This window comes from Curvibacter sp. GW821-FHT01G03 (assembly GCF_059422285.1).
The window spans coordinates 112230-167289 of record NZ_JBWKWP010000007.1 but is presented as its reverse complement, the minus strand read 5'-3'; the positions used below and the strand labels follow the sequence as shown (position 1 = coordinate 167289).

Sequence of the window (55060 nt, the reverse complement as noted above, 5' to 3'; positions counted from 1 at the left end):
ATGGAATGCTGGCGCCAACCTTCTGGGTGTCGATATCTTCCTTTTGCCACTTGCCTGCGGCGTCAATGTCCATGAGCGATTCGTTTTCCCGGTTCCAGGCCCAGCAACGCTTTGCCTCCCTGGATGGCCTGAGGGCCTTCAGCATCCTGGGTGTGATCTGGCACCACACTGCGGCCTCGGTTCACGGGCCTTTTCTGGGCCATGTGGGGGCGGAGGGGGTGTCGTTGTTCTTTGCCATCAGCGGGTTCCTGATCACCACGCTGCTGCTGCGTGAGCAGCGCCGTCAGGGGCGTGTGGATCTCAAGGCCTTTTACGTGCGCCGCAGCTTGCGCATCTTTCCGCTGTATTACGCCACTCTGGCGCTTTATGTTTTGACGGTCTGGGTGCTGGAGCGTCATTCGCCTGTCGGGCGGGCCTTTTTTGAGAATCTGCCGTACTTTGCCACCTACACCAGCAACCTGTTTGTCGAGATCCAGGGGCGGGTCATCTTCTACTTTGCCTGGTCCCTGGCTGCCGAGGAGCAGTTCTACCTGATCTGGCCCGGCCTCATGCTGCTGCTGGGCAGCCGGGGGCGCAGCGCCTGGGCCCTGGTGCTGCTGCTGAGTCTGAGCCAATGGGCCTGGGCCAGTGGTCGCGGCAACTGGGCCTTCTTGCCCAGTCCCTTGCTGGCCGGCGCCTTGCTGGCCTTGTTGCTTGACCAGCCGCGCAGCCACGCCGTGCTGAAACGCGCCTTGGCTTGGCGCGGCGCTCCCTTGGCCTGGGCGTTGGCCCTGGGTGGGGCGCTGGCCTGGGGCGAGGCGCCGGTCCTGCTGCTGGGGGGGCTGTTTGCAATGCTGGTCGGGGCCTGTGTGGTCCGTGAGGACCACGTGCTCCAGCCCTTGCTGAGCTGGCGCCCCCTGGCCTACCTCGGCACCATCAGCTATGGGCTGTACATGTTGCACATGCTGTGCAAGAACGCGGTGCTCAAGGCGCTGGGCCTGTGGGGGCCGGCCGGGGATGGGGGGCTGGTGTTTGTCCTCACCCTGGTGACGGCCGTGCTGGCGGCCAGCTTCAGTTTCCGCTATTTCGAGTCCTGGTTTCTGCGCCGCAAGACGGCCTTTGAACGATGAGGCTGAGCCGTCCAGTCGGTGCTGGCCAGGGCGCCGCTATCATGGCGGCGCCGTGCAGTGCGCGCACTGCTCCCGATGGTTCTTTTTCTGAAATGGGCGACCCGGTTTTATGAAATGGCATCTGCTGACGCCCTACCTCCAGACTCGCCAGCAGCCCTGGATCACCGATGGCCTGACGGGCCATCAGTTCAACATCATTCCAGCCACCTACCGCCATGACGCCTTGCGTGCCCATGCCTCGGGCAGGGACTGGCTGGATTTTCTGGGTCAGACCGCCCAGGCTTGGCGCGAGGCGCGGCCTGGCGATGGTTTCCTGACGGCCTTTCCGCCCCTGGCCACCACCACCGGCGCGCTGCGCCGGCTTGGGGGGGCTCCCGGCCCTTTGGTGGCCTGGACCTTCAACCTGGGGGCCCTGCAGGGCGGGCTCAAGCACTGGCTGGCCAGCCAGGCCTTGCGGGCGGTTGATGTGTTCGTGGTGCATTCGCGCCAGGAGATCGAGGCCTATAGCCAGTGGTTGCGTCTGCCTTCGAGCCGTTTCGAGTACGTGCCCCTGGGCCGGGAACTGCGGCAGCCCTGGCTGCCCGAGGACGAAGACCAACCTTTCGTGCTGGCCATGGGCTCGGCCAACCGCGACTGGCCCACCTTGGTCGCGGCGGTGGGGGCATTGGGTTACCGCACGATCATCGTGGCGCCGCCGCGCAGCCTGGCCGGGCTGGACCTGCCACCAGGCGTCGAGCTGCGCAGCGGCCTGAGCCGTGAGCAATGCCAGGCCTTGTGTCAGCAAGCCCGGGTGAATGTGGTGCCGATCGAGAACCAGACCACGGCGTCGGGCCAGGTCACGCTGATCGAGGCCATGATGTTTGGCCGCGCCGCGGTGGCCACGCGTTGCCCTGGCACCCTGGATCTGGCAGAAGACGGTCAGCATGCCCTGCTGGTGCCTCCAGGCGATGCGTCGGCCCTGGCAGACCGCATCGAAGCATTGTGGCTGGACAGTGCCTGGCGCGCACGCCTGGGCCGTGCGGCCGCGGCCCATGTGCAGGCTGAGTTCTCGGAGCAGGCCGAAGCTCGCCATCTACAACGCCTGCTGGATCGTTTCGGCTCGCCGTGAAGCCAGGTCGGGCTCAGCAGATAATCAGAGCCCCGGGTCCGTGGATTCTTGTGGTCCGCCCCTCTCATTTTTTCTGTCTTTCGAGTTGCGCCGTCTGACCATGTCTTCGTGTCCTTTTCCTGAGCAGAGCCCACGTCGTCAGGCCTGGGGCCCGCGCCTGCGTGGCCTGCTCCTGGCCACGCTGGGCGTTGGCGGGGCGGGCTCGGCCAGTGCCGTGGTCGAACTGTCCGTGCAACTGGACAGCAGTTGGGCCAGCGACAGCAACCCCTTGCGTCTGCCGGCGGGTGCCGACACCCAGGCTTTGTTGGGGCGTTCGGGTCCAGGTGACAGTGTGATGTCGGTCGATCTGCGCGCAGCCATGATCGTCCCGCTCGGATCGGACGACACCCGGCTGGAACTCAAGGCTGCCGAGGGCAAGCGCCAGTATCAGAAGCAAACGCAGCTGGACCATGAGATCCACCAGTTCGATGCCCGCCTGTTCTGGCAGCTCAGCCCTTTGTTACGGGGGCGTCTCAGTTACGGGACCGATGATCGGCTCTACCAGCCCCAGAACGCCATTCAGGTCGGACGAGACTTGATGCGTCAGCAGCAAGGGGGCTCGGAATTCGCGCTGCGCATCACCGAAGACCTGTCCTTGCCCATCACCCTGGAGCGCGCCTCGGTGCGGCACGAGAACCCTCAGAACCAGTTCCTGGATCGCAACGATCAGACGCTGCAACTGGCGCTGCGCTACACCTCGCCGCTGGGCTCCAGCCTCAGCGTGGGCAGCCGGCGCACCGCCGTGGACTACCCGAATCGGGCTGCCGCCGATGCCGCCATCCTCGACACCCACTACACCGACCGGCTCTACTTTGCCGACGTCGACTGGGTCTACAGCCCGCTGACCCGGGTCGGGGGGCGCCTGGGCTGGTTGCAGCGGCAATACGAGACCCTTGGGCAGAACGATTTTGACCACCGTCTGCTCACCCTGCGGGCCAGCTACCAGCCGTCGCCCCTGAGCCGATTCGATGTGGAGTGGGGCCGTCGCCTGTATGACTCGGGCACCCCTTCGGCGCTGTATTACCTGGCCAGTGGCCTGCGGCTGGGGCTGGATTGGCGCCTCACCGAACTCACCCGGCTGCGCCTGATGGCCGCGCATGACCGCCAGCAGAACCAGGGGGCCGCGGTGGCCGGCGCCCCCCTGGGGCAGCCCGACAACCAGGTCAATCGCCTGGGCGCCTCGATCGACTACGCCATCAGCCAGGGCTGGCGCCTGTATGCCGAGGGCCAGCGCGATCGTTTCACCACCGTGGGGGGCGGTACCTCGATCCAACAGAACGTGTTGCGTCTGGGGCTTGAGTACACCTACGAGAACGTGGCCGGCACAGCAGTTCGTGCCGGGCTGGGGCGGCGACCATGAGCCTGTCCCTGCTGAGTCGCGCCGACCGGTGGCTGGCCCGCCGTGTCGCCCGCCGCCTGTTGCCACTCGGGCAGGGGCCGGGGGTGCTGAGCATCAGTTTTGACGATGCGCCGGCCAGCGCCTGCCGTCTCGGTCGCCAACTGCTGGAGGACGAGGGGGCACGGGGCACGTGGTACATCGCCGGGGGGCTGACCGACCAACTTGAGCAGGGGCAGCTGTGCCATGCCGTGGCTGATTTGCAGGCTTTGGCCGAGGGCGGGCACGAGCTGGGTTGCCACACGTTCTCGCATCGCCCCTGCGCAGGACTCAGCCCGCAACAGCTGCACGACGAAATCCGTCGCAATGCGGATTTCTTCATCCGTGACGTGGGCGTGCCGGCCCCCCGCCATTTCTCGTTTCCGCTCGGGGATTACGGGGTGTTGTCCAAGCACCTGGCGGCGGCGCATTTTGACTCCTTGCGCCTGACCCGTCCTGGCATTCACCAGGGTCAGGTCGACCTGAACGGCTTGCAGGCCCAAGCGCTGTACGGCGACGGTTTGGCGGCGGCGGCCTTGCAGGCCCTGATCGAACAGACCGCCGCCAGTGGGGGCTGGCTGATCCTGTACACCCATGCGGTCACCGAGCCCGCGGTGCGCTGGGGCTGCACGCCGACCCAGTTGAAACAGGCCCTGCGCTGGGCCCGTCAGGCCGGCTGCGACATCCTGCCCGTGGGGCAGGCGGTCGACCGTTTCAGGGCCCGGGCGTTGCGGGCCTGAGTTTCAGGCTTATTTCAGGCTCAGCACCCAGCTGGCCAGCTTCTTGGCTTCGGCCTCGTTCACCTGGGTGTTGGCGGGCATGGGCACGGGGCCCCAGACGCCGCCACCGCCCTTGAGGATCTTGCTGCTCAGCTTGTCCACGGCGTCTTTCTGGCCAGCGTACTTGGCAGCGACATCCTTGTAGGCCGGGCCCACCACTTTTTTGTCCACCGAGTGGCAGGCCATGCAGTTCTTGGAGGTGGCCAGCGCCAGGTCGGCCATGGCCGGTGCTGCAAAGGCGAGGGCGGCGGCAAGGGTGAACAGGGTGCGCTTCATGATCATCTCGTGTCCGTGGGTTGCGTTACATTGTGATTCGGGAATTGTAGGGGTCTTGTCTTCCGCCGTGGAGGCAGGTGTTGGTCAATCCTCACATCGGAGTGCGTGATGTATTTTCTGGGCCTGGGCCTGATCCTGTTGCTGCTCAAATACCTGGAGATCGGTTTTGTCGCGACCTGGAGCTGGTACGTGATCGGTGTGCCATTTGCTTTGGCGGCGCTGTGGTGGGTCTGGGCCGATTCTTCGGGCTACACCAAGCGGCGGGCCATGGACAAAATGGAGAAACGCCGCCGCGACCGCATTGAACGGCAGAAGGAAGCCCTGGGCGTGGGCATCCGCAAACGGCGCTGAGGCTTCGCGCCAACCCGGGCGCGCCAAGCCGACTTGCTGAGCGACCTGCCCCGTGATGGCGCCTGTAGCGCCTTGGTCACAAAGTCCGTGTTGTTTGGTAAACCTTAATGCGAGTTGTTATCATTAACATGTAAACTTGCGCTTCACCAAATAACAACAATCCCGATTCATTGGAGTGTCGTGGCGCGGGGGCGAAGGTCCTTGTCCGGCGGCGGCCTTGGGTGAGCCGGGCAGACTGATCATGGCGTTTCACCTTCTCCGCCCGCGCAAGTGCGAGGCGATGGGCCCGCGGCCGTCTCGTTGGCTGGCTGGCCTGACCCTGTTGGGCGTGGGCCTTGTGCTGGCTGCCTGTGGCGGTGGGGGCGGTTCTTCCGCCTCGACCAGTTCAGACAGTCTTTCGGCTGCCGCTGCGCTGGGGCAGAAAATCTTCAACGACCCTTCGTTGTCGGCCTCGGGCAAGATGTCCTGTGCCACCTGCCACGATGCCACTTTGGGCCACGCCTCGCCTTTCGGCGGCGCCGTGGTGGCCGGCGGGCCCGCGCTGGACCAGCCCGGCACCCGCACCCCGCCCGCGCTCAACTACCTGCGCTACAACACCGCGTTCTTCTTTGCCAGCGACGGCACCCCCACGGGGGGCTTTACCTGGGACGGCCGAGCCAGTTCGCTGGCTGATCAGGCCGTTCGACCGTTCTTGAGTGCCAATGAAATGGCCAACAGCGACGCGGCGGCCGTCATCGCCAAGCTGGCCCAGGCCTCTTACGCGGCCGAGTTCAAGGCCGCATTTGGTCAGGGCATCTTCGATCAACCTCAGACCGCGTTCGATCGCGTGACCTATGCACTGGAGCGCTACCAGCGCGAGGACCCCGATTTCGCGCCCTTCAGCAGCAAGTTCGATCGGTTCACCGCCGGTTCAGTGGCCTTGAGCGATGCCGAACTGCGCGGCTTGGCCTGGTTCAACCGCAGCGACAAGGGCAACTGTGCTGCCTGCCACCCCAGCACCAAGCCGGCCAATGCGCCAGGCGCGCTGTTCACCGATTTCACCTTCGACAGCCTGGGGGTGCCGCGCAACACCGAGATCGCGGCCAATGCCGACCCGGCCTTCTACGACCTGGGCTTGTGTGGTCCCTCGCGCACCGACCTCAGCGCCCGCACGGACCTTTGTGGCCTGTTCAAGGTGCCCAGCCTGCGCAATGTGGCCCTGCGCAAACGCTTCTTCCACAACGGCAGGTTCAGCTCATTGGAGGACGTGGTGCGCTTTTATGTGCAGCGCGACACCAACCCCGAGAAGTGGTACCCGCTCGATGCCGGTGGCCAGCCCGTCAAGTTCAACGACCTGCCACCCGCGCTGCGCGGCAATGTGAACACCACCGAGGGGCCCTACAACCGCCCATTGGGCGGGGAACCGGCCCTCAACGAGTCTGAAATCCAGGACCTGGTGGCTTTCCTGCGCACCTTGAGTGACGGCTACAAGCCCTGAGAACTGAACGCTGCTCCCCCACCGCCCCCCATTTCAATTTGCGAAAGCCCCCATGAGCAACAAGTCCCTTCCACTTTTCCGTTGCAGCGCCCTGGCGCTGGCCACCCTGGTCCTGACCGGCACGGCCCAGGCGCAGACCCCGCCCCCGGCGGCCTTGCCTGAGGTGCTGGCCGAGCTGCGTCAACTGCGCGAAGAATTGAAGCAGGTGCGCGCAGAACTTGACACCGTCAAGCGGCAACAGGCCCAGCCTGGGCAGGGGGCTGCGCCCGCGGGCGCTGGCGCCTGGGCCGGATACGGCGGCGCGACCGCCAAGGCGGGTGAACCCACGACCACGACGGTGGCCACGGCGGCCTCGGCCGCCGAGCCCGCACGGGCCGTGGACAATCCGCTGAGCTTCTTCGGCTATGCCGAAATGAACTACAGCCGGCCGCGCAACAACGCCTCGGGCGCCACCGCCACCCTGCGCCGCGGCGTGCTGGGTTTTGCCTACCGCTTCAACGAGCGCACCCGCATGGCGGCCGAACTGGAAGTTGAGAACGCCGTGGTGTCGGCCTCGGACAAGGGTGAGGTGGAGTTCGAGCAGATGTACATCGAGCACGACCTCACCGACAGCCTGTCGGCCAAGGCGGGCCTGTTTCTGATGCCGGTGGGTTACCTCAATGAAAGCCACGAGCCCACGCGCTACTTCGGCGTGAACCGCAACCTGGTCGAGACCGCCATCATCCCCAGCACCTGGCGCGAAATGGGCCTGGGCCTGCGTGGCACCACGGCGGGCGGCCTGCGCTGGGACGCGGGCATGGTCACCAGCTTTGACCTGACCAAGTGGGACGCCGCCAGCAGCGAGGGACGCGACTCCCCACTGGGCGCGATCCATCAGGAGGGGCAACTGGCCAAGGCCCGCAACGCCGCCTTCTACGGCGCGCTCAACTACAACGGCATCCCGGGCTTCAATGTGGGCGGCAGCGTGTTCAATGGCGGCGTGGGTCAGAAGCAGACCAGCTTCGCCGCGCCCAATGCCTCGCTCACCCTGGCTGAACTGCACACCCGCTGGCAACCCGGTCGCTGGGATCTGTCGGCCCTGGCGGCCCAGGGCCGCTTCAGCGACATCTCGGCCCTCAACGCCACCTTTGCAGGTCAGGCCACTCCGGTGCCCAGCCGCTTTGGCGGCTGGTATGCCCAGGCTGCCTATCGGGTCTGGAGCCAGGGCGAATACGCGGCTGTGCCGTTTGCCCGTTACGAGCGCCTGAACACGGCCAGCGCCTACACCGGCTTGCCGGTGGGCCTGTCGCCCTCCATCCTGCCCGACGTGCGGGTGATGACCGTGGGCACCAGCTTCTACCTGAACCCGCAGGTGGTGCTCAAGGCCGATTTCCAGCGCTACCTCAGCGACAAGTCGCTGGACATGTTCAACCTGGGCGTGGGCTTCCACTTCTGATCGAGCACCGCGATTCGCTAACATCGGGGCCCCTGTCACTCGCCTTGGCTGAAAGCCGCACACCATGATCACCCGGCGTCAAACCCTGCAGAAAATTGCGCTCGGCGCACCGCCTCTGGTGTGGACCGCGCAGGCCTTTGCCGCCAGTTTTCTGAGCCTGGAGCAGGCCCAGCGGGCCTTGCTGCCGCAGGCCACCGACTTTGTCGAGCAGGCGCTGGCGCCTGATGTGGCCGCGCTCAAGGCGGCCGGTCTGGGGGTGCCGTCTGGCTATGCGCCCAAGGCCTGGATCGGGCGCGCGGGTGAGGCCGTGCAAGGCTGGGTCTTGCTGGATCGCGTGGTGGGCAAGTACGAGCTGATCGACTATGCCGCAGGTTTCAACACCCAGGGCCAGGTCAGCGGCGTCGAGGTGCTGGTCTATCGCGAGTCGCATGGGGCCGAGATCCGTACCCCCGCCTGGCGACGCCAGTTCGAGGGCCGCAAAGGCCCCTCGCAGATCCGTTTTGGCGACGACATCCGCAATATTTCGGGCGCCACCCTGTCTTGCCAGCACGTGACCGAAGGCGTGCAACGCCTCAGCGCCCTGGTGCAGGGCCTGGTCAAGGCGCGCGAGGGCCGCTGATTTGCTGCACCAACGCGCCCGCCCCCTGCTGGGCACCCTGGTGATGCTGCGTCTGCGCGACGACAGCGCGGCTCGGGCTGAGCAGGCCATGGCCCAGGCCTTCGACGAGGTGGCACAGGTGGACCGCCTCATGAGCGCGCACCAGACCGGCAGCGAGTTGCATCGTCTGGCCAGCGCGCGTGCCGGCGACCTGATCGACCTTCACCCCCACACCGCGCGGGTGTTGACGCTGGCCCACCATTGGCAGCGCCAGAGCGCGGGGGCCTTCGACCCCTTGCGGGCGGGCGTGGAACTGGCTCGGCGAGGCCTGCGCCCCGCGCTGGCACCGGCCTTGGGCCAGGCCCTGGCCAGCTGGCAGGGGCTGCGCTGGCTGACACCCCTCACTTTGCGCGTCGACGGTGCGATGCCGCTCGACCTGGGCGGCATTGCCAAAGGCTATGCGGTGGATTGCGCCCTGGCCGTGTTGCGCCAGCAGGGCGTGCCCGCCGCTTTGGTCAATGCCGGGGGCGATCTGCGAGCCTACGGGCCCGCGCCCTGGCCGATCGAATTGCGCCTGCCCGAGGCGCCCACGCGAACCCGACGCCAGCCCGGTCTGCGGGGCCTGCACAACGCGGCCCTGGCCTCGTCGGTGACGGGGCCGCAGCGCGCCGACTGGGTGTCCACCGGGCGGATGCGCCCGGGCTCGCCAGGCCGGCGTTGGCAAGCACCCACCGCCTGCACCGTGATGGCGCCCGATTGCGTGAGCGCCGATGCCCTGACCAAGTGGGTGCTGCAGGGCCCGGCAGGTGTGCCTCGGGGGCGCCTGGCACGGGTGTTGCGCGCCCAAGGCGCACGGGTGTGGCTGACATGAACCGGCGCCACCCACCCCATCATGGGTCGCACCGTCCGCAGCGCTGGCGGGCCGGCTGGAGCCGACGTGGCATCGGCGCCCTGGTTGGGCTGCTGCTGGGGCTGTGGCTCAGCGGCATGGCTTTGTGGGCCTGGGGCGGCGAGTGGTCGCCTGACACCCCCCCTTGGCAAACGCAGGCGCACCGCGCGGCCCAGGTGTTGCATGGGGTGCTGGTGTGGGCCGTGTGCGCTCTGGCCGGGCGCTGGCTGGGGCCCCATGCCTTGCAGATGTGGGGGCGCAGAGGCGCCCGCGTGGCCTGGTGGCTGGGCCTGGCCACCGCGGCCCTGGGCGGTTGGGTGGCCTTGGCCGGCCTGGGCCTGCTGTATGGGCCGGCCGACTGGCGCGAGGCCCTGGTGTCCCTGCACTGGTGGCCCGGCCTGCTGTGGCCTTTGCTGGCCTTGGGGCATGGTCTGTACCACCGCTGGCTGGGGCGCTGAAGTCCCGCGCTGAAGGCGGGCGGAGCAGGGGGGCGGGTCCGCTGCCATCGGGGCTTCACGTTCTGCGGGCACAATCTCGCGCATGCTGATCTACCCGCAATTCAACCCCGTGGCCCTGCAGCTGGGGCCCTTGTCCGTGCATTGGTACGGCCTGACCTACCTGGCTGCCTTCGGCCTGTTCATGCTGCTGGGCATTCAACGCCTCAAACACCTGCCTTATGCCGCTCTGCAAGGGCCGCAGGCCTGGAGCCGGCGCGATGTCGAGGACATCCTGTTCTACGGTGTGCTGGGCGTGGTGTTGGGCGGGCGCCTGGGCTACTGCCTGTTCTACAAGCCCCTGCACTACTTGAGCCACCCACTCGAGATCCTGCAGATCTGGACCGGTGGCATGAGCTTTCACGGTGGCCTGCTCGGCGTGATCGTGGCCTTGGTGTGGTTTGCCCGGGCCCACCGCCGCCCGTGGTTGCAGGTGACCGACTTTGTGGCCCCTTGCGTGCCCACCGGCCTGGCCGCCGGGCGGGTGGGGAATTTCATCAATGGCGAACTGTGGGGGCGTTTCAGCCCGCCAGACCTGCCTTGGGGCATGGTGTTCCCGCAGTCGGGCTCGATGTTGCCGCGCCACCCCTCGCAGGTCTACCAGATGCTGCTGGAAGGGCTGCTGCTGTTCGTGCTGCTGTGGCTGTATGCACGCAAGCCCCGTCGCCTGGGGGAGGTGTCTGCCGCTTTCCTGCTGGGCTATGGCGTGTTCCGTTTCACGGCTGAGTATTTTCGCGAGCCCGATGCCTTCCTGGGCTTGTTGTCCATGGGCATGAGCATGGGCCAGTGGCTGTGCGTGCCGATGGTGGTGGGCGGCGCTTTGATGTGGCGCTGGGCCCAGCGCCAGCCCTTGCCTGGCGCTCGCGCCGGCTGAGAGGGATCAGCCTGGGGGCAGGCTGCCCCCAGGGGCAGCGCGCCCTGGCGGGCAAGGCCTGTCAGGCCGTCAGGGCGTGGCCTGAACCGCCTCCAATCACGCGACATGGGCCCCGCCTGCGGGGGTAAACACCGAGCTTCGAGTGCTTGCCTTGTGCGCCCAAATCAAAATAATTAGCTGTAATTATGAAAAATTACAGAACCGCCCCCTTCTGCTGTCGCGCCTTCCGTCGGGCCTCCGGCAGGCTGGGGCAGGGTGCTCATGCGGCATCGGAGCAGCCATGCGCCTGAAGCCCAACTCCTTGCACAGCGAGGTGGCCGATCAGTTGCGTGAGCGCATCTTCAATGGCGAGCTGGCGCCGGGCATGTTTCTGGACGAGGTGGCCCTGTGCGAGCGCCTGTCCATCTCTCGCACCCCCCTGCGCGAGGCCTTGAAGGTGCTGAGCGCCGAGGGCCTGTTGCGCCACGAGCCGCGCCGTGGCTGTTTCGTCAACGAGGTGACCGAGCGTGATCTGGACGAGATCTTCCCCCTCATCGCCTTGCTGGAGGGGCGCTGCGCCTACGAGGCAGCCCGCCATGTCAACGACGCCGACCTGGCCGCACTGGCGGTCTTGCACCAACAACTGCAGGCCTGCGCGCAGGCCCAGCAACTGACCGAGTACTACCAGGTCAATTACCAGATCCACGAGGCCATCATCCGCCTGGCCGACAACCGCTGGCTGGCCCAGACGATTGGTGATTTGCGCAAGATCCTGCGCCTGGCCCGCCTGCAGTCCTTGCAGGCCCCGGGGCGCATCGGCCAAAGCCTGTCCGAGCACCTGGCGGTGCTGGCGGCTTTGACGGCCCGCGATCCCGAAGGGGCCGAGGCCGCCATGAGAACCCATTTGTTGCGTCAGCGTGAGGCGCTGCGTGATCTGGCCCGTCAACAACCCAGCCGAGTGCTCGCATGAACGCCACTACCACCTGGATCAGCCGCCGTGTCTCCAAACTATTGCCTGCCGCTCTGGCCAAGGATGATGCGGCTGCGGGCGCTCCGGTGAAGAGCGACGCACCCACGCCCCCCTTGCGGGGCCCCGGCAGTGCACCGGCGCCCAGCCCGCGTGGCAAGCCGGCCCAACGCAGCACCCGCGAGCGCCTGGACGCCACCCTGCGCCAGGGCGACGAGGCTTTGTCGCCACGCATGTTGCGGCGCGCCCTGGAGGAACTGCGCGGCATCGTCGACCCGCGGGTCAGCGAGGTCGAGGGCGGGCGCCGGGCCGCAGCCCTGGCGGTCTGGTACCAAGGGGCCACACCGGCCCGCCGGCGCGATCTGTGGCTGTTGATGAGCGAGATGTTTGTGGCCGACGCCGACAAGGCCCGCGAGGCCCAGGCCCGTTTTGCGGCCGCGGTGGGGACCGCTGACGAGGCCGTGGCCGAGGTGCACTACCGCCGCGCCACCGTGTCGCCACGCCGGCGCCTGCTGCAGCGCTTCAGTGTCTACCCGGGCGGGGTGCAGTTTCTGGTCGATCTGCGCGCCGAGCTGCAATCCCATCTCAAGGCGGACAAGCGCCTGCAGGCCCTCGATGTCGAGATGGAGTACATGTTTTCCACCTGGTTCGATGTGGGTTTTCTGGACCTGCGCCGCATCAGCTGGGATTCGCCTGCGTCATTGATCGAGAAGCTGATCCAGTACGAGGCCGTGCACGACATCAAGAGCTGGGCCGACGTGAAGAACCGCCTCGACAGCGATCGCCGCTGCTATGGTTTCTTTCACCCGCGCCTGCCTGAGGTCCCCCTGATCTTCATCGAGGTGGCCCTGCTGGACGACATGGCCAGCGACATCGTGCCCCTGCTCGATGAGTCGGCGGCGGCCGCTGACCTGCAGAAGGCCACCACGGCGATCTTCTATTCGATCAGCAACACCCAGGTCGGCTTGCGCGGCGTGAGCTTCGGCGACTCGCTGATCAAGCGCGTGGTCGAGACACTCAAGGACGAGTTCCCCAAGCTCAAGACCTTTGCCACCCTGTCGCCCATTCCGGGCCTGCGGTCCTGGCTGCAACGTCACCTGGCGGCCCAGTTGGAGCGCCTGGACGAGCGAGCGCTGCGCGAGCTGGGGCGGGCTGTCAGTTTCGAGCCGCCGAGCGCTGAACATGTGCTGGGGGCCCTGGACAAGCCGCTGGCCCTGGAGGCCAAGTCGCCCGTGCGCCAGTTGCTGCTGCGTTGTGCCGCCCAGTACCTGGGGGCCGAGTGGCAAGAGGGCAAGCCGCTGGACCCGGTGGCACGCTTCCACCTGGGCAATGGCGCCCGGGTCGAACGGCTGAACTGGGCCGGCGATCCCTCATCCAAGGGGCTCAAACAGTCGTATGGCCTGATGGTCAACTACCTGTATGACCTCAAGCGCCTGGACAAGCACCGGGGCCAGTTGGCCCAGGGGCGCATCCCCATGGCCCCCGAGATCGAGGCCCTGCTCAAGCCCTGAAGCCGGCCTGCCGCACAGGGTGCTCAAGGGGCACTCGGGCGGCTTCAGGCCGGGCATTCCCTGAGCCGGGACGGCACCACGAAGGCCGCCCGAAACCCATCACGACTGGAGACAGACCGACATGAACCCATCGATCCAACGCCGCGCCCTGTTGCGCACCGCATCCCTGTTGGGCAGCACCGCTGCCCTGGGGCCACTGGCCGGGCTGGGCCAGGCCTGGGCACAGAGCCCCTGGCCGGCCAAGCCCGTCAACATGGTGGTGCCGTTTCCGGCGGGCGGGGGCACCGACGCCTTTGCCCGGCCGCTGTCGGCGGCCTTCTCCAAGCAGACCGGCAAACAGCTCATCGTGGACAACCGCGGCGGCGCCGGGGGCACGCTGGGAGCGGGCATTGCGGCCCGCGCCGCGCCCGATGGCTACAACCTGTTCATGGGCGGCGTGCACCATGCGATTGCGCCCTCGGTCTACCCCAAACTCGATTACGACCTCGAAAAAGACTTCATTCCGCTGGCCTTGCTGGCCAATGTGCCCCAGGTGCTGGTGGTCAACCCCAAGAAAGTGCCCGGTGACTTCAAGGCCTTTCTGGCTGCGGTGCGTGCTGCGCCCGGCAAATTCAACTTTGGCTCGGCGGGGGGCGGCACCTCGCACCACCTGGCCGGCGAGTTGTTCAAGCTCCAGACCCGGACCTTCATCACCCACATTCCCTACCGGGGTGCCGGTCCGGCACTGCAAGACCTGATGGCCGGCAATGTCGACATGGTGTTTGACGGCCTGGGCTCGTCGGCTGGGCACATCAAGGGCGGGCGCATCAAGGCCTTGATGGTGTCGGGCGCCAAGCGCAACCCCGCCTTTCCGGACGTGCCCTGCGCGGCCGAGCTCGGCCTGCCCGACTACACCGTCACCACCTGGTATGGCCTGTGGGCGCCCAAGGGCACACCGGCCGACTTGCAGGCCCAGATCGTCGAGCAGGTGCGCGTGTTGGGGCAGTCTGAAGAAATCAAGGCCGCCTGGGCCCAAAATGGCGCCGAATTCACGGCCAGCACCCCGCAGCAATTCGGGGCGTTCGTGAACGGCGAAATCAAGCGCTGGGCAGCGGTGGTCAAGGCCTCCGGCGCCAAGCTCGATTGACAACTTCATCCCATCCAGAAAGGTCAACGCATGTCAGCACAGGTACGGGTCGAGCCGGGCTTTGAAGGAGAAGCCCTGCCAGGGGTGGTGCAGGTGATCCTGTCCAATCCAGGCAAGCTCAACGCCATGTCACGCCCCATGTGGCGGCAGCTGCGCCAGGCCTTTGTCGACCTGCAGGCCCGCGACGATGTGCGCTGCATTGTGCTGCGTGGCGAGGGCGGGCATTTCTGCGCCGGTGGCGACATTTCCGAGTACCCCGATTTCCGCTTCGACGAGGCGGCTCTGCGTCATTTCCACGAGGTGGAGGTGTGGGGCGGCCTGTCGGCCATGCTGGCCTGCGATGTGCCGCTGATCGCCTGCATCGAGGGTGCCTGCATGGGGGCCGGGGTGGAGCTGGCCAGCACCTGTGACCTGCGCCTGGCAGGGGCATCGGCCCGTTTTGGCGCACCCATCGCCCGCCTGGGCTTTCCGATGGCACCGCGCGAGGTGGCCCTGGTGCGGGCCGCGGCAGGCGAGCTCTCGGTGCGCCAGATGCTGCTGGAGGCCGCCACGCTCGATGCCCCCACGCTGCTGGCGCGGGGCTTTCTGACCCGCCTGCTGCCCGACGATCAGGTGGCCGCTGATGCCCGCCAGAGTGCGGCCCGCATCGCCACATTGGCACCCCAGGCCGCCCGGCTCAACAAACAGACCCTGCGTGCACTGGCCCCGGCGCTGCCCCAGGCCCTGCTCGACCAGGCCTACGCCTATGCCGACAGTGCCGAGCACCGCGAGGGCATTGCCGCCTTTCTGGCCAAGCGCCCACCGGCCTTCTGAGACCGGTCTTTGACTTTCCCATCTTTTTTCTTCCTGCTTTCATCATGACGACCAACCAGAACCTGTTTGCGGCCCTGCGGGCGCAGTTCCCTGCCGACCTGGACGCCACGGCGGTGGAAACCGACAACGGCCTTTTCTACACCTGGCGCGACCTCGATCACGCCACGGCCCGCATGGCCAACCTGCTGGCCTCGCTGAACCTGCCCACCGGGGCCCGCGTGGCGGTGCAGGTCGAGAAATCGGTCGAGGCCATGGTGCTGTACCTCGCCACCTTGCGTGCTGGCTATGTATTTCTGCCCCTCAACACGGCCTACCAGAGCGCCGAGATCGAGTATTTCATCGGCAACGCCGAGCCCTCGGTGGTGGTGTGCAGCCCGGCCAACTTCGGCTGGGTCAGCAAGATCGCCTTCAAGGCGGGCACGGCCCATGTCTTCACGCTGAACGACGACCGCACCGGTTCGCTGCTGGAGCGTGCTGCCCATTTCGGCGACGAACACGAGCCGGCGAGTTGTGCCGCCGATGACCTGGCCGCCATCCTGTACACCAGCGGTACCACCGGCCGCAGCAAGGGCGCCATGCTGAGCCACGGCAACATGCTCAGCAACGCCGTGATGCTCAAAGACTACTGGGGCTGGCAGCCGGGCGACGTGTTGATCCACGCGTTGCCCATCTTCCACGTGCACGGCCTGTTCGTTGCCATCCATGGTGCGCTCATCAATGGCAGCAAGATGATCTGGCTGGCCAAGTTCGATCCCAAGCTGGTGATCCGCAAGATGCCCGAGGCCACCGTGTTCATGGGCGTGCCCACGCTGTATGTGCGCCTGCTGGCCGACCCGGGCCTCACGCGCGAGGCGGCCTCGCACATGCGTCTCTTCATCGCGGGCTCGGCCCCCTTGCTGATCGAAACCTTCAAGGAGTGGCAGGACCGCACCGGCCACACCATCCTGGAGCGTTACGGCATGAGCGAGACCATCATGCTGACCTCCAACCCCTACGCGGCCGATGCCCGCCACGGTGGTCAGGCGGAACGCCGTGGCGGCACCGTGGGGTTTCCCCTGCCCGGGGTGTCGCTGCGCGTGCAGTCTGACGAGGGGGCGGCTCTGCCCGTGGGCGAGATCGGCGGCATCCAGGTCAAGGGCCCGAATGTGTTCAAGGGCTACTGGCGCATGCCCGAAAAGACCGCCGAAGAGTTCACATCCGACGGCTATTTCAAGACCGGCGACGTGGGCAAGGTGGACGAACGGGGCTACGTCACCATCGTGGGTCGCGCCAAGGACCTGATCATCAGCGGCGGCTACAACGTCTACCCCGCCGAGATCGAGAGCTACATCAACGAGATGCCCGGCGTGGCCGAGAGCGCCCTGGTGGGCGTGCCGCACCCCGACTTTGGTGAGGTCGGTGTGGCGGTGGTGATTGCCAAGCCCGGCGCCGCGGTCGAGGCGGCCCAGGTGATCGCCACGCTGAAGAGCCAGCTGGCCAACTTCAAGATTCCCAAGCAGTGCTTCGTGGTGGCCGAGCTGCCGCGCAACACCATGGGCAAGGTGCAGAAGAACCTGCTGCGCGATCAGTACAAGACCCTGTTCGCCTGAGCCCGGACCGAACCGGCCATCCCGCGACACACCTGAAGGAGACTTTTCATGAGGTTCATCTTGACCGGGCTGCGGCCCGCGCTGGCAGGACTGGGGCTTTTGATCGGGGCCTTGTCGTGGGCCACGGCGGCCCAGGCCCTGAGCCCCTTGCCCGATCCCAAAACCCTGGCGAGCCGGGTCGAGCTGCACGCGCTGCCCAGCCTGACCCTCAGCGATGCCGACTTTCTGACGGGCAATGCTGCGGCAGGCCAGCCCGTCACGGTGGGGGCCGAGTTGCGCCTGGCCAATGTGCCGGGTCGTCAGCCGGCGGTGGTGCTGGTGCATGGCTCCAGCGGCATGGGCGCGAACGGCGAGATGTGGGCCCGTGACCTGAATGCCATGGGCATCGCCACGCTGGCCATCGATGGCTTCACCGGCCGCGGCATCACCACCACCGGGGCCAATCAGGCCCAGTTGGGGCGCCTCAACCTGTCGCTGGATGCCTATCGGGCGCTGGAGCTGCTGGCCAAGCACCCGCGCATCGATCCGCAAAGGGTGGTGCTGATGGGTTTCTCGCGCGGCGGCCAGGCCACCTTGTTTGCCAGCCTGAAGCGCTTCAACGAGGCCTGGAACCGCAGTGGCATCCGCTATGCGGCCTACATCCCCTTCTACCCCGACTGCATGACCCAGTACCAGGGCGATCTGCAGCTTGACGCCCCGGTGCGCATCCACCATGGCCTGGCCGACGACTACAACCCCGCGGCACCGTGCCAGGCCTATGTCGAACGCCTGCAGAAGGCCGGGCAGGACGTGCAGATCACCCTGTACGAAGGGGCGCACCACGGTTTTGATTCGCCTCTGGCGCCACAGCCTGCGGTGCCGGCCAAGGGGTCGCAGACGGTGCGAGCCTGCAGCATCCGCGAAGAAGCGCCTGGGCGCCTGGTGAACCAGGCCACGGGTCAGGTGTTCAGCTACCAGGACGCCTGTGTGCAGCGCGATCCTCACGTGGGGCATGATCCGGCGGCCACCGAGCGGGCCAGGGCCTCCGTGGCGCAAACCCTGCAGGCCTTGTTCAAATTGCCGGCACCATGAGAAACGGGCTCCGAGGAGCCCGTTTTTTTGGCAGGGTCTGCTGTCGCGTCAGATGTGCAGCATTGCGGCGGCACCGATGGCGACACCGACACCGGCCACGCCGAACATGCCGTACTGCAGCCAGCGCTTCTTGGTCAGCAGGGCAATCGCCGCCAGCGCGATGGCCACTTGCAGCGCGGTGGTCGACTGGGCCCAGCGGTGGTGCAGGTGCATCTGCTCGTCGGATTGTTCATCCCACTGCTTGGCTTCGGCTTCCAGCTTGTCGGCCACCACCTTGATCTCGTTCTTTTCTTTGTCGTAGCGCTCGACCTTGGCCTGGTAGGTGGCCTTCTTGTCTTCGGGTGCCAGGTCACGGGCCAGTTCGGCCAGCGATTGCTTGGTGCTCTTGGACTGGAAGTAATTCCACTGGTTGGAGGCTTCGGTCTTCTTGATGGCCGCGTTGTTCTTGTACAGCCCGGCGTTGGCCTGGGTCGCACCACCCATGTAGGAAAACATGGCGCCGACCGTGGCGATGATGGCGGTGAACATCGCGATCTGGTTGGTCATGCGGTCGCCACCGTGCTGGGCTGCGTGCTCCAGCTCATGGTCGTGCGGGCCGTGGACGTGGAATCCGTGTCCGGACATATCAAGCTCCTCGTTGTTGTGTGTAGGTGACAAAACTGAATGTCAGGCCGCCCGATGACGGCGGTGTGTCGCGTGCCACCTCGGTCCAGGCTGGGCCGAATTGTGGCGCGTAGGCGTCGCCTTCGAAGTCCTGATCGATTTCGGTGACCACGGCCCGGTCGGCCAATGGCAGCGCCTGGGCATACACCTCGGCCCCACCGATCACCCACACCTCCTGATCGGGCGGCAATTGGGCCAGGGCCTCGGCCAGTGAGCTGGCGCGCCTGGCGCCTGCGGCGGTCCAGGCCGGGTCGCGGCTCAGTACGATGTTCTGGCGCCCGGGCAGGGGCCTAAAACGTGGTGGCAGCGAATCCCAGGTGCGCCGCCCCATGATGACGGGGCAGCCCAGGGTGGTTCGCTTGAAGTGGGCCAGATCCTCGGGCAGGTGCCAGGGCAGGGCGTTGTCACGGCCGATCACGCCATTCGCGGCCCGGGCAAAAATCAGGTTCAAAGGCATGGGCAGGCTCCTCAGACGGCGACCGGCGCCTTGATGGCGGGGTGGCACAGGTAATCCACCACTTCGAAGTCTTCGTACTGGTAGTCAAAGAGGCTGTCTGGACGGCGCAGGATGCGCAGCGTGGGGTAGGGGTAGGGGGTGCGGGCCAACTGGGTTTCCACCTGCTCGTGGTGGTTGCTGTAGATGTGGCAGTCGCCCCCCGTCCAGATGAAGTCGCCCACATCGAGGTCGCATTGCTGGGCCACCATGTGGGTCAGCAGCGCATAGCTGGCGATGTTGAAGGGCACGCCCAGAAAGATGTCGGCGCTGCGCTGGTACAGCTGGCAGGACAGGCGAGCGCGCTCACCCGGGCCCTGGGCCGGTGCCACATAGAACTGGAAGAACGCATGGCAGGGCATCAGCGCCATTTTGTCCAGCTCGGCCACGTTCCAGGCGCTCACGATGATGCGGCGCGAGTCGGGGTTGCTCTTGAGGGTCTTGATCACTTCGGCGATCTGGTCGATGTGGCCGCCGTCCGGCGTCGGCCAGCTGCGCCATTGCACACCGTAGACCGGGCCCAGATCGCCGTCTTCGCGTGCCCATTCGTCCCAGATCGTGACGCCGCGCTCCTTTAGCCATTGGTTGTTGCTCGACCCGGTGAGGAACCACAGCAGCTCCTGGATGATGGATCGCAGGTGCACTTTCTTGGTGGTGACCAGCGGAAAGCCCTCGTTCAGGTCAAAGCGCATCTGGTAGCCGAACACGCTGGTGGTGCCCGTGCCGGTGCGGTCGCCCTTGGCCACGCCGGTGGTGTGGACGTGGCGCATGAAATCTTCGTACTGGGAACGAACAGGGCGGTGGGTCGCTTGAGTCATGGGGCGGGCGGGGTGGGCTGTGGGTGACCGGCGATTTTAGGGTGTTCGCCGGCGGCCAGCTCACTGGGGCCGCACTAGACCTTCTGTCCAGATGCCCTGGCTGACCGGCAGGGGGGCTTGGCGTGGTCCTCGCAGAATGGCCAGGTCCTGTGCCGTTTGTCCAGGCCCGCCGGCGCAAGGCGATCTGCCAGGGCCTGCCTGAACCCGTTTTTGATGAAGGGAGAACCGACCATGTTGCTGTCTCTGTTGTCTTCGCGTCCGGCCCTGGCTGCGGCCTCGGTGCTGGCCAGTGCCCTGGGCTGTGCGGCCCCTGTGGCCGCAGGTGGTTTGACCGGGACCGCACCGGACGACCCAGCCACCCTGGTGGCCCAGGCCTTCGACTATGCCTACCCACTGGTGGCGATGGGGCGCCTGCGGGCGGCGTCACTGGGCGCAGGAACCGATGCCCTGCCGAGCCCCACGTGGCAACATCGCCGCGCCTTGGCCGGCCCGGAGAGCCGGCAGGTCACCACCCCCAACGTCGACACGCTGTACTCGCTGCTCTGGCTGGACCTGCGCCAGGGCCCCTGGGCGTTGTCGCTGCCCGACATGGCCGGGCGATACCACTCGCTGGCTTTCATCGACATGGTGGGCAACAACTTTGCGATGCTGGGGCGCCGGCTGAACGGCAGCCAGGCCAGCCGTCATGTGCTGGTTGGGCCCGACTGGCCGGGACCCATGCCTGCGGCAGCCCGTGTGATCCGCGCACCGTCCAACGATGTGCTGGTGCTGGCTCGCCTCCTGGTCGATGGACCAGACGACCTGCCGGCCGTGCACCGCCTGCAGGACCAATTGGGGGCCGAGGCCCTGGCCGCCGCCCCCCAGGCACCGGTCTGGGACGCTGCGCCCCCCCTGGGCCCGACCCCACAGGCCTTTGTAGACCTGGCCAATCGGATGTTGGTGCGCAACCCTCCGCCGGCCTACGAACAGGCCTTGCTGAGCCGCCTGGCGGCGGTGGGGGTGTGTGGCGCCACCTGCGGGTGGGACGGCCTGTCACCCGCGGTTCAGGCGCTCTGGACGCAGTCCTTGCCCGGCTTGCTGGCCGAACTCAAGACCGGAGCCCTGTCGTCGGGCCGCACAGTCAATGGCTGGCGCTACGGTCAGGCCAACCTGGGTCAGTTCGGCACCGATTACACCTACCGGGCGCGCATCGCGCTCAGTGGCCTGCTGGCCCTGGAGCCCGTGGAGTCGGTTTACCCCAGCACCGGTGTCGATGCCCAGGGCCAAGCCCTGAGCGGCGCACACCGTTACCGTCTGCGTCTGCCCGCAGGGGGCTTGCCGGTGAATGCTTTCTGGTCGCTGTCGATGTATGAGGTCGAGTCCGACGGGCGCCTGTTCTTCAGCGCCAACGACTTGCGGCGCTACGCCATCGGCGACCGCACGCCGGGTCTGCGGATGGAGGCCGACGGGGCGGTGGATCTGATCATCCAGCACGCAGCACCCGCCACGGCCGAGCAGGCCCGCAATTGGCTGCCGGCGCCCCAGGGGGCCTTCCGCCTGGTGCTGCGCGCCTACGAGCCCCGAGCCGCCTTGATTGACGGCCAGCTCACGCTGCCAGCGGTCGAACGGCTGGATTGAGCGGTGCGTGGTGGATCAGCCCTGTGCGCCCTGCGCCGCGGCGTCCACTTCCTTGAACACCTCTTTGGCCGTGCGGAAGCTGTCGATGGCGGCAGGGGCGCCGCAGTAGATGGCGGTCTGCAGGAACACCTCCTGGATCTCCTCGCGGGTGACGCCGTTGGTCAGAGCACCGCGCAGGTGCAGCTTGAGCTCGTGCGGGCGGTTCAGCGCGGTCAGCATGGCCAGGTTGAGCAGGCTGCGGGTCCGGCGGTCCAGGCCGGGCCGGTTCCAGATCTCGCCCCAGGCGTACTGGGTGACCAGCTCCTGCAGCGGGCGGTTGAAGGCGTCGGCATTGGCGATGGCGGCGTCGACGTACTCGCTGCCCAGCACTTCACGGCGGGTTTTCAGGCCGGCATCGAAGAGTTCCTGATTCAGAGGCATGGGGATTCCTTGGGGGTGTGAAAACCTGGGGTCAAACCTCGATCACCCGGCCCGGGTTCATGAGGTTGTGCGGGTCCAGGGCGCGCTTGATGGCCCGCATCAGCTCCAGCGCCACCGGCGATTTGTAATGGGGCAGCTTGTCGCGCTTGAGTGAGCCCACGCCGTGCTCGGCCGAGATCGAGCCCTGGTAGCGCTGCACCTGGTCGTACACCAGGGTGTTGACGCGCTCTTCCTGTTCGCGCAGAAACACCTTGGGGTCGCCCTCGGCGGGGGCCTGCACGTTGTAGTGCAGGTTGCCGTCGCCCAGGTGGCCGAAGTTGACCAGGCGCACGCCCGGGATCTCGCGTTGCAGCAGCGCATCGGTCTCGGCGCAGAAGGCCGGGATGCGCGACACCGGGATGCTGATGTCGTGTTTGATGTTCAGGCCTTCCTCGGCCTGGGCCAGCGGGATGCTCTCGCGCACATGCCACAGCTGGTGGGCCTGTGTCAGGTTTTCGGCCACCACGGCATCGAGCACCAGGCCTTGTTCCAGCGCCTGTTCGAGCAGCGTCTCGAAGCGTTCGCGGGCGTGGGTCTCTGATTCGCTGTCGGAGTTCTCCAGCAACACCCCCCAGGGGGCATCGGCCTGGCCCAGAAAGGGCACGCGCAGCTGGGGCATGTGCTTGCCCACCAGGCTGAGCGCGAACTGGCCCATGACCTCGAAGCCGGTCAGCCCGGCGCCCAGTTGTTGGTGGGCCAGGCCCAGCAGGCTGACCGCAGCCTCGAGCGAGGGCACGGCGGCCCAGGCGGTCAGGCAGGCCGCGGGCTGGGGAAAGAGCTTCAGGGTGGCCGCGGTGATCACGCCCAGCGTGCCTTCGCTGCCGATGAACAGGTCGCGCAGGTCGTAGCCGGTGTTGTCTTTGCGCAGGCCGCTCAAGCCGTCCCAGACCTCCCCTTGGGCCGTGACCACTTCGAGGCCCAGGCACAGCTCGCGGGTGTTGCCGTAACGCAGCACCTGGGTGCCCCCGGCATTGGTGCCCAGGTTGCCGCCGATGGTGCAACTGCCTTCGGCCGCCAGGCTGAGCGGAAACAGGTAGCCGGCCTGCTCGGCCGCCGCCTGCAGGTTCTGCAGAATGCAGCCGGCCTCGACGGTGAAGGTGAGGTTGTTCGGATCGAGTTGACGCACGGCATTCATGCGCGTGAGGCTGAGTACCACCTGTCGACCGCTGTCATCGGGGATGGACCCCACGGCCAGGCCGGTGTTGCCCCCCTGGGGTACCAAGGGCGCGCCCGCTGCCCCACAGGCCTTGACCACGGCCGCCACCTCGGCGGTGTTGGCCGGACGCACCACAGCGAGGGCCGTGCCGCGCGAGCGACGGCGCCAATCCTGCTCCCAGGCGCTGAGGTCGGTGGCAGGGTCGTCATGGGTCAGCACATGGGCAGCGCCGACGATGCGGGTGAGTTCGGTGATCAGTTGGGCAGACATGGTCGTAGGGGGGCCGATCGGCCCGGTTCAGTTCGGAGGGGTTGTAGGAGACTGCGGGGCCTGAGCCAGGCGCGCGTTGCGCAGGCGAAGGCGCACATGCAGGGCGCAGGCGGCAAACAGGCTGAGGCACAGCAGCACCTCCAGCGCGGCCAGCCAGGCGCCGGGTGCGCGGTCGCCGTAGGCACGTACCACGCCTTCGGTGAAATACAGCCACACCAGCAGGCTGACCCAGCGGTAGGTGTACATGCGGTTTTTCAGCAGGCCCGCCAGCGGGATGCACAGCGGCAGCACCTTGAGCGCGAGCAGCGAGCCACCGGGGCGCACCGGGGCCAGCACCAGCTCCCAGGCCAGGCCCAGGGCGATCAATCCGATCAGGCTGCCGACGGCCAGCCAGCGGGTCAGCCGTACCGATGGGTCAGAAGAAAGCGCGGTTTCAGTTGGGAGGGGGGCGTGAACCGGCGAATGGAGGGGGGCGGTGCGATCAGGCTGTGTCATGGCGATGGCATCATAGCGGCCATGTTCGAGTCTGCCCGTTCCACTTCCTCCCGACGCCCCTGGTCGTTACGCCTGATGTTGGAGCTGAGGCATGTCTGGCGCAGCCTGATGCGCTTTCCGTGGCGTGTGACGGCCTTGACGTTGCGCGAACGTTTTCGCGAGGACCGTCTGGGCCTGACCGCCAGCAGCCTCACCTTCACCACCACCCTGGCACTGGTGCCGCTGGTGACCGTGGCCCTGGCGGTGTTCACGGCCTTCCCGATCTTTGGCCAGGTGCAGGGCGTGTTGCAGCGCTGGCTGATCGAGAGCCTGGTGCCCGAGACCATCTCCCGCCAGGTGCTGGGCTACCTGACCCAGTTTTCCAGCAAGGCCAGTCAGTTGGGGGTGGTGGGCCTGTCGGCCCTGCTGGTGACGGCGCTGACCCTGATCCTGACCATCGACCGCACGTTAAACAACATCTGGCGTGTGCGGCGTCCGCGCAAGCTGGGCCAACGGGTGCTGATCTACTGGGCCGCGCTCACGCTCGGGCCCCTGGTGCTGGGCATGAGCCTGGCACTGACCTCGTACGTGATGAGTGCCTCGCGTGGCCTGGTGTCGGGCCTGCCGGCCCCGATCCGGGTGCTGCTGGATTCGGTCGAATTCCTGGTGTTGGCGGCCGGCCTGGCCGGGCTGTACCACTTCGTGCCCAACACCCAGGTCAAGTGGGCGCACGCCTGGACGGGGGGCCTGTTTGTGTCTCTGTGCATGGAGCTGGCCAAGAAGGCGCTGGCCGTCTACATGGCGCAGGTGCCCACCTATTCGGCGGTGTATGGGGCGTTTGCCACCTTCCCGATTCTGCTGATCTGGATCTACGTGGCCTGGGTCATCGTGTTGCTGGGGGCGGTGACCACGGCCTACCTGCCCAGCCTGTTGTCGGGGGTGGCCCGCTATGGCACGGGCGCGGGCTGGACATTTCAGCTGTCGCTGGAGGTGCTGGAGCATTTGCGCCGGGCGCGCGGTCAGCCCCACCATGGGCTCAGCCTGCCTGAGCTTGCCGCTGTTCTGCAGGTGGACAGCCTGCAACTGGAGCCGGTGCTGGAAACCCTGTGCGATCTCGACTGGGTGGGCCTGCTGCAGGTGGATGAGGGCTCGCCCGTGGCGCGCCATGTGCTGTTGGCTGCGCCCGAAAGCACCTCACTCGCGCCACTGCTGGAGCGCTTGCTGCTGCAGCACAAGAGCAGCATCGATCCGTTTTGGCAGAAGGCCGGCCTGTCGGATCTCACAATGGCCGATGCGCTGCCTTGAGCGGCGTGGCGCTTTTCAGAACGGCACCCGCCCCAGCCAGAGGTCGCGGTACATGGCCCAGTCGCCCATGAAACTGTAAAGCGGTCGCTTGAAGCTGGCGGGTTTGTTCTTCTCGAACACGAAATGCCCCACCCAGGCCAGGCCGTAGCCGCACAGCAATCCGTACAGCAGGTATTGGGGGCGGCCCGTGACGGCCAGCATCGCCAGACACACCAGGCTCAGCGTGGAGCCCAGAAAGTGCAGGCGCCGGCAGGTGCGGTTGCTGTGCTCGCCGAGGTAGAAGGGGTAAAAATCAGCAAAGCGGGTGAACTGGCGTGGGTCGACGCTGCGGGTGAGCGGGCTGCTTTCGGTGCTGGCTTGGGCTGAGGACATGGGGCGGCTCCTGGGTTGGGGCAGTCTAGGCAGCCCCAGTCGTCGGTCGCTGTCGCCCGTGTGTCTTCAGGCCCTCAGGAAATCCCGGATCGCGAACAGCGTGTCGTCGGGGGCTTCGCTCATCTGGTGATGGCCAACCGGCACGTTCACGCTGCGCACCGCCTTGCCCGCGGCCTGGCCGGCCTGGATCAGGCCCTGGGCCGCCTTGGGTGGTGTCATCTGGTCTTGCGTGCCCAGCACGAACAGCACCGGGCAGCTGAGATCGGCCATGGCTTGCATGCCGCCGGCGTACTGGTCGCAGGCCTTGAACCCGCGGTGGAACACGTTCACCTGGGGGTTGCTGCGCAGCACGCGGCGGCCCAGCGCCATGCCGCCGCCAAACACCCAGGTGCCCGGCCCCAGGGTGGACGGGGGGGCGCACAGAGTGCTGCGCGAAAACACGTTGATCATCCGCAGCGCCTTCTCGGGCTCGCTGAGCGAGCTTTCGAGCAGGGCCGGTGACACCTTCATGGGAAAGGCGCAGCCCACCAGCACCAGGTGGCTGATGCGTTGCTGGAGCTGGGCGGCCGCCTGCAGCGCGATCAGCGAACCCCAGCTGTGCCCCACCAGCGCCGCCTGGTCGACGCCTGCGGCCTGCAGCAGCTCGCCGATGAAGGTGGCGGCCTGTTCTACGCTGGCCGGTGCCTCGCCGGCGCTGCGGCAGTGGCCGGGCAGGTCGATGGCCAGCACGTTCCAGCCGTGGTTGGCCAGGTAGCGGCTTTGCAGAATCCACACGCTGTGGTCGTTCAGCACCCCGTGGATGAAGACCACGGTGGGTTGGGCCGGGTTGAAGGCCTTGCCCCCGGTGTAGCAGTAGGTGTCGTGTCCGTTGACGTTGAGGATCATGGCTCAGCTCCCCGCCTTTTCTGCGGCCTTGAGGGCCCGCTTGAGGTCATCGATGAGATCGTCGGGGTCTTCCAGGCCGATGGACAGGCGGATGGTGCCCTGGCTGATGCCGGCGCCCGCCAGGGCCTCGTCGCTCATGCGGAAATGGGTGGTGCTGGCTGGGTGGATCACCAGCGAGCGGCAGTCGCCCACATTGGCCAGGTGGCTGAACAGCTTGAGCGCTTCGATGAACTTCTTGCCCTGCTCGCGGTTGCCCTTGAGGTCGAAGCTGAACACCGAGCCGGCGCCGCGGGCACCGAAGCGCAGCAGGCGTTCGGCCAGGGCATGGCTGGGGTGCGATTCGAGCAGCGGATGGCCGACGCGCGACACAAAAGGCTGGCTGGCCAGGAACTCGACCACCCGGGCGGTGTTGCTCATGTGCCGCTCCATGCGCAGGGGCAGGGTCTCGATGCCTTGCAGGATCAGCCACGCGGAATGCGGGCTCAGGCAGGCGCCGAAGTCGCGCAGGCCTTCGCGCCGGGCGCGCAGCAAAAAGGCCCCGACGGTGGATTCTTCGCTGAACACCATGTTGTGGAAGCCGTCGTAGGGCTGGGTCAGCTCGCTGAAGCGGCCTGCCGCGGCCGGGCCGTCCCAGTCGAAGCTGCCGCCGTCGACCACAATGCCGCCGATCACCGTGCCATGACCGGACAGAAACTTGGTGGCCGAGTGATAGACCAGATCGGCCCCCAGCGTCAGGGGCTTGATCAGGTAAGGCGAGGTGAGGGTGGAGTCGACCAGCAGGGGCACGCCCGCCTCGTGGGCGATCGAGGCCACGGTGGGAATGTCCAGCACGTCCAGACCCGGGTTGCCCACGGTCTCGCCAAAGAACAACTTGGTGTTGGGGCGCACGGCGGCGCGCCAGCCATCGATGTCACCTGGCTTGACAAAGGTGGTTTCGATGCCGAAGCGGCGCAGCGTGTAGTGCAACAGGTTCTGCGAGCCGCCATACAGGGCCGTGGACGCGACGATGTGCGAGCCGGCCCCCATCAGCGTGGCCACGCTGAGGTGCAGGGCCGCCTGGCCGCTGGCCGTGGTGATGGCCCCAATGCCTTCTTCGAGCGCTGACACGCGCTGCTCCAGCACCGCATTGGTCGGGTTGGAGATGCGTGAGTAGACATGGCCAGCGCGCTCCAGGTTGAAAAGGGCGGCTGCGTGGTCGCTGGACTCGAACACAAAGGAGGTGCTCAGGTGGATGGGCACGGCGCGGGCGCCGGTGCTGGGGTCGGGCGCCGCGCCCGCGTGAAGTGCCAGGGTGTCGAACCCGGGGTCTGAATAGCCGGCCATGCAGGGTCTCCTCTGATTTCTCGTCTTGTGTGCGAGCGCATCATCATAAAAGGCCTGCTCGGTGTGGCCCGCGTGCGCACACGCAGAGCTTGCCGTGCTTTGGACACCCAACGGGTCGAACCTGTGTCATGCAGGTTGCAAAATCGGTCGGCGAACGGGGATTTCTTCGTTATATTCTTTCCAATCAATCGCCAGGAGACGAAACATGAAAGTCAGCGACATCCTCCGGGTCAAGGGCAACACGCTCTACACCGCCACCCCCGACGAACCTCTGGCCAAGGCCGTCCAGATCATGGCCGAGAAAGACATCGGCTCGCTGGTGGTCATGGAGCATGGCGACCTGGTCGGCATGCTGACCTTTCGCGAAGTCATCATGACCGTGGTGAGGAACGGCGGCGGCGTTGGCACAACCCTGGTGCGCAGCGCCATGGATGACCACCCCCTGACCTGCACCTCGGAGACCGACCTCGACGAGGTGCGCCGCATGATGCTGGACCGTCATGCGCGCTACATGCCGGTGATGAACCAGCGCATGCTGATGGGGGTGATCAGTTTCTATGACGTGGCCAAGGCCGTCGTGGACAGCCAGAACTTCGAGAACAAGATGCTCAAGGCCTACATCCGTGATTGGCCCGAGGAAGACAACAGCGCCAGCTGATTCTTCCGACTTGGGCAGGCCGTTCACCGGCTTGCGCGGGGCGTCGACGACCGGGCTTGTGGGCCCGGTTTTTCGTGGAGGGCTCAGCCCAGCTCCGGGCTCGGGTGCTGTTTCAGCCAGCGTTCGACATCGGCCGCAGGCAGGGGGCGGCTGAACAGGTAGCCCTGCAGCACCGGCCCACCCTGGCTTTGCAGCCAATTTTTCTGGTCCAGCGTCTCGACGCCCTCGGCCACCACCTCGATGTCAAGGCTGCGGGCAATGCTCATGACCGAGAGGGTGAGCGTGCGCGCCGCCTGGCTGGTGGACAGGTCTTGCACAAAGCTCTTGTCCAGCTTGAGCTCCCGGATGGGCAGCCGGTGCAGGTAGCTCAGGCTGGAATAGCCGGTGCCAAAATCGTCCAGCGACAGGTGAAACCCCCGCACATGCAGGTCCTGGATGTTGGCCGCTGTGGTGGAGCGGGTGTCCATCATCACGCTCTCGGTGATTTCCAGCATCAGGTCGGCGGGCTGCAGGCCGTGTTGGCGCAGGCGAGCCTCCATCCGGGCCGAAAAATCAGCTTCGTGAAAGCTCTTGGCGGACAGGTTCAGCGCGATCCGGGGCACGGGCAAGTTGCTTTGACGCCACCGGACCAGCTGCAGACACACTTCGTCGATCAGCCAGTCGGTCATGGCGCGGATCAAGCCCGCCTCTTCGGCCACCGGGATGAAACGGTCGGGTGGCACCATGCCCCATTCAGGGTGCTGCCAGCGCATCAGGGCCTCGACGCCATACAGGGTCTGTGCGGCATCGCTGCGGACCTGAGGCTGGTAATGCAGGCTCAACTGACCGAGATGCAGGGCCTGGCGCAGGGCCAGCTCCAGCGCAGCCCGGGCCTGGGTGCGCTGGTTCATCTCGGCATTGAAGAGCTGCAGGCTGTGGCGTGAATCGCTCTTGGCCTGGTACATGGCCTGGTCGCCATGGCGCAGCAAGGTGTCGACATCCTGACCATCGGTGGGGAACAAGGCGATGCCGATGCTGGCCTGGGGCTGGTGGGTCTGGCCATCGATCTGAACCGGGACGGCCAAGGCTTGCAGCACCCGCTGGGCGGTTTGTACCGCTTGCTCGGCAGCACAACCCGTGAGCAGCAGCACAAACTCGTCGCCTGCCAGGCGCCCCGCCAGGTCTCGTGGACGGATGCTGCGCATGAGTCGGGCCGCCACCTCGCACAGCAGGGCGTCGCCGGCCGCATGGCCCTGGTTGTCGTTGACCCGCTTGAAGCGGTCCAGGTCGATGTAGAGCAGGGCGGCCGAGCCTCCTTGCCCGTCCAGTTGAGCGAGGGCACGCTCTGCACTTTGGCGGAACATGGTGCGGTTGGGCAGGCCGGTGAGCACGTCGAAATAAGCCAGTTGGTGAATGCGTGCCCGCGCGGCCTCGCGCTCCAGGGCCAGCGCGCACAGGTGCAGGCAGACTTCGACCAGGCGATGGTGCAGCGCGTCCGGCACACGGCGGTCCTGGAAGTAGAAGGCAAAGGTGCCCACCACCTGGCCTTGGTGGTTCTTGATGGGGCTGGACCAGCAGGCCTTGAGACCGGTCGGTGCAAAGACGGCCCGGTAGTCCGCCCACAGCGGGTCGGTCTCGATGTCGGTGACCAGGACCGGTTCACCCCGCCAGGCGGCGGTACCACAGGAGCCTGCGCTGGGGCCGATCGGCATGCCCTCGATGGCCTGACCGATGTAGAGGGGCATGCTGGGGGCCGCCAGTGGGTGAACGCAGCCGGTCTCATCAACTGCCAGGATGGTGGCCGTGACCTCGGGGGCAATGCGTTCGACCTCGCGGCAGACCAGGTTCATCAACTCGGTCAGCGGCATCTCGTTGACCATGCCTTCGAGCACTTTTTTCTGCAGCACTTCGTGCATCTTGGTCAATGTGATGTCGTTCATCACGGTGATCGACTGAGTGCCGTTCAGCACCTGGGCGGTCTGATTGACCACCATCGACACCCAGCGGGGCTGGCCGTTGCGCCCATAGACCAGGGTTTCAACGCGGGTGTGTCCATGCAGCGCCAGGGCGTCGCGGATGGCCTGGGGCAGGTGGGGGTCGGAGTGTCGGCCCAGCAACACTTCGTCTGGTGGGTGGCCCAGCACCTCTTCAGGGCGGTAGCCGAACATGCGGCTGAAGCCCTCGTTCACGTAGCAGATGCGCCGCCGGGCATCAGTGACCACGATGGCACTGTCGCTGGCATCCAGCGCGCGAACCACCATGGCCTGCCCCGCCACCAGCAACGGCGTGGCCGCAGCGGGCGGGCCAGCCTGCTGACCTGGCTCTGATGGATTCCGTGATGGCATTGGCGCCTCGCGCTGGGATGTCCCCTGTTCAATACATCGTAGCAGGCTGTAACAGGGTTGTCGGAGCGGATTCGGCAAGGGAGTGCCGACCAGGGCCTGTGAGTCGGCGGCTTGCCAGCGCCTTGGCACCACTCTGGGATAATCGCCGGATGAGCGGCAATACCCTTGGAACCCTTTTCTCCGTCACCAACTTTGGTGAATCCCACGGCCCGGCCATCGGCTGCGTGATTGATGGCTGCCCACCGGGCATGCTACTCAGCGAGGCCGACATCCAGGTCGAGCTGGACCGGCGCCGCCCAGGCACCAGCCGCCATGTCACTCAGCGCCAGGAGGCCGATGCGGTGGAGATCCTCTCCGGCGTGTACGAGGGGCAGACCACGGGCACCCCGATTGCCTTGCTGATCCGCAACACCGATCAGCGCAGCAAGGACTACAGCAACATCGCCCAGAGCTTTCGGCCCGGCCATGCCGATTACAGCTATTGGCACAAATACGGCGTGCGCGACCCGCGCGGCGGTGGGCGTTCGTCGGCCCGGTTGACGGCCCCCACGGTGGCGGCCGGGGCGGTGGCCCGCAAGTGGCTGTTCGAGAAGCACGGCATCGTGCTGCGCGGCTGCATGACGGCGGTGGGTGAGGTCGAGATCCCGTTCGAAAGCTGGGACCATGTGCCCCACAACCCCTTTTATGCGCCGGTGGCGAATGTGCAGCCGCTGGAAGACTACATGGACGCGCTGCGCAAGGCCGGCGACTCCTGTGGTGCCCGCATCCGGGTGGTGGCCTCCAACGTGCCTGTGGGCCTGGGTGAGCCCCTGTATGACCGCCTGGACGCCGACATCGCTCACGCCATGATGGGTCTGAACGCCGTCAAGGCCGTGGAGATCGGGGCCGGCTTTGCCAGCGTGAGCCAGCGGGGCACCACCCACGGTGATTCGCTGTCCCCGGAAGGCTTTCGCAGCAACAATGCGGGCGGCATCCTGGGCGGGATCAGCACCGGGCAGGACATTGAGGTCAGCCTGGGGATCAAGCCGACCAGCTCGATCATCTCGCCGCGCGAGTCGATCGACGTCAACGGTCAGCCGGTGGAGGTGGTGACCAAAGGGCGCCACGACCCCTGCGTCGGTATCCGGGCGACGCCGATTGCCGAAGCCTTGCTGGCGCTGGTGCTGATGGACCATGTGCTGCGCCACCGTGCCCAATGCGGCGACGTGCGCCTGCCGGTACCCCCGATCCCGGGCTCGGTGGCCTGAGTCGACGGGTTTTTGCGGTGTCTGCCCCTTCAGTGGCGCCGGCCCAGGCGGCGCCCATGCGTGCCTTGCTGCCGTTTGGCGCGCTGTCGGCCAGTTATTTCGCGCACATCGGGTTTTTCAATCCTTACCTGCCGCTGTGGCTCAAGGACCTGGGCCTGCCCTTGCTGGCCATCAGCCTGCTGACCTCGGCCCAGTCACTCACCCGCCTTTTTGCGCCTTATGTGTGGGGCGCGCTGTCGGATCGCACGGGCGAACGCGTGCGGCTGATGCGTTACAGCGCCACGGCCGCCCTGTTGCTGTCGCTGGGCCTGTGGTGGCCTCAGGCGGGGGTGGTGTGGCTGGGCGCGGTGCTGTTGCTGATGTTTTCGCACACCAGTGCCATGATGCCCATGAGCGAGGCGGCCATGGCCCACCTGGTGAGCCAGGGCGGGCAATTTGATGCCAGGCGTTACGGACGTGTGCGGCTCTGGGGCTCCTTGGGTTTTCTGTTGACGGTGTTTGCGGCGGGCAGCTGGTTCGAGCTGTTCGGCATGGGCCATTTTCCGGGCTGGACGCTCTTCACCTTGCTGGCGGTGGTGGGCAGCACCTGGTGGCTGCCAGACCACCGCGAGGCCGTGCAGCACGCGCGGCACGAGCACTTGTCGGTCTGGCCCGTGCTGCGCCTGGCCGAGGTGCGCTGGTTCTTTGCCTCCCTCTTTTTCCATGTGCTGTCCCACGTCAGCCTGTATGTGTTTTTTTCGCTGTACCTCGACTCCTTGGGCTACAGCAAGGCGGTCATCGGGGTGCTGTGGGCCGTGTCGGTGGTGGTGGAGGTGAGCTGGTTCTTCACCCAGAGTCGCTGGTTGCCCCGTTGGCCGTTGACTGTCTGGCTGGTGCTGTGCGGGCTGGTGATGGCCGTGCGCATGGGGTTGACGGCGGCGTTCGGGGCCTCGCTGGCCGTCTTGCTGGTGGTGCAGTGCGTGCATGCCTTGACCTTTGCAGCCCATCACACCGCCTGCATTGCGCTGGTGTCTCATTACTTTCCGGCCCGCCTGCGCGGCCGGGGGCAGGCGCTGTTCACGGTGATTGGCTATGGCCTGTCGGGGGTGACGGGTGGGTTGGGCGGAGGCTTTCTGGCCAAGGCCTTCGGCTTGTCCAGCGTGTATTGGGCCGCCTGTGCCATGGCCTTGGTGGGCAGCGCCTGTGCCTGGCGCCTGTACAAGCTGGCACACCCTTTGTCGCGTTGAGTCCCCGTGCCCGGGTGAGGCGCCATGGAGCCGCCCGCAGCCGCCTTTGTTCGGTTGCCGTCACTTCGGTGATCACCTCATTGCCGGACCGGGCCTAGGATCGCCCGGCGTCCATTTTGTGAGGAGACACACCATGAAAATCAGATCGTTTGCTGCGCCTGTGGGCTTGAGCCTGCTGGCATGGATGGCTCAGCCGGGCTGGGCCCAGCAGCCGCAACCCGCCGAGCCTGCCACGGTGCTGGCACAGTCCGAAGCCCTGAAAGGCCTGCCGCGTGAAGACCGGCGCGACTTCGAGGCCGCCCAGCGTGGTTTCATCGCCAGCCTGCCGGATGCTGCAACCATCCGCAACGCGGATGGCAGCGTGGCCTGGACACTCAAAGGCTTTGAGTTCCTGCAGCAGGAGCGGGTGCCTGACACGGTGAACCCCAGCCTGTGGCGTCAGGCGCAGTTGAACATGCTGCATGGCCTGTTCAAGGTCACCGACCGCATCTACCAGATCCGGGGCTTCGATCTGGCCAACATGACGATCATTGAGGGCGACAGTGGCCTGATCGTGATCGACCCGCTGACCACCGACACCGTGGCCGCTGCAGGGCTGGCGCTGTACCGGGAGCACCGTGGAAACAAGCCGGTCAAGGCGGTGATCTACAGCCACAGCCATGTGGACCATTACGGTGGGGTGAAGGGGGTGGCTTCGGCCGAAGACGTGGCGGCCGGGCGGGTGGCCATCTACGCCCCGCAGGGCTTCATGGAAGAGTCCGTGAGCGAGAACGTGCTCGCCGGCAACGCGATGAGCCGACGCGCCCTGTTCCAGTTCGGGCATCTGCTGCCGCGCGGCGAGCGCCAGCAGGTCGACGCGGGCCTGGGCAAGTACATTTCGCGGGGCAAGGTCACCTTGATTGCGCCTACCCGGCTGATTACCCAGCCCATCCAGAACGAGGTGATCGACGGGGTGCAGGTGGAGTTTCAGTTGACACCCGGTACCGAGGCGCCGGCCGAAATGCACATGTACTACCCGCAACTGCGGGCCTTGAACATGGCTGAGAACGCCACCCACACCCTGCACAACCTGTACCCCTTGCGGGGCGCCCAGGTGCGCGACGCCAATGAATGGGCCCGCTACCTCAACGAGGCCCGAGAACGTTATGCGGGCCGTGCCGACGTGATGTTGGCCCAGCACCACTGGCCCACCTGGGGCAGTGAAGAAATCACCCGTGTGCTCGGCAAGCAGCGCGATCTCTACAAGTTCATCAACGACCAGACCCTGCATCTGCTCAACCAGGGCTACACCCCAGATGAGATTGGCCAAGAACTGGTGCTGCCGCCCGGGCTGGCTGGCGAATGGTTTGCCCGTGGCTACTACGGCACGGTCAGCCACAACGCCCGTGCCGTGTATCAGCGCTACCTGGGCTGGTACGACGCGAACCCGGCCCACCTGAACCCCTTGCCGCCCCAGGCTGCGGCCCGCAAGTGGGTCGCCTACATGGGCGGGGCCGAGGCTGTGCTGGCCAAGGCCAGGGCGGATTTTGCGAAAGGGGAGTACCGCTGGGTGGCCGAGGTGGTCAATCAGGTGGTTTTCAGCGACCCGGACAACCGAGAGGCCCGCGAGTTGCAGGCCGCCACCCTGGAGCAGATGGGGTATCAGGCTGAATCGGCGACCTGGCGCAATGCCTATCTGCAAGGGGCCAGCGAGTTGCGCAACGGTGTGCCCAAAGGGGCCACCGCCAGTTCAAGTGCCGACGTGGTGCAAGCCCTGTCGATCGAGAATCTGTTTGATTTCATGGGGGTGCGACTGGATGGGGTGCGAGCGGTGAACAAGACCATCGTGCTGAACTGGGTCTTCACCGACACCCAGCAGCGCTACGCCATGACTCTGGACAACTCGGCCCTGACCTACCTCAAGGGCAAGACCGATCCCCAGGCCGACGCCACGCTGACGCTGCCGCGCAGCGTCCTGGACGCCATCAACACCAAGCAGTTGAGCCTGCGCGAGGCCGTTGGTGCCGGCAAGGTGCAGATCACCGGCAAGGCGGAGAAAGTGGGCGAACTGCTGGGCCTGATCGACGAGTTTCCGGCCGCCTTCCCGGTGGTCACGCCCCGCCAGGTCACGGCGCGCTGATGCCATCAGGCAACAGGCCCCGCATGCGGGGCCTGTTTGCGGTGTGAGGGGCCCCAAACGGCTGCGGTGGCTACTTTCGAACTTCGTCGACCAGGGTTTTGAACTCGTCGATGTCTTCGAAGCTGCGGTACACGCTGGCAAAGCGGATGTAGGCCACCTTGTCCATCTTTTTGAGCTCACGCATGACCAATTCGCCAATGCGGTGTGAAGCGATTTCACGCTGGCCCAGGTTGAGCAGCTTTTCTTCGATGCGTTCGATGGCGCTGTCGATCTGCACAGTACTGACCGGTCGCTTGCGCAAGGCCAGGTTGAATGAGGCCTGCAGCTTGGCGTGCTCGTAGTCGATGCGACGGCCATCTTTTTTGACCACCGCCGGAAAGTTGACCTCCGGTCGCTCGTAAGTCGTGAAACGCTTCTCGCAGGCGCCGCACTGGCGCCGCCTGCGGATGAAGTTGCCTTCCTCGGAGACACGCGTTTCCACCACCTGGGTTTCGGCGTGTCCGCAAAAAGGGCATTTCATGGTTCAAAGCCTCGGTGATTCAATGGCAGAAAGCGGCCGCCGCGCCGGGCCGCCCCAAGCAAGGCCAGCCCCCTTGGGGGGTGGCGACACACGCAGTGAGGAGCGTGGGGGTCACTTGTACACAGGGAAGCGGGCGGTCAAGGCATTGACCTTGGCGCGCACCGCGGCGATGTTGGCTTCGTCGCGCGGGTTGTCCAGCACATCGGCCACCAGGTTGGCGGTGATGCGGGCTTCTTCGTCCTTGAAGCCGCGGGTGGTCATGGCGGGGGTACCGACACGGATACCGCTGGTGACCATCGGCTTTTCCGGGTCGTTCGGGATCGCGTTCTTGTTGATGGTCATGTGGGCGGCGCCCAGCACGGCCTCGGCTTCCTTGCCAGTGATGCCCTTGGCGCGCAGGTCGACCAGCATCACGTGGCTTTGGGTGCCGCCGCTGACGATGCGCAGACCACGCTGGGTCAGGGTTTCAGCCACAACGCGGGCGTTGGTGATCACCTGTTGCTGATAGGCCTTGAATTCAGGTTGCAGCGCTTCCTTGAAAGCCACGGCCTTGGCAGCGATCACGTGCATCAGCGGGCCGCCTTGCAGACCGGGGAAGATGGCGCTGTTGATGGCTTTTTCATGCTCGGCCTTCATCAGGATGATGCCGCCACGCGGGCCACGCAGGCTCTTGTGGGTGGTGGAGGTGACCACGTCAGCGTGCGGTACCGGGTTGGGGTAGACGCCTGCGGCGATCAGGCCGGCGTAGTGGGCCATGTCGACCATGAAGATGGCGCCGACGTCCTTGGCCACCTTGGCGAAACGGGCGAAATCGATGTGCAGGCTGTAGGCAGAGGCCCCTGCCACGATCAGTTTGGGCTTGTGCTCATGGGCCTTGCGCTCCATGGCGTCGTAGTCGATGGCTTCATTGGCGTCCAGGCCATAAGAGACCACGTTGAACCACTTGCCAGACATGTTCAGCGGCATGCCATGGGTCAGGTGGCCGCCTTCGGCCAGGCTCATGCCCATGATGGTGTCGCCGGGCTTCAGGAAAGCCAGAAAGACCGCTTCGTTGGCCGACGCGCCGCAGTGGGGCTGCACGTTGGCGGCATCGGCGCCGAAGATCTGCTTCACGCGGTCGATCGCCAGTTGTTCGGCCACGTCCACGTGCTCGCAGCCACCGTAATAGCGGCGGCCGGGGTAGCCTTCGGCGTACTTGTTGGTGAGTTGGGAGCCCTGCGCCCACATGACGGCGGGTGAGGCGTAGTTTTCGCTGGCGATCAGCTCGATGTGGTGCTCTTGGCGAGCGTTCTCAGCCTGGATGGCAGCAAAGATTTCGGGATCGGTTTGCTCGACGAGGATGTTGCGGTTGTACATGGCAGTCCTTAAAGACGTGGTCCCTGTTGCTCGGAAGAGAAGAACAAGGGCTGCCCAGGCGAACGGCTGATCACTCGGGCCAAGGCCCTGGAGCGGCACGCTTCCCAGTGGTAACCCCACGTCAGCGGCAGGGCCCCAGCAGGAGCCTGCGCCTATCGCCAGTCGCGTACCGGGCTAGTGTAACTGATGCGGCCCAAGGCCTGCATGCCAGCCCCCAGTGACCGTGCTGACGTCAGAGGGCTTTCAGGATTGGCTCAGCAGAGCCACCTTTTCGCTGTTGGCTGGGGCCGCTGCGGCTCGGGCGGGCGCCGGAGGCACTGGCACCATCACGGGGGGCAGGATGGGCACGTTGCGGCCGGCAGCCACTTGTTGAAGGCGGCTGTGTTCAGCCAGCACCTTGGCGGTGTAGCCACCATCGTCTTCGACGTTGGCCGCGCCCACGTAGAAGCGCAGTCCGCCTTCGATGGAGCCCGCCTTGGCGATGCAGTCCTGCAAGACCTTGACGCCAACGCGAAGGTTGGCCACGGGGTCGAAGGCCGCCAGATGGCCGCCAAAACCCTGGTACTTGTCGCTGTGCACCTGGGTCATCACCTGCATCAGGCCCTGGGCTCCGACGGCGCTCTGAGCGAACGGATTGAAGCTCGACTCGATCGCCATGATGGCGAGGATCAGCGTCGGGTCCAGGCTGTTGCGCTTGCCCACATCCCAGGCTTCAGCCACGAGGGCGCTCACGGGCTCGGGGGCCACACGGTACTTGCGGCTCAGCCAATAAGCCACGGCCGCCTGCGACTTGGGCAGGGCCCGTGGGTCGGTGGCGGTCGCACGTTCACGGGCGTCGCGTTCGTTTTGAAGCCCGGTGAGGGCTTCCTGACGGGACTGCAACCAGCCCATCAATTCTTCTTCGCCAGCCTGACGCAGGTCAGGGCGGGCAGTCAGGGTGATCACAGCAAAGGCAACAGCCAAGCCCAGCAGGGCAAAACCGTTGTGTGTGATCTCAAAAAAACCTTCGGCGATATCAGATGCGAAAGTTCGCAAGCCTCGGGCGATTTGACCTAACGCTGTCATAGCTCTTCCTTTCTACGCGTGGGGTGGTTCACGGCGGCACGGGCTGCGCAAGCAGCGGTGTGTGCCGTGAAACCAACCCTCGTTTGGATTGGTACGCCATCAAGTTCACCGGGGCACCCAAGGGGGTTGCAAAGGGGTGAACTGACTTAGCCGGGGTCGGCAGCGGGTTCGGGTTGTCCCTTGTTTTTGGGGACGGGCGGATTCTAGAAGCATTGCAAATAACAAGTCAACAGTATTGAATCGATTTGTTATATTTAAAATGGTATTAAAAATGGGGTATAGAGGCCCGGATCTGGACGTTCATACAGTCGTTAAAAAACTCAATCGAAGTTCATCTTCTGATTGGAAATCGCTTCTTGAATCGGCTCTTGTCCGAACTATCCTGAAAAGGCCTGAGCGTTTCAGGCGACCGTCGGCAAGTGACAGTCCACGCCCTGCGTATGACGGGGTGGCGATGACGAAGCGAACCCGGCAAACCCTGAAGGCAATCTCTTGCCTTCCCTGCAAGCCGGGACTGTTCTCTCCCGCTTGCATGTCTGACGGCAAAAGGCCCTTTAGCCAGCCGTCAAGCCCGGCAGATCGAGTGTTCGGTCTGTCGGGCTTTCTTATTTCGGATGCTGGGGCCTCCAGAGAGGCTTTCGTGAAATTTCACGCAATGCTTCGCTGCCGGCCGCAGCACAATGCTGCCCATGAATCTGGCGTCTTTGAGCAAGAACCCGTGGCTGCGACGGGGTGTGGTGGGTGCAGCAGGCATCCTGTTGGTCTGGGTCTTGGCTTGGGCCCTGGTGCCGCCGCTGCTGCGGCATTTGATCGCATCGCGAGCGAGCGAGGCTTTGGGGCGTCAGGTGAGCGTGGGCGAGGTGGATTTCCGCCCCTGGAGCCTGGAGCTCACGCTGCGCGATCTGGTGGTCCGCACGCTGGACGGCGATGCCGAGCAAGTGGCCGTGGAGCGTCTCTATATAGATGCTGAGCTTCAGTCCCTGGTGAGGCTGGCACCGGTACTGGATGCCCTGGTGATCGAGCGGCCCCATCTGCTGCTGACTCACACCCAGCCCGGGCACTACGACGTCGACGATTTGATCGCCCTGGCCAGCAAGCCATCGGACCCGGCGGCAGCGCCACTGCGCTTTGCGCTGCACAACCTGAGCCTGGTGGATGGTGCGATCGATTTTCGCGATACCGTGGCTGGTCAGGACCACCATCTGACGGCGTTGCAGTTGGGCCTGCCTTTTCTGAGCAACTTCGACTCGGGCCGTTCGGTGCTGGTGCAGCCGCACCTGGCATTTCAGCTGAACGGGACGGCATTTGAATGGTCTGCTCAAGCCACGCCCTTTGCAGACAACCGCCGTGCAGAGGTGCTGGCCCGGATGGCGCCGCTGGATCTGGCCCCTTTTCTGCCCTATTGGCCCAAGGCTTTGCCTGTGCGCCTGGCGTCGGGGCAGGTCGAGGCCGATCTGAAGCTGGTGTTCGAGCAGGTGCCTGAGCAAAAGCTGGTGCTGTCTGGCACGCTGGGTGCCCAGCATGTGCGCGTGAACGATGCTTCGGGCGGCACCTTGCTGGCCTTCCCCTCACTGTCGGTGGACCTGGCCGCACTGCAGCCATTGCAGCGTTCCGTGCATGTGCGGGCGGTGCGATGGGATGGCCCGACTCTGGATCTGCGCCGAGACGCAGCTGGGCAGTTCGCTTGGTCGGCGGCATCGGCGCCCTCTGCCGCAGTGCCTGGCAAGGCGGTTGGAGCACCTGCCGAGGCTGGTTCGGCAGAGCGTGGCTGGCATGTGCAGGTGGACCGCATTGAACTGCAGCATGCCCGGCTGGGCTGGCGGGATGAGGGGGTTCAGCCTGCGGCCGTGCTGTCGGCCTCTGATGTGGGGCTGCAGGTCGAGGCCTTGCATTGGCCCATGCAGGCACCAGCCCGTTTTCAAGGCAGTCTGGTGCTGGCAGGCCCCACCGAGGGTGCGGACCGGGGTGCCGACAAGGTGAGTGGCAAAAGCCGACCGGGCGTCGCTGTACCAGGCCCGGCTGGCGCCCGCCTGCGCTTTGAAGGGCAGGGCACTGACCGGGCCGCGTCCGTGGCCTTGCGGGTTGAGGGCTTGCCGCTGGCGGCGGCCGCACCCTACCTGACGCCCTACCTGAATCCGACGCTGCAAGGGCGGCTCAGCCTGGTGGGTGGGGTCGGCTGGCGCGCCCCCGATCTGGCGGTTCAACTGAGCAGCCTGACGGTGGATGCCCTGCGCTTGAGGCAGGGCGAACAGGAGTTGGCCGGGTGGGATCAACTGAGCCTCAGCGATGCCCGTATCGATCTGGGGCAGCACACGGCCAGTGCGGAGCTGCTGTCCCTCAGCGGGCCTCGGACAGCCGTGTCTCGCGATGCGCAGGGGCATTGGATGTATGAGTCTTGGTTCAAGGCCCAGAGTCCGGGCGCCTCGACGAAAGAGTTGAGACCGGGTGCTGTCGCAGACAAGGGGCATGTGCCGTCCGTCCAACCGCCCGCCTGGCAATGGCGTCTGGGGCAGTTGGCCTTGCGCGAAGGCAGCCTGGCCTGGCGCGATGCGACGGCTGTGGTGGCCAGAAAGCCTGGAGGGGTGGCGTTGGATGCCGCGGGTCTGCAGTTGCTGGCCGGCCCATGGAGTGGCGGCCCGAACGGACTGGGCACTGAGCCGGTGGAGCTTCAATTGGCGGCCCGTCTGGGGGCGCCGGCGCGCGATGGGGGGGGCGCCACCGAGCCGGGTCGCCTGGATTACCGCGGCCGGGTCAAGTTGGTGCCGTTTTCCACCCAGGGGCGACTGGAGTTGACCCGACTGCCTCTGCATGCGGTTGAACCTTATTTTGGCGATGTGCTGAACCTGGAGTTGCCGCGGGCCGACGCCAGCTTTCGGGGGGGGCTGGAGGTGACCGTGGCCGCTGCCGGCGCCACTGTGCGGGTCAAGGGCGACGGTGCGTTGGAGGATGTGCGGGCCAACAGTGTGTTGGCCCAGGTGGGGACCGACGCCGGTCCGCCCACCAGCGACGAGCTGCTGAGCTGGAAGGCCCTCAGCCTGCGGGGCATCGATCTGGCTCTGCAGCCAGGCCTGCCGCTCACGCTGGGGATTGCCGAAACCGCTTTGAGCGACTTCTATGCCCGAGTGGTGATCAACGACCAGGGGCGCATCAATTTGCAGAATCTGGTGCGCGACAGCACACCTGAGCCCGGCCTGGCCAAGGAGGCGGCTGCAGCCAAGCCGCCGCAGACACCGCAAGCACCGGCTCAAGCCGTCGCCAGCAAGCCCGTGATCCGCATGGGGCCGATCAGCCTGCTCAATGGACGCGTCCTGTTCTCGGATCGCTTTGTGCGGCCCAACTACTCGGCCAGCCTCAGCGAGTTGACCGGGCGCCTGGGGGCCTTCTCGTCGGTGCCCGAGGTCGCGAACGCCAGCCTGGCGGGCCTGGCCGATCTGGAACTGCGCGGGCGTGCCGAGGGCACGGCCTCGCTCGAGGTCTCGGGCAAGCTCAATCCGTTGGCCACCCCCCTGGCGCTGGACATCCAGGGCAAGGTGCGCGAGCTGGACCTGCCACCGCTATCGCCCTACACCATCAAGTACGCAGGCCATGGCATCGAGCGCGGCAAACTCAGCGTGAACGTGGCCTACAAGGTTGATCCGGACGGGCACCTCAATGCAAGCAACAACATCATCCTGAATCAGCTCAGCTTCGGCGAGCAAGTCGAAGGGGCTCCAGCCTCGCTGCCGGTGAAGCTGGCCGTGGCCTTGCTGGCCGATCGGGATGGGGTGATCGACATCAATCTGCCCATCAGTGGCTCGCTCAACGATCCGGATTTCCGCCTGGCACCCATCGTGGGGCGCCTTCTGTTGAACCTGGTGGCCAAGGCGCTTACCTCGCCGTTCAGCCTGCTGGCCAACGCGTTTGGAGGCGGCCACTCCGAGAGCAACGAAATCGCCTTTGCCCCGGGCGCTTCGGGCCTGACACCAGAAGCCCGGCAACGGCTGGACAAGGTCGCCCAGGCCTTGCTGGACCGCCCGGCGCTCAAGCTCACCGTGGTCGGGCAGGTCAATGTCCAACAGGAGCGAGAGGGCTATCGCCATCAGCAATTGGCGCAGATGATGCTGGCCGAAAAGCGGCGACAGGCGGTGCTTGCGGGCCACAAGGGGACTGAGGTCGAGGCGGTCACCGAGGCAGAGCAATCCGCTTTGCTCAAGGCCGTGTACCAGCGTGCCGACTTGCCCAAACCGCGCAATCTGCTGGGCTTGGCCAAGGATTTGCCGGCCTCCGAGATGGCGTCGCTGTTGCTGGCCAGCGTGCCCGTCACGGACGATCTGTTGCAAGCCCTGGCGGTGGAGCGGGGGGTGGTGGTTCGTGACTACTTGCTGGGTCGCGCGGTGCCGGTGAGCCGCTTGTTTCTCGGCGCGGCCAAGACCTTGCGCAACGAAGGCACCTGGACTCCCTCGGCTGAACTGCTGTTGGACACCCGCTGAAGGGGGCTGCCAGGCCGCCTTTCAGCCCTTTTGATCGGCGGCTCGGGGCCTGGTTTGGCGCCCCTCAGCAACACTGTTGACATCTTTCACCCGGCCGGTTTGGAGGGGCTTGTCCAATTCCGGCGAAAATAGCGTTTTGATTCCGTGCCGCAAATGTCTGCGTCACGGCGTCGTGCCCGCCTGATCAGGCGGCGCGCCGTGTTTACCGATCTACAAAATGTTCAGTTTTTCTTCCCGCAACAAAATGTCCGAAGCTCCTGAAGTGAACCCGGCTCCGGCCAAAGCCCAAGAAGTCCACCCTCTGGACGCGCTCACGGGCGGTGCCTTTTCTGCCCCCACCTCGGGTGAGCGCTCCTCGCGCATTCGCGAGTGGCTGGCGGGCAATCCGGCCGAAAGCCAATTGCAGGAGGTGTTCAAGGAACTCAGCGTGCGTGACAAGGGCGCAGCCCGTCCCGTGCGTGAGCGCCTGGACGAGCTCAAGCGCGCCAAGGGTCAGGAAGTGATCGCCGCCGAGTGGGCCGAGAAGGCTCAGGCCCTGCTGTCGGCATCGCGACTGAACATTGCAGACGCCATGGCCTGGCAGCGCGATGCGGCCAAGGCTGGCGCCCCGCTCAGCCGCGAACCGCTGTCGGTGCTCAAGGTGCAACTGGCCGATCGCGTCAAGGTGATCGAAGACCTGCAGCACCGCGTTCAGGTACAGCGCGAGGCCGCCGTGTTGCTGGCGCAACGCATCGAAGTGCTGTCCACCAAGCCCTGGCGCGATGCCCATGCGGTGCTCGAAGGCTTGCGCGGCGACGTGCAGGCCTGGCAGGACCAGGCACAAGGCCTCACCGGCGATGGCGCCTGGGCCAGCGTTGATGCCCGCTTTCCGCCCATGCTGGACGCTTCCCGTGCTCAGTTGCTGGTGGTTTGGGAGGCTTTCCAGGTCGCCATCGCCCAGGCGCTGGCTGCCTCGGAAGATGCCGCGGCACCTCTGCCCACCGTGCCCGTCTGGGCCGATGAACTGCGTGTGGCCCGTGGGCTGCCCACCGAAGCTTCCGAAGCCGCTGCCGCCAGTGCTGCAGCAGCCAAGCCGCCCCGTGCTGCCCGTCCGGCCGTGCCCCCCGAATTGCGCAACAAGGCCTCGAACATTGTTCGCCAGGCCCTGGAACGCCTCGAGAAGGAAACCGCTGAAGGTCATGGCAAGGGCAGCGCTGGTGCGGCCTCCGCGCTTCGTGCTGTGCTCAAGGACCATGGCAAGCTGATCGATGCTGCTCTTGAGCACCAGGTGCACACCGCCCTGGTGGCGGCCGGTGAACTCGAAGGCTGGCAGCGCTGGAGCGCCGACCAGGTGCGTGAAGCCCTGGTGGTCCGCGCCGAGGCCCTGTTGAACCGCCCTGAAGGCCAGACCCTGGGGGGTCGCAAGATGCAGGAAACCCTGCGCGCCCTGCGCGATCAGTGGAAGCAGACCGACCAGGGCGGTGCGCCGAACCACGCACTTTGGAAGCGTTTTGACGAGGCCTGCAACGAGGCCCACAAGGTGGTCGAAGCCTGGCTCGAAAAGATCAAGACCGATGCGGCCGAACACAAGGCCCAGCGACTGGCGCTGATCGAAGAGCTCAAGGCCTGGGCATCAGCCCATGCTGCCAGCACCGACTGGAAAGCCATCAACCGCGCGCTGTACCAGTTCAGTGACCGCTGGCGCGATGCCGGGCACTTGGGTGAAAAGGCTTTTGCCGAAATCCAGCCCCTCTGGAAGGAGGCCATCTCGGCCGCCGCTGCCCCGCTGGAAGCGGCCCAGAAAGCCAGCCTGGCTGTGCGCCACGCCATGATCGAAGAGGCCAAGGCCCTGGGCGCTGCCGCCTCTCTGCGCGTGGACGCTGTCAAGGCCCTGCAACAGCGCTGGCAGGCCGAGGCCCAAGCCGTGCCGCTGGATCGCAAGCACGAACAAAAGCTGTGGGATACCTTCCGCAAGCCGATCGACGAAGCCTTCAACCGCAAGAGCGCCGAACGCGAAAAGGCCTCGGCGGCCTTGAGCGAACGTGACAAGGTGGTGCTGGACGCGGCCAAGGCGCTGGAAGCCGCCAACGCCAGTGGCGACGCACAGAAGATCCGTGCTGCCATGGCGGCGCTGGACGCTGCCTTGCGTGGCCAGGCCCAGGCCCAGCAGGCCGTGGCGGCCGCTGTCGCAGCTGAGGGTGCCGAGGTGGCGTCCGCTGCTGAGGCGCCTGTTGCCGAGGCCGGTGAGGCCACTGACGCCACCGAAGGGGCTGCCGAGCCGGCCCAGGCTGCAGCCGAAGAGGCTCCGAAGCCCGCCCCGGCACCGCGCAAGGTGGTGGCTGTGCGAGGCGATGACCGCCCTGGCATGAAGAAGGCTGAGCCCGCACCGGCTGGCCGTCCGGGCCGTCCGGGTGAGCGCCGCGATGGCGGGGCCGGGCGTGATGGTGCCCGTGGCCCGCGTGATGATGGCCGTGGCGGTCCCCGTTTTGACCGCGGTGACCGCGGCGACCGTGCGCCCCGCGAAGACCGGGGTCCGCGCCTGGGTGATACGGCATTCCGCGCCCAGCGTGAGGCGCTGGAGCACGCCCAACTGGCGCTGCGCAAGTTGGCCGCCCAGGCCCATGGCGAGGCCCTCACCCAGTTGCTGGGCGCCTGGGAGCAGCGCGATCCGGCGCAACTGCCGGGCACCCAGGAGTTGGGTGGGCGGGTCAGCCCGGCCGTGCGTGGCGCCTGGAGCCAGGCGCTTGGTGCCGCCCCCAAGGGCGACGCCTCTACTGCCTTGCTGCGCCTGGAGATGGCGGCTGAGGTGCCGACGCCGGCCGAGCACATCAATGCGCGACGCACGCTGCAATTGCAGCTGTTGACCCGCCGTAACGATCCGTCGCCGCAACAGACCTGGGGCCAGGATGCGGCCACGGTGTTGGCGTCGCCCAGCGATCCGGCCACGGCACGTCGCTTGCAGAACGCTCTCAAGGCCTTGCTGCGCTGATGGCGCAGGCTTGGGACGGCGATCATGTCTGACTCGGGTTCGACCGTGGTCCCGCCCGAGTTGACGCCGCCTGCCGGCCTCTGCATCCGGGTGTTTCATCCGGCTGATGAGCCGGCGGCCGTGGCCTTGTGGGGCGCCTGTGGTCTGCTCAGGCCCTGGAACGATCCCCACAAGGACATCGCACGCAAGTTGGCGGAGCAGCCCGAGCTGTTTCTGGTGGCCGTACTGCCAGCCGCTCAGTCGGGTGACACCGAGCGGCTGATTGGCACGGTGATGGCCGGCTATGACGGCCACCGGGGCTGGGTGTACTACCTGGCGGTTGATCCGGCCTGGCAGCACCATGGCCTGGGCCGTTTGTTGATGCAGCGGGTGGAGGCTGATCTGCTGGCCCGTGGATGTCCCAAGATCAACCTGATGGTGCGTGCCGAGAACACCGCGGTGCTTGATTTCTATGCGCGCCTGGGCTTCAGCGCTGACGCGTCGGTCAGCCTGGGCAAGCGCCTGATCCCTGACGCCTGAGGTTGAAGCCGGCTTGCCTGACCGGGCTCAGGCGGCGGCTGGCAGCAGTGCCGCCAGGCCCCCTTCGGGTTCAAAACGCTTGTTGCGGAAGGTGAGTCGGGTCGGGCCTTGCCACAGCGGCTCGGACCGGCTGTGCCGGGGGTCCCCCGGGTAGCAGATCACTCGAAGCCCGTCCTGGTCAAAGGGTTCGGGCTCGATCAGAGCGGGGGCTCGCTGTCGGGCGCTGGCCAGCGCCTCGTCGGCCTGTTCAAAGCGCGCCAGTTGACTCAGGGTCATGATCTGCGGCGGCGCCAGATCCATGTCGTGGTTCCAGTAGCGCTGCAAGGCCTCGGCGGGGCGGATCCACAGCGCCTCGGTGGCTTCGTGGTTGTCATGGGCGGCCACCTGGCCGGGGGGCGCCTTGGTCACAAAAAATCGGGTGTCAAAGCGTTTGTTTGTCACCGAGGGTACCTTGGGGGTGATCCAACGCGACCAGGGCTGCAAGGCGCGAGTGGGTAAAACCCAATCCATGGCTTCGAACAGGCTCAGCAGGGACTGGCCCGCATGGAGCCGGTCCAGCCCCTGCTTCAGTGCTTCGCCCTGGGCGGGTTCACCCAGCAGCAGATCGCATTCTTCAAAGGTTTCCCGCAGGGCCGCCACATACAGGCCCAGTGCGGTGCTGGGGGCCAGCTCAGGTTCATTGAGGGTATGTGGCAGCGTGTCAATCGGCTGATCGCAGGTCAGTGCGAGGGCTTGCTCATCGGCGGGATCCAGCTTTCCGCCTGGAAAGACATGGGCATTGCCCAAGACCGCGGAGCGGCTGTGGCGCCGCAGCAAGAGCAGCTCCAGGCCCGCAGGAGCGTCGCGCAGCACGATCACGGAGGAGGAGGGGCTGGGAGCGCCCAGCACGGCTTCTGAATTGATTTCGATGACCATGACTGGCATTGTCGCGGTCATGAGCGGCTGTGTGTGACGCCTGGGTGTCCGGGTTTTCCGCGATGGCCCATGAAAAAAGCCACCCGTGGGTGGCTTCTCCAACAGCGGCTGAAGCAGCTTAGACGCGCTTGCGGTATTCGCCGGTGCGGGTGTCGATTTCGATGCGGTCGCCTTGCGAGACGAACAGCGGCACCGGGATCTCGAAGCCGGTGGAGATCTTGGCGGGCTTCAAGACCTTGCCGGAGGTGTCGCCCTTGACCGCTGGTTCGGTCCAGGTGATTTCGCGTTCGATGCTGGTGGGCAGTTCGACCGAGATGGCCTTGCCTTCGTAGAACACCACTTCAACAGCCATGCCGTCTTCGAGGTAGTTCAAGGCGTCGCCCATGTTTTCGGCTTCAACTTCGTACTGGTTGTATTCGCTGTCCATGCAGACATACATGGGGTCGGCGAAGTACGAGTAGGTGCAATCCTTCTTGTCCAGAATGATCTGGTCCATCTTGTCGTCGGCCTTGAACACGACTTCGGTACCGAAGTTGGCGATCAGGCTCTTGAGCTTCATGCGCACGGTGGCCGAGTTGCGGCCGCCGCGGCTGTATTCGGTCTTCAGCACGACCATCGGGTCCTTGCCGTGCATGATCACGTTGCCGGCGCGGATTTCTTGAGCAATTTTCATAAAAATGTAGGGCCCTGCGGGCCTGTTGGGCTTGAATCGGGGTTTCCTGGCGCGCCGCTGTCATTCTTTGCTGTTTCCAGTGGATCCAGCAAAGACCAGGCGGCACTGGCCGGGGAACTGCGCACCAGCAGGCTTTGAGCTGAAACGCCCGTGCTGCGCAAAACCTCGGATTTTATCGTTTTTCTGTGCAAAAACGAAGAAGCTGCGTGACCAGATCGCTTTGGACCAGCAGTTTGGCGCGTGCCGCCTGCACGCAGGCTTGCCATTCGGGCAGTTCGATCCGGGGCAGCGCTGCGTTGCTCAGACCATTCCACACCTGGTGGAACTGCCGCAGCGTGGGGGGTGAATCCAGCCAGTCGAGGAAGGCGTCCAGCTTGTCACGGTGGGCTTCATCGTCTTGGGGGTAGATGTGCCAGACCAGCGCCTGGCCGGCCCACAAGGCGCGCACCAGAGAGTCTTCGCCGCGCACAAAATTCAGGTCGCAGGCCCGCAAGCAGAGGTCGAATTCGGGTTGGGGCACAGCTTCGGGCCAAGCCAGGCGCAGCCGATCGGTCTCTTTTGCGAGGGCGGGGGCCTGGGCTTGCAGGCCTCGCACGGCTGCTGCAGGGCGTCCCGGCATGACCAGCAGGTGCACAGGCTGTCCGCCTTGGCCTTCAGTCCTCCAGCGCTCCAGCAGCGCGGGCAGGGCTGGGGGCTCGTAGCAGAACAGCGAGGCCAGGCAATCCTGGGCTTGAGCGCCCAGGCGTTGGCGTTGGGCCCGCCGCCATTCGGGCGTGGCTTCGTCGGCCACGCCGGGCCCTTGCATCAACCCCCCGGTGGCGGGGGTGAAGCCGGGGTAGAAGAACCATTTGGTCCAGCCCGCAGCGGGGCCATTCATCACCGGAGAGGGCAGGGCATGACAGCGTTCCACCCAGGCCTCGGCCGACAGGTATTCGAGGTTGATCCACACCGGAGGCCGCTCAGGTCGCTGGTCCCGGTGTCGGGCCAGCAGGCCCGCATCGATCTCGCAGCCAAAGGCCTCCACCAGCACATCGGCTGGTTTGAGTGCGGCGAGGCTGCTGGAGGGCAGGGGCTTGACCCAGGGCAGCACGGTGACCCCGGCCTGGCCCTGCGGCGCCATCCAGGTCAGGGCGCTGCCATCGTCGACCCACAATCGCACCTGCTCGCCACGGCGCGCCAGTTCGGCCGACAGGCGCCAGCAGACGCCCAGGTCGCCATGGTTGTCAATGACGGTGCAGAAGATGTCCCAAAGCATGCGTTGAGGACGCAAGGCAGGCTTGCGCGCAAGGTGAAGGTGGGGCGCATTGTCGCCGCTGGCCGCCCGGGTGGAGCCACAATACGCCCCCATGTCTGATGTGCATTCCGAACAACTGCTGTCCGAAGTGGCTGCCTTGCCCGCCTTGCCGGGTGTCTATCGGTATTTTGATGCCGACGGGGGCTTGCTCTATGTGGGCAAGGCGCTCAACCTGAAGCGCCGGGTTTCAAGCTATTTTCAGAAAGACCACGGGGGCACCCGCATCGGTCACATGGTGAGCAAGATCGTCCGCATGGAGACCACGGTGGTGCGCTCCGAAGCTGAGGCCTTGCTGCTGGAAAACAACCTCATCAAGACACAGAACCCGAAGTACAACATCCTGTTCCGGGACGACAAGAGTTACCCCTACCTCAAGCTGGCCAACCATGCCTACCCGCGCATGGCCTATTACCGGGGCGCGGTTGAAAAGAAGCATCGCTACTTTGGCCCCTACCCCAGCGCCTGGGCGGTGAAAGAGACCATTCAGTTGCTGCAGAAGGTGTTTCGACTACGCACCTGCGAAGACACCGTGTTCAACAACCGCAGCCGCCCCTGCCTGCTCTACCAGATCAAGCGTTGTTCGGGCCCTTGCGTCGACCTGGTGTCGGCTGAGGATTACGCCCGCGACGTGGCCGATGCCGAGCGTTTTCTGCGGGGTGAGGCCCAGGCGGTGATGGGGGAGATGGAGTCGCGCATGATGGCCCACGCCGAGCGGCTGGAGTTCGAGCAGGCGGCTGAGATCCGCAATCAGATGAGTGCCTTGTCGCGGGTTTTGCACCAGCAGGCGGTGGACACGGGTTCGGATCAGGACGCTGACATCCTGGCGGTTCGGGTGCAGGGTGGGCGGGCCTGCGTCAATCTGGCCATGGTGCGCGGGGGGCGGCATCTGGGCGATCGGCCGTATTTCCCGGTGCATGTCGAGGATGCTGTCAACCTCGGTCTACTGGACGACACGGACGCACCAGCCGATGCCGATGCCGGGGCCGAGCCAGCGCTGCCGGTGGAGGTCCGTGTGCTGGAGGCGTTCATTGCCCAACATTACCCCGGGGTGCCGGTGCCGCCGTTGCTGGTGACCAGTGTGGCGGTCAACAAGCGCCTGTTGGCCACCTTGTCGGAGCAGACCGGCGTGCGGATCGCCGCTGTGCACAACCCGCGCGAGCAGCGGCGCATCTGGCTGGAGATGGCCCAGACCAATGCCGACCTGCAACTGGCCCGCCTGCTGTCGGAGGAGGGGTCGCAGCAGGCGCGAACCCGTGCGCTGGTGGACGCCTTGGATCTGGAGCCTGAAGACCTGGATGCTTTCCGCGTTGAGTGCTTCGACATCTCGCACACGGCGGGTGAGGCGACCCAGGCCTCCTGTGTGGTGTTCCAACACCACAAGATGCAGAACAGCGAGTACCGGCGCTTCAACATCGAGGGCATCACGGGTGGCGACGACTATGCTGCCATGCGCCAGGTCTTGACGCGCCGCTATGCCAAGGTGGCCGAGGCCTTGCGCGAGGCCGGCGGTGCCGCGCCCGCGCCTGGCCAGGCCCGCCTGCCGGATCTGGTGCTGGTGGATGGTGGCAAGGGCCAGGTGTCGATGGCGCGCGAGGTTTTTGAGGCCTTGGGTTTGAGCCTGTCGGTCATCGTGGGGGTGGAGAAGGGTGAAGGGCGCAAGGTGGGCCTGGAGGAGTTGGTGTTTGCCGACGGCCGAGACAAGGTTTACCTGGGGCGTGATTCGGCGGCCCTGATGCTGGTGGCACAGATCCGGGACGAGGCACACCGCTTTGCCATCACCGGCATGCGGGCCCAGCGGGCCAAGGTGCGGGTGGGGGCCAGCCGGCTGGAGGACATCGCCGGGGTCGGCCCCAAGAAGCGCGCACGCTTGTTGCAGCGCTTTGGCGGGGTGCGTGGCGTAGCCGCCGCCAGCGTGGAGGATCTGTGCACGGTCGAGGGCATCTCGCGCGACCTGGCCGAAGAGATCTACCGGGCTTTGCGCTGATCCCGGTGTCCAAGGCACCGAAATCGGGCGCGACGGTCCGTTGCAGGTGCCTGAAGTGGGGCGCAAGCCACGCTTGATCCCCTCAAGGTGTATTCAAGCCGCATTCAAGCCCCAAGCCGGGGCGCAAGCCGTGACACAATCGTGCCCATGTTCTTCACCATTCCCACCATCATGACCTGGACGCGCATCGTCGCGATCCCTTTGATCGTGGGGGTGTTCTATGCGCCCCTGGACCCGGCGACGCGCAACCTGATCGCCACGGTGATGTTCGTGGTGTTTGCGGCCACCGACTGGCTGGACGGGTTTCTGGCCCGCAAGCTCAATCAGACCTCTTCGTTTGGCGCGTTTCTGGATCCGGTGGCCGACAAATTTCTGGTGTGTGCCTCGTTGCTGGTGCTGGTGCATCTGGGGCGGGCCGACGTCTTTGTGGCCTTGATCATCATCGGGCGTGAGATCGCCATTTCGGCCCTGCGTGAGTGGATGGCCCAGATCGGGGCCTCCAAGAGCGTGGCGGTGCACATGATCGGCAAGCTCAAGACCACCGTGCAGATGGTGGCCATCCCATTTCTTCTGTTTGATGGGCCCCTGCTGGGGGTGGACACCGGTGTCTGCGGCACCTGGCTCATCTGGGCAGCCGCGGTGCTGACCGTGTGGTCGATGGTGTACTACCTGCAAAAAGCCCTTCCCGAGATCCGGGCCCGCGTCAAATGAGCGCAGGAGGGCAGGCGAATGGTCGCTGGCTGGCGGCCATGCCGGCGGTGTTCGTGCTGATCTGGAGCACGGGCTTCATCGTGGCCCGTTATGGCATGCCCCATGCCCCTCCACTCTCCTTCCTGTGTGTGCGCTACGCCTTGTCGGTGCTGTGTTTCGGTGTCTGGGTGTTGGTGGCGGGTGTGCCGCTGCCGCGCAGCCGGGCCCAATGGGGGCACTTGGCGGTCACCGGGGTGCTGATGCATGCAGGCTACCTGGGCGGTGTGTGGGCGGCCGTGAAGGCCGGCATGGGCTCCGGGCTGTCTTCTTTGATCGTGGGCTTGCAGCCGGTGCTGACGGCGGCGTGGATGTCCTGGCATGGCAGCCGGGTCAGCCGCTGGCAATGGCTGGGGCTGTTGCTCGGCTTCGGTGGCCTGGTGCTGGTGGTCAGTGCCAAGATGGGGCAGGGCGGTGAGGCCTCCTGGCAGGCCTTGTCCCTGGCCGTGATGGCCTTGTTCAGCATCACGATCGGAACGCTCTACCAGAAGCGCCATGTGACCCCTTGCGACGTGCGCAGTGCCAGTGCCGTGCAGTTGGGGGCCGCCTTGCTGGTCAGCCTGCCACTGGCCTGGCTGGAGCCCGAATCGATCGACTGGACGCCTGAATTGATCGGTGCCGTGGCCTGGTCGGTGCTGGCCTTGTCTTTGGGGGCGAGCTCTTTGCTGTACCTGCTGATCCAGCGTGGTGCGGCCACCCGCGTCACCAGTCTGTTGTACCTCGTGCCCCCGTGCACCGCGGCGCTGGCCTGGTTGCTGTTTGGCGAGCCGATCACCAGTCTGACGCTGGCTGGCACGGCTTTGACTGCGGTCGGCGTCAGCCTGGTAGTCCGCTCGCGGGCTTGAGCGCCGGGTTGATCTTCCAGGGTTCGCCATGGAAGCGGTTGTGCAGAAAGTCGATCAGCAGGCGCACGCGTTTGGGGGTTCTCGCCTGCCAGGGCGCCAGCCAATGGATGTCTGCGTCAGCCATGGCGTGATCCGGCAGCACCCTCACCAGATCGCCGTTTTGCAGGGCGCCGGCGATGTCCCAAAGACTGCGCAGCATGATGCCCCGGCCCGCCAGGCACCAGTCGCGTACCAACTCGCCTGAATTGCTGCTCAGCGCGCCTTTCACGGTGACGCGGTGCAGGGCCTTGCGGCGGCCCTGGCTGGACTGCAGTGTCCAGTGATCGAAGCGCTGCGCCGTGTCGCTGCCGTTTTCACGCACCACCAGACATTGATGCTGTGCCAGGTCGTCGGCGCAAGCGGGTTCGCCGTGGGCTTTCAGGTAGGCGGGTGAGGCCACCAGCACCCGCTGGTTGCGGGCCAGGCGCTTCGACGTCCACTCACCGGCCCGTGGCCCGGGCACATTCCAGAGCCAGATCGCGCCGTCGTAACCCTCCACCGTCAGGTCGGGCAATTGTTCGACCAGGTGCAACTGGACCTGCAGGCGAGGGTAGCGCAGTTGAAACTCGGCCACGGCCGGGCCGACCCAAAGCCGCCCGAACCCGAAGGTGGCGGCCAGACGAATCAGGCCGGTGGGCTCTGACTGGCGCTCGCGCAGTTCGGCTTCGGCCTGCTGAAAGCCGCGCAGCAGCACCTGGGCGTGCTCGCACAGGGCGTCTCCGTCGGCCGTGGGGCTGACCTTTCGGGTGGTGCGTTGGAACAATTGAACCCTGAGTTGGCCTTCCAGGGCCGCCAGGCGTTTGGTGATCACCGGGGGAGTCACATGCAGGGCCCGAGCGGCGGATGACAGGCTGCCGTGCTGGCGGATGGCCAGCACCAGCTCCAGATCGGATCGATCCATTGTTTCCTCTGTGGAAATGATTGCTTGCCGGATTATTGCCTTTTGCCGCGATAGAGTTGAGGCCAATCAAGAAGGCAACCCAACCCATGTTTGACAATTTCTCTACCGACACGGCGCTGCGCGAGGGGCTTGCATTGCGCACCTGGCGTGGCGGCCAGGGGCCGGGATTGCTGCTTTTGCACGGGCACCCGCAAACCCATGTGATGTGGCATCGGGTGGCGGATGCCCTGGCCACCCGCTTCACCGTCGTGCTGATGGATCTGCGTGGCTATGGGGATTCAGGGCGCCCAGGCGCCTCGGCGGGGCATGTGGCGCACAGCAAACGGGAAATGGCGCTGGACGCCCTGGCCGTGATGCAGCACCACGGCTTTGACCGCTTTCAGGTGTTGGCGCACGACCGGGGTGCCCGGGTAGCGCATCGGCTGGCGCTGGACCGCAGTGTGGCGGTGGAGCGCATGATGTTGCTCGACATCGCGCCCACCCTGGCCATGTATGAGGGCACCACAGAAGCCTTTGCTCGCGCCTATTGGCACTGGTTTTTCCTGATTCAGCCCAGCCCTTTGCCCGAGACACTGATTGCCAGCGACCCGGCGGGCTATGTGCGGGGGGTGATGGGCAAGCGGCATGCGGGTCTCGCGGCATTCGATCCGATCGCTTTGGCCGAGTACGAGCGTTGTGCGGGCTTGCCCGGCACCGCGGAGTCGATCTGTGAGGACTACCGCGCCAGCGCCACCGTCGACCTGGCGCACGACCGATTGGATGCAGCGCAAGGGCGTGGCCTGGACATGCCCTTGCGCGTGTTGTGGGGTGAGCATGGCGCCGTGGCGGCCAGCTTCGCGGTACTGGATCTGTGGCGCGATCGCGCTTCGCAGCTCAGTGGGCGGGCCTTGCCTTGTGGTCACTACATTGCCGAAGAGGCGCCCGACCTGCTGCTGCAGGAAGCATTTGATTTTTTCAGGAGTTGAACCATGAGCAAGAAACGCATTGCAGTCATCGCCGGCGATGGCATCGGCAAAGAGGTCATGCCGGAGGGTGTGCGCGTGATGGACGCGGCGGCCCGCAAGTTCGGCATCGATCTGCATTTTGATCACTTCGATTTTTCGAGCTGGGATTACTGCGAACGGCACGGCAAGATGTTGCCCGACGACTGGAAGGATCAGATCGGTGGGCACGACGCGCTCTACTTTGGTGCCGTGGGCTGGCCCGACAAGATTGCGGACCATGTGTCGCTGTGGGGCTCGCTGCTGCTGTTCCGGCGCGAGTTCGATCAGTACGTGAACCTGCGTCCGGCTCGCTTGATGCCCGGCATCATCGCGCCGGTGGTGCGCCGCGATGGGTCGCCACGCCAACCGGGCGAGATCGACATGTACATCGTGCGTGAGAACACCGAGGGTGAGTACTCCAGCATTGGCGGGCGCATGTACCCGGGGACTGAGCGCGAGATCGTGATGCAGGAGACCGTGATGTCGCGCATCGGTGTAGATCGCGTGCTGAAG

General features: G+C 65.9%; 49 protein-coding genes and 1 riboswitch (1 of these 50 running past the window's edge). Of the genes, 31 read left to right on the top strand and 18 right to left on the bottom strand.

The features are described from left to right. Positions 1–71 precede the first annotated feature (71 nt). From AC07VS_RS11805 to AC07VS_RS11790, 4 genes are all read left to right on the top strand, one after another. Positions 72–1109, top strand: coding sequence for an acyltransferase family protein (locus AC07VS_RS11805; RefSeq protein ID WP_494751015.1), 1038 nt, complete (start codon positions 72–74; stop codon positions 1107–1109). A gap of 109 nt (positions 1110–1218) precedes the next feature. Beyond that, positions 1219–2217, top strand: coding sequence for a glycosyltransferase family 4 protein (locus AC07VS_RS11800; RefSeq protein ID WP_494655506.1), 999 nt, complete (start codon positions 1219–1221; stop codon positions 2215–2217). Positions 2218–2317: 100 nt separating this feature from the next. Beyond that, positions 2318–3616 carry a hypothetical protein gene (locus AC07VS_RS11795; protein ID WP_494655507.1) on the top strand — a complete coding sequence of 433 codons (1299 nt, stop codon included), beginning with the start codon at positions 2318–2320 and terminating at the stop codon, positions 3614–3616. Further along, positions 3613–4371, top strand: coding sequence for a polysaccharide deacetylase family protein (locus tag AC07VS_RS11790; protein ID WP_492345067.1), 759 nt, complete (start codon positions 3613–3615; stop codon positions 4369–4371). The genes AC07VS_RS11795 and AC07VS_RS11790 overlap by 4 nt, the downstream gene beginning before the upstream one ends. Before the next feature lie 9 nt (positions 4372–4380). Here the strand turns inward: AC07VS_RS11790 and AC07VS_RS11785 are convergent, their stop codons facing one another. Then, on the bottom strand, positions 4381–4686 hold the full coding sequence (locus tag AC07VS_RS11785) for a c-type cytochrome (protein ID WP_494655508.1): 306 nt from the start codon (positions 4684–4686) through the stop codon (positions 4381–4383). Between the two features lie 108 nt (positions 4687–4794). Between AC07VS_RS11785 and AC07VS_RS11780 the strand changes: the two genes are divergently transcribed. The 13 genes from AC07VS_RS11780 to AC07VS_RS11720 all read left to right on the top strand — a co-directional run bounded on the left by AC07VS_RS11780 (position 4795) and on the right by AC07VS_RS11720 (position 17860). Then, on the top strand, positions 4795–5037 hold the full coding sequence (locus tag AC07VS_RS11780) for a TIGR04438 family Trp-rich protein (protein ID WP_494655509.1): 243 nt from the start codon (positions 4795–4797) through the stop codon (positions 5035–5037). A 241-nt stretch (positions 5038–5278) separates the two neighbouring features. Continuing rightward, positions 5279–6514: a cytochrome-c peroxidase gene (locus AC07VS_RS11775; RefSeq protein WP_492345070.1), complete on the top strand. Its 1236-nt coding sequence runs from the start codon at positions 5279–5281 to the stop codon at positions 6512–6514. A gap of 52 nt (positions 6515–6566) precedes the next feature. Further along, positions 6567–7949: a hypothetical protein gene (locus AC07VS_RS11770; protein WP_494751014.1), complete on the top strand. Its 1383-nt coding sequence runs from the start codon at positions 6567–6569 to the stop codon at positions 7947–7949. A 64-nt stretch (positions 7950–8013) separates the two neighbouring features. Then, positions 8014–8568, top strand: coding sequence for an FMN-binding protein (locus AC07VS_RS11765; RefSeq protein WP_492345072.1), 555 nt, complete (start codon positions 8014–8016; stop codon positions 8566–8568). Between the two features lies 1 nt (position 8569). Further along, on the top strand, positions 8570–9418 hold the full coding sequence (locus tag AC07VS_RS11760; RefSeq protein WP_494655511.1) for an FAD:protein FMN transferase: 849 nt from the start codon (positions 8570–8572) through the stop codon (positions 9416–9418). Continuing rightward, positions 9415–9894 carry a hypothetical protein gene (locus tag AC07VS_RS11755; protein ID WP_494751013.1) on the top strand — a complete coding sequence of 160 codons (480 nt, stop codon included), beginning with the start codon at positions 9415–9417 and terminating at the stop codon, positions 9892–9894. The genes AC07VS_RS11760 and AC07VS_RS11755 overlap by 4 nt, the downstream gene beginning before the upstream one ends. 82 nt (positions 9895–9976) lie before the next feature. Then, complete coding sequence (gene lgt, locus AC07VS_RS11750) at positions 9977–10804, top strand: prolipoprotein diacylglyceryl transferase (RefSeq protein WP_494655512.1); 828 nt, start codon at positions 9977–9979, stop codon at positions 10802–10804. A gap of 280 nt (positions 10805–11084) precedes the next feature. Then, the gene (locus tag AC07VS_RS11745) at positions 11085–11753 is read left to right on the top strand and encodes a GntR family transcriptional regulator (RefSeq protein WP_492345076.1); all 669 of its coding nucleotides are present in this window, start codon (positions 11085–11087) and stop codon (positions 11751–11753) included. Then, positions 11750–13261, top strand: coding sequence for a malonyl-CoA decarboxylase (locus AC07VS_RS11740; protein ID WP_494655513.1), 1512 nt, complete (start codon positions 11750–11752; stop codon positions 13259–13261). Before AC07VS_RS11745 ends, AC07VS_RS11740 begins: the two co-directional genes overlap by 4 nt. Before the next feature lie 121 nt (positions 13262–13382). Next, entirely contained in the window at positions 13383–14387 is a 1005-nt protein-coding gene (locus AC07VS_RS11735) for a Bug family tripartite tricarboxylate transporter substrate binding protein (protein WP_494751012.1), read from the top strand. Between the two features lie 30 nt (positions 14388–14417). Then, positions 14418–15200, top strand: coding sequence for an enoyl-CoA hydratase/isomerase family protein (locus tag AC07VS_RS11730; RefSeq protein WP_492345079.1), 783 nt, complete (start codon positions 14418–14420; stop codon positions 15198–15200). Between the two features lie 44 nt (positions 15201–15244). Beyond that, complete coding sequence (locus tag AC07VS_RS11725) at positions 15245–16789, top strand: malonate--CoA ligase (RefSeq protein WP_494751011.1); 1545 nt, start codon at positions 15245–15247, stop codon at positions 16787–16789. A gap of 48 nt (positions 16790–16837) precedes the next feature. Next, positions 16838–17860 (top strand): dienelactone hydrolase family protein, encoded by a 1023-nt coding sequence (locus AC07VS_RS11720; RefSeq protein ID WP_494751010.1) that lies wholly within the window; start codon positions 16838–16840, stop codon positions 17858–17860. 48 nt (positions 17861–17908) lie between these two features. Here AC07VS_RS11720 and AC07VS_RS11715 read toward each other — a convergent pair whose 3' ends face one another. From AC07VS_RS11715 to AC07VS_RS11705, 3 genes are read right to left on the bottom strand one after another with little or no spacing between them, the layout of a single operon-like run. Next, positions 17909–18484, bottom strand: a complete 576-nt coding sequence (locus tag AC07VS_RS11715) for a DUF4337 domain-containing protein (protein ID WP_492345082.1) — start codon at positions 18482–18484, stop codon at positions 17909–17911. A gap of 1 nt (position 18485) precedes the next feature. Continuing rightward, entirely contained in the window at positions 18486–18980 is a 495-nt protein-coding gene (locus AC07VS_RS11710) for a dihydrofolate reductase (RefSeq protein ID WP_494751009.1), read from the bottom strand. An 11-nt stretch (positions 18981–18991) separates the two neighbouring features. Further along, on the bottom strand, positions 18992–19834 hold the full coding sequence (locus AC07VS_RS11705; protein ID WP_494751008.1) for a thymidylate synthase: 843 nt from the start codon (positions 19832–19834) through the stop codon (positions 18992–18994). A gap of 231 nt (positions 19835–20065) precedes the next feature. Here AC07VS_RS11705 and AC07VS_RS11700 point away from each other — a divergent pair, with 231 nt between their 5' ends. Continuing rightward, positions 20066–21451 (top strand): DUF1254 domain-containing protein, encoded by a 1386-nt coding sequence (locus AC07VS_RS11700; protein WP_494751007.1) that lies wholly within the window; start codon positions 20066–20068, stop codon positions 21449–21451. A gap of 15 nt (positions 21452–21466) precedes the next feature. Here AC07VS_RS11700 and pcaC read toward each other — a convergent pair whose 3' ends face one another. Genes pcaC through AC07VS_RS11685 form a run of 3 tightly spaced genes read right to left on the bottom strand, consistent with a single transcriptional unit; the run spans position 21467 to position 23831 of the window. Next, positions 21467–21871, bottom strand: coding sequence for a 4-carboxymuconolactone decarboxylase (gene pcaC / locus AC07VS_RS11695; protein WP_494751006.1), 405 nt, complete (start codon positions 21869–21871; stop codon positions 21467–21469). 31 nt (positions 21872–21902) lie between these two features. Then, entirely contained in the window at positions 21903–23336 is a 1434-nt protein-coding gene (locus AC07VS_RS11690) for an FAD-binding oxidoreductase (protein ID WP_492345087.1), read from the bottom strand. A gap of 27 nt (positions 23337–23363) precedes the next feature. Next, on the bottom strand, positions 23364–23831 hold the full coding sequence (locus AC07VS_RS11685; protein ID WP_492345088.1) for a DUF2069 domain-containing protein: 468 nt from the start codon (positions 23829–23831) through the stop codon (positions 23364–23366). Positions 23832–23906: 75 nt separating this feature from the next. Here AC07VS_RS11685 and AC07VS_RS11680 point away from each other — a divergent pair, with 75 nt between their 5' ends. Then, positions 23907–25115 (top strand): YihY family inner membrane protein, encoded by a 1209-nt coding sequence (locus tag AC07VS_RS11680; RefSeq protein WP_492345583.1) that lies wholly within the window; start codon positions 23907–23909, stop codon positions 25113–25115. Positions 25116–25130: 15 nt separating this feature from the next. Here AC07VS_RS11680 and AC07VS_RS11675 read toward each other — a convergent pair whose 3' ends face one another. The 3 genes from AC07VS_RS11675 to AC07VS_RS11665 form a co-directional block, all read right to left on the bottom strand. Then, a complete protein-coding gene (locus tag AC07VS_RS11675; protein ID WP_494655518.1) occupies positions 25131–25487 on the bottom strand; it encodes an Mpo1-like protein in 357 nt (118 codons plus the stop codon). Positions 25488–25553: 66 nt separating this feature from the next. After that, positions 25554–26372 (bottom strand): alpha/beta fold hydrolase, encoded by an 819-nt coding sequence (locus tag AC07VS_RS11670; RefSeq protein ID WP_494751005.1) that lies wholly within the window; start codon positions 26370–26372, stop codon positions 25554–25556. A 3-nt stretch (positions 26373–26375) separates the two neighbouring features. After that, positions 26376–27695: an O-acetylhomoserine aminocarboxypropyltransferase gene (locus AC07VS_RS11665; protein WP_492345091.1), complete on the bottom strand. Its 1320-nt coding sequence runs from the start codon at positions 27693–27695 to the stop codon at positions 26376–26378. 205 nt (positions 27696–27900) lie between these two features. On the opposite strand from AC07VS_RS11665, the gene AC07VS_RS11660 reads away from it, so the two are divergent. Next, entirely contained in the window at positions 27901–28353 is a 453-nt protein-coding gene (locus AC07VS_RS11660; protein WP_492345092.1) for a CBS domain-containing protein, read from the top strand. A gap of 83 nt (positions 28354–28436) precedes the next feature. On the opposite strand, the gene AC07VS_RS11655 is transcribed toward AC07VS_RS11660, so the two are convergent. Next, a complete protein-coding gene (locus AC07VS_RS11655; protein ID WP_494751004.1) occupies positions 28437–30677 on the bottom strand; it encodes a sensor domain-containing protein in 2241 nt (746 codons plus the stop codon). Between the two features lie 149 nt (positions 30678–30826). On the opposite strand from AC07VS_RS11655, the gene aroC reads away from it, so the two are divergent. The 3 genes from aroC (at position 30827) to AC07VS_RS11640 (ending at position 35269) form a co-directional block, all read left to right on the top strand. Beyond that, positions 30827–31924 (top strand): chorismate synthase, encoded by a 1098-nt coding sequence (gene aroC / locus AC07VS_RS11650; RefSeq protein WP_492345094.1) that lies wholly within the window; start codon positions 30827–30829, stop codon positions 31922–31924. A 56-nt stretch (positions 31925–31980) separates the two neighbouring features. Then, entirely contained in the window at positions 31981–33150 is a 1170-nt protein-coding gene (locus AC07VS_RS11645) for an MFS transporter (RefSeq protein ID WP_494751092.1), read from the top strand. A gap of 133 nt (positions 33151–33283) precedes the next feature. Then, the gene (locus tag AC07VS_RS11640) at positions 33284–35269 is read left to right on the top strand and encodes an alkyl/aryl-sulfatase (RefSeq protein ID WP_494751003.1); all 1986 of its coding nucleotides are present in this window, start codon (positions 33284–33286) and stop codon (positions 35267–35269) included. Positions 35270–35339: 70 nt separating this feature from the next. Here AC07VS_RS11640 and nrdR read toward each other — a convergent pair whose 3' ends face one another. From nrdR to AC07VS_RS11625, 3 genes are all read right to left on the bottom strand, one after another. Then, positions 35340–35789 (bottom strand): transcriptional regulator NrdR, encoded by a 450-nt coding sequence (gene nrdR / locus AC07VS_RS11635; protein WP_492345096.1) that lies wholly within the window; start codon positions 35787–35789, stop codon positions 35340–35342. Between the two features lie 111 nt (positions 35790–35900). Beyond that, positions 35901–37145, bottom strand: coding sequence for a serine hydroxymethyltransferase (gene glyA, locus AC07VS_RS11630; protein ID WP_492345097.1), 1245 nt, complete (start codon positions 37143–37145; stop codon positions 35901–35903). A gap of 45 nt (positions 37146–37190) precedes the next feature. Further along, a riboswitch (ZMP/ZTP riboswitch) is annotated at positions 37191–37321 on the bottom strand. Between the two features lie 67 nt (positions 37322–37388). Next, on the bottom strand, positions 37389–38210 hold the full coding sequence (locus tag AC07VS_RS11625) for a transglycosylase SLT domain-containing protein (protein WP_492345098.1): 822 nt from the start codon (positions 38208–38210) through the stop codon (positions 37389–37391). Between the two features lie 689 nt (positions 38211–38899). Between AC07VS_RS11625 and AC07VS_RS11620 the strand changes: the two genes are divergently transcribed. The 3 genes from AC07VS_RS11620 (at position 38900) to AC07VS_RS11610 (ending at position 46166) form a co-directional block, all read left to right on the top strand. Then, positions 38900–42679, top strand: a complete 3780-nt coding sequence (locus AC07VS_RS11620; protein WP_494751002.1) for a DUF748 domain-containing protein — start codon at positions 38900–38902, stop codon at positions 42677–42679. 244 nt (positions 42680–42923) lie between these two features. Then, positions 42924–45647, top strand: a complete 2724-nt coding sequence (locus tag AC07VS_RS11615) for a DUF349 domain-containing protein (protein WP_494751001.1) — start codon at positions 42924–42926, stop codon at positions 45645–45647. A gap of 24 nt (positions 45648–45671) precedes the next feature. Next, positions 45672–46166 carry a GNAT family acetyltransferase gene (locus AC07VS_RS11610; protein ID WP_494751000.1) on the top strand — a complete coding sequence of 165 codons (495 nt, stop codon included), beginning with the start codon at positions 45672–45674 and terminating at the stop codon, positions 46164–46166. Positions 46167–46193: 27 nt separating this feature from the next. Here the strand turns inward: AC07VS_RS11610 and AC07VS_RS11605 are convergent, their stop codons facing one another. The 3 genes from AC07VS_RS11605 to earP form a co-directional block, all read right to left on the bottom strand. Beyond that, on the bottom strand, positions 46194–47102 hold the full coding sequence (locus AC07VS_RS11605; protein WP_494750999.1) for an NUDIX hydrolase: 909 nt from the start codon (positions 47100–47102) through the stop codon (positions 46194–46196). Between the two features lie 97 nt (positions 47103–47199). Further along, positions 47200–47754, bottom strand: a complete 555-nt coding sequence (gene efp / locus AC07VS_RS11600; RefSeq protein ID WP_492345103.1) for an elongation factor P — start codon at positions 47752–47754, stop codon at positions 47200–47202. 172 nt (positions 47755–47926) lie between these two features. Beyond that, the gene (gene earP / locus AC07VS_RS11595; protein ID WP_494751091.1) at positions 47927–49009 is read right to left on the bottom strand and encodes an elongation factor P maturation arginine rhamnosyltransferase EarP; all 1083 of its coding nucleotides are present in this window, start codon (positions 49007–49009) and stop codon (positions 47927–47929) included. A gap of 91 nt (positions 49010–49100) precedes the next feature. On the opposite strand from earP, the gene uvrC reads away from it, so the two are divergent. From uvrC to AC07VS_RS11580, 3 genes are all read left to right on the top strand, one after another. Continuing rightward, positions 49101–51032, top strand: a complete 1932-nt coding sequence (gene uvrC, locus AC07VS_RS11590) for an excinuclease ABC subunit UvrC (RefSeq protein WP_494750998.1) — start codon at positions 49101–49103, stop codon at positions 51030–51032. A gap of 147 nt (positions 51033–51179) precedes the next feature. Then, positions 51180–51743: a CDP-diacylglycerol--glycerol-3-phosphate 3-phosphatidyltransferase gene (pgsA, locus tag AC07VS_RS11585; protein ID WP_492345106.1), complete on the top strand. Its 564-nt coding sequence runs from the start codon at positions 51180–51182 to the stop codon at positions 51741–51743. Then, positions 51740–52624 (top strand): DMT family transporter, encoded by an 885-nt coding sequence (locus tag AC07VS_RS11580; RefSeq protein WP_494750997.1) that lies wholly within the window; start codon positions 51740–51742, stop codon positions 52622–52624. The genes pgsA and AC07VS_RS11580 overlap by 4 nt, the downstream gene beginning before the upstream one ends. On the opposite strand, the gene AC07VS_RS11575 is transcribed toward AC07VS_RS11580, so the two are convergent. Then, on the bottom strand, positions 52596–53564 hold the full coding sequence (locus AC07VS_RS11575) for a LysR family transcriptional regulator (protein WP_494750996.1): 969 nt from the start codon (positions 53562–53564) through the stop codon (positions 52596–52598). The two genes, AC07VS_RS11580 and AC07VS_RS11575, sit on opposite strands and share 29 nt — an antisense overlap. Before the next feature lie 86 nt (positions 53565–53650). On the opposite strand from AC07VS_RS11575, the gene AC07VS_RS11570 reads away from it, so the two are divergent. Both AC07VS_RS11570 and AC07VS_RS11565 read left to right on the top strand, forming a co-directional pair. Then, complete coding sequence (locus AC07VS_RS11570) at positions 53651–54529, top strand: alpha/beta fold hydrolase (RefSeq protein WP_494750995.1); 879 nt, start codon at positions 53651–53653, stop codon at positions 54527–54529. 3 nt (positions 54530–54532) lie between these two features. Then, on the top strand, positions 54533–55060 hold the beginning of the coding sequence (locus AC07VS_RS11565; protein ID WP_494750994.1) for a tartrate dehydrogenase. The gene runs 558 nt beyond the window's last position; only the first 528 of its 1086 coding nucleotides appear in the window; it begins with the start codon at positions 54533–54535; its stop codon lies off the right edge, out of view.

What these genes read in the sequence shown, in the direction of transcription:
- AC07VS_RS11805 (WP_494751015.1), top strand. Translation starts at nt 72, where the DNA reads ATGAGCGATTCGTTTTCCCGGTTCCAGGCCCAGCAACGCTTTGCCTCC.
- AC07VS_RS11660 (WP_492345092.1), top strand. Translation starts at nt 27,901, where the DNA reads ATGAAAGTCAGCGACATCCTCCGGGTCAAGGGCAACACGCTCTACACC.
- AC07VS_RS11740 (WP_494655513.1), top strand. Translation starts at nt 11,750, where the DNA reads ATGAACGCCACTACCACCTGGATCAGCCGCCGTGTCTCCAAACTATTG.
- pcaC (WP_494751006.1), bottom strand. Translation starts at nt 21,871, where the DNA reads ATGCCTCTGAATCAGGAACTCTTCGATGCCGGCCTGAAAACCCGCCGT.
- AC07VS_RS11790 (WP_492345067.1), top strand. Translation starts at nt 3,613, where the DNA reads ATGAGCCTGTCCCTGCTGAGTCGCGCCGACCGGTGGCTGGCCCGCCGT.
- AC07VS_RS11625 (WP_492345098.1), bottom strand. Translation starts at nt 38,210, where the DNA reads ATGACAGCGTTAGGTCAAATCGCCCGAGGCTTGCGAACTTTCGCATCT.
- AC07VS_RS11675 (WP_494655518.1), bottom strand. Translation starts at nt 25,487, where the DNA reads ATGTCCTCAGCCCAAGCCAGCACCGAAAGCAGCCCGCTCACCCGCAGC.
- AC07VS_RS11715 (WP_492345082.1), bottom strand. Translation starts at nt 18,484, where the DNA reads ATGTCCGGACACGGATTCCACGTCCACGGCCCGCACGACCATGAGCTG.
- AC07VS_RS11710 (WP_494751009.1), bottom strand. Translation starts at nt 18,980, where the DNA reads ATGCCTTTGAACCTGATTTTTGCCCGGGCCGCGAATGGCGTGATCGGC.
- glyA (WP_492345097.1), bottom strand. Translation starts at nt 37,145, where the DNA reads ATGTACAACCGCAACATCCTCGTCGAGCAAACCGATCCCGAAATCTTT.
- AC07VS_RS11725 (WP_494751011.1), top strand. Translation starts at nt 15,245, where the DNA reads ATGACGACCAACCAGAACCTGTTTGCGGCCCTGCGGGCGCAGTTCCCT.
- lgt (WP_494655512.1), top strand. Translation starts at nt 9,977, where the DNA reads ATGCTGATCTACCCGCAATTCAACCCCGTGGCCCTGCAGCTGGGGCCC.
- AC07VS_RS11655 (WP_494751004.1), bottom strand. Translation starts at nt 30,677, where the DNA reads ATGCCATCACGGAATCCATCAGAGCCAGGTCAGCAGGCTGGCCCGCCC.
- AC07VS_RS11645 (WP_494751092.1), top strand. Translation starts at nt 31,981, where the DNA reads ATGCGTGCCTTGCTGCCGTTTGGCGCGCTGTCGGCCAGTTATTTCGCG.
- earP (WP_494751091.1), bottom strand. Translation starts at nt 49,009, where the DNA reads ATGCTTTGGGACATCTTCTGCACCGTCATTGACAACCATGGCGACCTG.
- nrdR (WP_492345096.1), bottom strand. Translation starts at nt 35,789, where the DNA reads ATGAAATGCCCTTTTTGCGGACACGCCGAAACCCAGGTGGTGGAAACG.
- AC07VS_RS11720 (WP_494751010.1), top strand. Translation starts at nt 16,838, where the DNA reads ATGAGGTTCATCTTGACCGGGCTGCGGCCCGCGCTGGCAGGACTGGGG.
- AC07VS_RS11745 (WP_492345076.1), top strand. Translation starts at nt 11,085, where the DNA reads ATGCGCCTGAAGCCCAACTCCTTGCACAGCGAGGTGGCCGATCAGTTG.
- AC07VS_RS11705 (WP_494751008.1), bottom strand. Translation starts at nt 19,834, where the DNA reads ATGACTCAAGCGACCCACCGCCCTGTTCGTTCCCAGTACGAAGATTTC.
- efp (WP_492345103.1), bottom strand. Translation starts at nt 47,754, where the DNA reads ATGAAAATTGCTCAAGAAATCCGCGCCGGCAACGTGATCATGCACGGC.
- AC07VS_RS11755 (WP_494751013.1), top strand. Translation starts at nt 9,415, where the DNA reads ATGAACCGGCGCCACCCACCCCATCATGGGTCGCACCGTCCGCAGCGC.
- AC07VS_RS11670 (WP_494751005.1), bottom strand. Translation starts at nt 26,372, where the DNA reads ATGATCCTCAACGTCAACGGACACGACACCTACTGCTACACCGGGGGC.
- AC07VS_RS11575 (WP_494750996.1), bottom strand. Translation starts at nt 53,564, where the DNA reads ATGGATCGATCCGATCTGGAGCTGGTGCTGGCCATCCGCCAGCACGGC.
- pgsA (WP_492345106.1), top strand. Translation starts at nt 51,180, where the DNA reads ATGTTCTTCACCATTCCCACCATCATGACCTGGACGCGCATCGTCGCG.
- AC07VS_RS11665 (WP_492345091.1), bottom strand. Translation starts at nt 27,695, where the DNA reads ATGGCCGGCTATTCAGACCCCGGGTTCGACACCCTGGCACTTCACGCG.
- AC07VS_RS11780 (WP_494655509.1), top strand. Translation starts at nt 4,795, where the DNA reads ATGTATTTTCTGGGCCTGGGCCTGATCCTGTTGCTGCTCAAATACCTG.
- AC07VS_RS11700 (WP_494751007.1), top strand. Translation starts at nt 20,066, where the DNA reads ATGTTGCTGTCTCTGTTGTCTTCGCGTCCGGCCCTGGCTGCGGCCTCG.
- aroC (WP_492345094.1), top strand. Translation starts at nt 30,827, where the DNA reads ATGAGCGGCAATACCCTTGGAACCCTTTTCTCCGTCACCAACTTTGGT.
- AC07VS_RS11770 (WP_494751014.1), top strand. Translation starts at nt 6,567, where the DNA reads ATGAGCAACAAGTCCCTTCCACTTTTCCGTTGCAGCGCCCTGGCGCTG.
- AC07VS_RS11765 (WP_492345072.1), top strand. Translation starts at nt 8,014, where the DNA reads ATGATCACCCGGCGTCAAACCCTGCAGAAAATTGCGCTCGGCGCACCG.
- AC07VS_RS11690 (WP_492345087.1), bottom strand. Translation starts at nt 23,336, where the DNA reads ATGTCTGCCCAACTGATCACCGAACTCACCCGCATCGTCGGCGCTGCC.
- AC07VS_RS11620 (WP_494751002.1), top strand. Translation starts at nt 38,900, where the DNA reads ATGAATCTGGCGTCTTTGAGCAAGAACCCGTGGCTGCGACGGGGTGTG.
- AC07VS_RS11680 (WP_492345583.1), top strand. Translation starts at nt 23,907, where the DNA reads ATGTTGGAGCTGAGGCATGTCTGGCGCAGCCTGATGCGCTTTCCGTGG.
- AC07VS_RS11570 (WP_494750995.1), top strand. Translation starts at nt 53,651, where the DNA reads ATGTTTGACAATTTCTCTACCGACACGGCGCTGCGCGAGGGGCTTGCA.
- uvrC (WP_494750998.1), top strand. Translation starts at nt 49,101, where the DNA reads ATGTCTGATGTGCATTCCGAACAACTGCTGTCCGAAGTGGCTGCCTTG.
- AC07VS_RS11735 (WP_494751012.1), top strand. Translation starts at nt 13,383, where the DNA reads ATGAACCCATCGATCCAACGCCGCGCCCTGTTGCGCACCGCATCCCTG.
- AC07VS_RS11730 (WP_492345079.1), top strand. Translation starts at nt 14,418, where the DNA reads ATGTCAGCACAGGTACGGGTCGAGCCGGGCTTTGAAGGAGAAGCCCTG.
- AC07VS_RS11580 (WP_494750997.1), top strand. Translation starts at nt 51,740, where the DNA reads ATGAGCGCAGGAGGGCAGGCGAATGGTCGCTGGCTGGCGGCCATGCCG.
- AC07VS_RS11605 (WP_494750999.1), bottom strand. Translation starts at nt 47,102, where the DNA reads ATGACCGCGACAATGCCAGTCATGGTCATCGAAATCAATTCAGAAGCC.
- AC07VS_RS11610 (WP_494751000.1), top strand. Translation starts at nt 45,672, where the DNA reads ATGTCTGACTCGGGTTCGACCGTGGTCCCGCCCGAGTTGACGCCGCCT.
- AC07VS_RS11685 (WP_492345088.1), bottom strand. Translation starts at nt 23,831, where the DNA reads ATGACACAGCCTGATCGCACCGCCCCCCTCCATTCGCCGGTTCACGCC.
- AC07VS_RS11775 (WP_492345070.1), top strand. Translation starts at nt 5,279, where the DNA reads ATGGCGTTTCACCTTCTCCGCCCGCGCAAGTGCGAGGCGATGGGCCCG.
- AC07VS_RS11615 (WP_494751001.1), top strand. Translation starts at nt 42,924, where the DNA reads ATGTCCGAAGCTCCTGAAGTGAACCCGGCTCCGGCCAAAGCCCAAGAA.
- AC07VS_RS11795 (WP_494655507.1), top strand. Translation starts at nt 2,318, where the DNA reads ATGTCTTCGTGTCCTTTTCCTGAGCAGAGCCCACGTCGTCAGGCCTGG.
- AC07VS_RS11640 (WP_494751003.1), top strand. Translation starts at nt 33,284, where the DNA reads ATGAAAATCAGATCGTTTGCTGCGCCTGTGGGCTTGAGCCTGCTGGCA.
- AC07VS_RS11800 (WP_494655506.1), top strand. Translation starts at nt 1,219, where the DNA reads ATGAAATGGCATCTGCTGACGCCCTACCTCCAGACTCGCCAGCAGCCC.
- AC07VS_RS11785 (WP_494655508.1), bottom strand. Translation starts at nt 4,686, where the DNA reads ATGAAGCGCACCCTGTTCACCCTTGCCGCCGCCCTCGCCTTTGCAGCA.